The following is a 57,671-nucleotide window of genomic DNA, read 5'->3' as shown; positions in this document are numbered from 1 at the left end:
TAAATAATCCAATCATGACTGTTGGGACACTAAATAAATATTTTTCAATAACATCATCAAACATTAAACCAAGTATACCTGCTGGAATCATACCAACGATAATATGTAGTAAGTTTAAGCGTTTAGGTTTTTGACCGATGCCATCGATAGGTTCAGATCTATATTTCCCTATATGTAACATTTCAAAATAACGTTCACGGAATACCCAGGCACCTGCGAATACAGAACCGAGTTGAATTACAATTTTAAAGGTAAACGCAGATTCTGAACCTAAAAATTGAGTTGATTTTAACCACATATCATCTACAAGAATCATATGTCCAGTAGAAGATACAGGTGCAAACTCAGTTAATCCTTCGACAATTCCTAGAATGATTCCTTTTATCAATTCAAGCAATATCATAATTAACCTACTTTCATAATATGGATTATAGTTTATTCATTTTCATTTTATAATAATAGCACATTAAAATTATAAAGTGCCATAGATAAATAAGATTTTGGACTAAAGACTGAGAGAAAAAGTACTTACTTCAGTTAAATGAGATAAAAGATAAATTATTGTAAATTTTATTCAGAAAGTCAAACTTCTTTTTGCAAATTTTTATTTATAATTTATTAATTATATAATTATAAAAAGTTTGTTTTTTACTTTTGAATTTAAAGCATTCAATCATTTGATTATAATTATGGCAAAAATATGAATTAAGTAAATAAAAATGTATTAATTTTTGAGCCAATTCATTTCATTTTAATACATTCCATTTATAATATGAACCAGGTGATATTTGTGAAAAGATTAACAAGTTTAGCGATGAAATATAAAATTTATCCGATATTAATGTTTGTAATCAGTACAATATTAGCGATTACTGTAGTCATTCAGAACATTGCTATTGCAGAAATTTTAAATGCAATGTTACGTCATACACATCAAGATTTGTTAATTTTACTACTAGTGACATTAATTGTTTTATTAGCAAGAGCGACATTTAACACAATAAATCAAATGATAGGTAATCGTATGTCTTCTCGCGTTAAATATGATTTACGACGTCAATTGATTTTAAATAAATCTTCAGAACCTATTGGTGTTCAAATTAATACATTGACTGAAAATATAGATGGTATAGCACCATTCTTTAATAGTTACTTTCCTCAAGTTTTTAAGTCTATGATGATACCACTATTTATCATTATTGCAATGTGTTTCATACATTTAAACACGGCTTTAATCATGATTGTTACAGCACCATTTATACCAATGTTTTATATCATTTTTGGGTTGAAAACACGTGATGAGTCAAAAGATAAAATGACTTATTTAAATCAATTTAGTCAACAATTTTTAAATAAAATAAAGGGTTTGATTACTCTCAAACTATTTAATAAAACAGAAGCTACAGAACAATCTTTATATGAAGAAAGTACGACTTTTCGAAATTTAACAATGCGTATTTTAAGAAGTGCTTTTTTATCAGGTTTGATGTTAGAGTTTATCAGTATGCTTGGAATTGGCCTTGTTGCTTTAGAAGCGGGGTTAGGATTAATATTATTTAATAGTATAGATTTTAAAACTGCAGCCATAGCAATTATATTAGCACCGGAATTTTATAATGCTATTAAAGATTTAGGTCAATCTTTTCATACTGGAAAGCAAAGTGAAGGTTCAAGTGACGTTGTCTTCGATTTATTAGATCGACAAGAAGCATATGTGAAACCACAAGTGCAAACGAATAGTTATCAAAAGCCATTAATACAACTTGAGCATATATATTATAAATACAATGATGCACAGCAACATGCTTTGGAAGATATCAACATTAGTATTTATGAAGGGGAACATATTGCATTAATTGGAAAAAGTGGAGCTGGAAAATCTACTTTAGCTCAAGTTATAGCACAACATTTTAAACCGCAATATGGTTCTGTTATTTATAAACAACAGTTAAAAATTGGTTTTTTGAGTCAGCATCCCTATATTTTTAATGCGTCTATAAGAGATAATATGACAATGTTCCAAAAAATTGAAAAAGATAAAATTTTAGAAGCGCTTGACGATGTTAACTTAAAACATGTTGTCAATGCGTTAGAAAATGGTATTGATACTTGGATTGGTGAAGGTGGAGAGATGCTATCTGGAGGGCAGATGCGAAGAATTGAACTGTCACGGTTATTATTATTACAACCTGATGTACTGATATTCGATGAGCCTGCTACGGGATTAGATGTACAAACAGAGCATGTCATTCAATCTGTGATAAACAGAAAGTTTGAAAATACGACGATCATCACCATCGCACATAGAGAACATACAATAAAAAATGCAGATAGACGTATAAAAATTAATGAAGGTTCCGTTAAAGCTATAAAAGTAATCGAGCAAAATGCGTATAAAGGTGGTGACTTTTGTTGAAACCACATATTCAATTTAAGGTAGATAAAGATTTGGTTTTATCTATTATTGTAGGTATATTGGGCAGTTTAACTGCATTAAGCATGTTTTTCTTGAGTGGTTATATGGTGACGCAAAGTGCATTAGGGGCACCATTGTTTGCATTAATGGTTTTAATTGTTTCTGTTAAAATGTTTGGGTTTATACGTGCTGTTGCAAGATATATTGAAAGATTACTGTCTCACAGAGCCACATTTACTATGTTGAGAAATGTGAGAGTACAATTCTTCAAACATATTATACCTGTCGTGCCAGATGTGTATAGAAAATTTAAATCAAGTGATTTACTTGGACGCATGGTTGGTAGCGTAGAAGCACTACAAAATATTTATTTAAGAGTTTATTATCCGCCAGTAGTCATTGGTTTAACGGCGATGATTGCAATGGTTGTGACGTTTTATTTTTCATTTGTTCATGCAATTATCATCTTTTTAAGTATGTTGATAACATTGGTTTTAATCCCTTGGTTAAGCGCGAAAAAAGCACAATTATTAAAAAGAGATGTTAATCGTGTACAAGACCAATTTTTAAATCAATTTTACGATTATAAAGAAGGGTATCAAGAACTTGCAAGATTTGACCAAACAGCATATTATCAACATCGGGTGTTAAATCAATTGAATCAGTATGAACAAGCACAAGCAAAAGAGCAGCGATTCTTATCATTGTATGAATATAGTTTGAATCTGGTTTCAATGATTGCTTTATTTGCAACTTTATATTTAGGTGTTATACAAGTGCAAAATCAACAATTAGATGTTGTTTACTTAACAAGTATTGTTTTGATGATGTTAACATTATTCGAACAAGCAATCCCTATGAGTAATGTGGCTTATTATAAAGCCGAGACGGATGAAGCATTGAGCAATATTAATGAAGTTATTGCTCACCCAATGCAACAAGGCAATCAACCACTATCACTAGAAAGTGATGTGCATCAACCTTTCGTAGAAGTTAAAAATGTTGATTTTAAATATTGGAATCAATCGAACTACACTTTAAAAGAATTGAAATTACGGGTGCATGAAGGTGAACATGTAGCAATTATTGGACCTTCTGGCTCAGGTAAGAGTACCTTATTACAGTTAATATTGGGACTTTATCAAAGTGAAAATGGTGTGGTTTTAATAAATAATCAAGATATTACAACCCTTTTAGATTCAAATAAATACAGTTCGATTAATGCTCTGTTACAGTCACAACAGTTATTTGATGGTACAGTACGTGATAATTTATTTACTGATAAAGATGATGCAGTAATCAAAGAAGTTTTTGATACACTAGGTTTATCGCACATTGAATTAGATAGACACATCACACTTTCAGGTAATACACTGTCTGGCGGTGAGATTCAACGAATGGGTATTGCAAGATTATTATTGAAAGAAGCTCCGATTTGGGTGTTGGACGAGCCTACAACAGCGTTAGATATTTATCATACGAATCATGTGATGGATGAAATTCACAAGCAATCTCAAACACTAATCGTGGCAACACATGATTTACGATTACTACCAAAATTTGATAAAATCGTGGTTATGGTTGACGGTAAAATCATAGAACAAGGAGATTACCAATCGTTACTATCAAATAAAGGCTATTTATATCAAATGGTCACGTTAAATCAAGTGTGACTTTTTAACAAAAGACAGCAATATAAGTACTTGATTTGTAAATGGAAAATGTTAAAGATTTAAAGCGAAAACCTGAGCTGTAGCTCATGCATAAGCCCCACTAACTCAATAAATTGAGAAGTGGGGCTTTAAAATAAACTAGAGCCTAGGACAAATCAATAATGTCCTAGACTCTAGCTTTAAATCAATATATTTAATTAATCAATTTCATAGTGTTTAACCTTAACATTTAGAATTTAGCATTATTTTGCTTTTTCTTCTGTAAAGGCATTAATTACTTTTGAAAGTAATCGATTTAGTTCTTTGTTTTCTTCTGCGCTAAGTGAAGATGCAACTGCCACATCTTGACATGCTGTGTCCAATTCAGGTCGAATTGCTTCACTTTTATCTGTTAAGTGGATAAACACTTCACGTTGATCTACTTCAGAACGTTCACGTTTAATTAAATCAACTTGCTCCATTCTTTTTAGTAATGGAGATACAGTACCTGTATCAAGTGCTAATTCAGTTACGACTTTTTTCACATTAACAGGTGAGTCAGCCCATAAGATTGTTAAAACTAAAAACTGTGGATATGTCAATTTGTATTTTTTAAAGACATTGTTAGAGTAGTAGCGATTTACTTGTCTTTGAGCATTATACAAACTGAAACATAATTGATCCTTTAAATTAAGTGGTTCAGACATAAAGTTCTCCTCCAGACATTCTATCCGTTTTGTTCTTTCTGTTATCGGATTTGAATCCGTCTATTGTTGTGTAACACTTCCTCAAGCATACTTTCACACTGTGCCATGCTAAAATAAAGTATGTATAAAGTTTAGAAGAAAGTCAACATTTTATCAAGTGAAAGGTTAATTATAAGAATAATTAAAGTTTTACGCAAACATTTTTATTTATGAAATGAGTGAGTATATGAAAAATATTAACAATCAAAAAACCCGAATTACGATTATCACAGGATTTTTAGGGAGTGGTAAAACAACTTTTCTTAGTAAATATGTAAAATATTTACAAAAAAACAATGAAAACCCAAGTGTAATCGTAAACGAATACGGTAATTTAGATATAGATAGCTATGCTATTAGCGATGATATTGAGGTTGCGTCAATATTAAATGGTTGCGTATGTTGTGATTTGCAACTAGATTTAATAAAACAATTAAAACATTTTCTAAGCAAAAGTGCAATGCGCCATATAATAATTGAGGCGACAGGTTTAGCACATCCAATTGAAATTATTGCAGCATGCCAGGATCCTGAAATTATTGAACAAGTCGCTCAACCCACAGTAGTAGGCTTGGTGGATGGGCCTCGCTTCTTAAATCGTTTTCAATATACAAACCATACAATTCAATTGATGGAAGAACAATTATCTGTATGCCATGACATAGTGATGAACAAAATGGATCTCATTGATAATCATACACATGAGCTTGATGAAGCAATCCGCAAAATTAATCCAACAGCATCCAAATATTTTACTACATATGCAGATATGGATATGAATCAAATTGCTCTGGTTGAAAATGGAAACCAAATGAATATAAATAACCATGTACATCATTATGGGATAAATCGTCTACATTATCATTTTTCTGGACCTATTCATAGACAATTATTTTATCAATTTATTTTACGGTTGCCAGATAATGTTCTAAGATTAAAGGGATATGTAAAATTTAAAGATATGCCCAACGATATTTATGAATTTCAATATGCGTTCGGATTACCAGATTATCAAACGATTGATAAAGAAGTACCCTTAACGATTGTTATGATTGGTGAACAATTAGATATAAATCAACTACGAAATCAATTAGATATGCTACAATTTACCTAATTTAAATTAATGTACTGAAGAAGGGGTTTGATTCATTATGGAAAGAGTGAAAATTAACCAACATGTATCCTTTTCAAATGTAATACAAGGGTTTTGGAGAGCAAAAGATTGGGATTGGACACCACAACAATTAAATTACTATATTAATGAATTAGTCGAGCGTGGAATTACTACTATGGATCATGCAGATATATACGGGGATTATAGTTGTGAAGGGATTTTTGGAGAAGCGCTTAAATTATCACCTAATCTACGGGAGCATCTTGAAATCGTTTCTAAATGTGGCATTGTATTGCCATCAGAGCATTTGGCGGCAGCAAATGGACATCGATACGATCACAGTAAAAAACATATCAGAGAAACTGTGGAACGTTCGCTTAAACAATTGCAAGTAGAACAGTTAGATTCATTATTGATTCATAGACCATCTCCGTTGATGGATCCTCACGAAATCACTGAAGCTGTTAAATCTTTAGTTAAAGAAGGGAAAATCAAATCGTTCGGTGTGTCAAATTTTAACAAATCTCAGTATGATTTATTAAGTAAATGCTTAGTTTGTGATAAATTACATATTACTTTAAATCAATTAGAAGTTTCTCCTTATACATTAGATGCGATTGAAGATGGAACCATTAACTATATGTACAAAGATGATGTTAAAATTATGTCATGGAGTCCGTTGGCTGGAGGGAAACTGTTTGATCTTGAAGACGAAAAATCAGCAAGAATCACTGCGATTATATCTCCATTGGCACAAAAGTATAACGTTACGACAACTGCAATTATAATGTCTTGGTTAAAAAAACATCCAGCTTCAATTATGCCGGTGTTAGGCACGCAAAAGATTAATCGTATTGATGAAGCATTACAAGGTATGACAATAACGTTAACTGACCAAGAATGGTTTGATATTTATACAGCTTCCTTAGGTCATGATATTCCTTAGATTCTAATTAGAAGGAGCGTAGAACATGAGTATTCAGAATGAACAACATCATAGAGATCAGTTTAGATTTCAACGCAATTTTATTAACTTTCCTTTTTTAGGTTTTGCAATAGTAATTGCTTTATTAAACATAATATATCCTGACATAAATGTCATGATGGCATTGTTTGGTTTGTTCTTTTTATACAATGGTGGGATATTGTTTGTGGCGTTTATAAAGCATTATAAACGTGTGATGGTCTTAGCAATTATCTTAACCTTAATGTCATTAGCACTATTTGGAATGACGATGTATTTATATGCTAAATCAAATAATTTACTATAATGTAAAATATTACTTGATCTAAATAAGTAGTAGGAGGGTATACATGGAGCAATGGATCACTCATTTTATGGAACAATTTGGTTACTGGGGAATTGCTTTTCTGATATTTTTAGAAAATATCTTCCCTCCTATACCTTCTGAAATCATCTTAACGTTTGGTGGTTTTATGACCACACACTCAAACTTGAGTTTTATTGGTGTAACACTTACATCAACTGTAGGATCTATTGTTGGAGCGATTGCTCTTTATGGCATAGGTGCTTGGATAGGAGAAAGAAATTTATATAAAATTGTAGATCGTTATGGAAAAATAATACGAGTAAAAAGAAGTGATTTAGATAAAACACTGCATTGGTTCGAGCGATACGGTTATTGGACGATATTTTTCTGTAGATTTGTACCTCTTTTAAGAAGTTTAATTTCAATTCCTGCTGGTTTAACACGCATGAATATGCCTTTGTTTTTATTATTTACAACAATTGGTACATTGATTTGGAATATCGTTTTAATTTATTTAGGACAAACAGTTGGTAGCAATTGGCATGTGATTGTGCACTATATGGATATTTACTCTAAAATGATTTATATCGTACTTATTATTTTAGTTATTTTTATTATTTGGAAGTGGTTGAAACGTCAACGAAAGCATAAGCAAAATTAAGCATAAGCTTTGCGAATTCGAACAATATTTTAGTAGCTACTAAAGAATGGTTTACTTATTAACATCTTATGGTGTGAGATAGCACTTAAATTTATTCAAATTGATTGTATGTGCACACTTTGCCAAAGTTTACTAGGATTGAGATTCATGCATAAGTCCCACTAACGCAATAAATTGAGAAATTTAATTCAAGCATACTAAGACAATTCACTTATCTATCATTATAAGGGGATGATATTATGACAAAACAAAAGGTTTCTATTATAGGTGCTGGCAATACAGGATCTACATTAGCTTTTATTATAGCTAAACATGAATTAGCAGATGTAGTATTAATTGATCAACCTAAAAATGAAGGACAGGTTAAAGGTAAAGCACTGGATATATTACAAAGTAGTCCAATTTATGGCTTTGATGTAAATGTTTCAGGCTCAGTAGACTATGCTGATACAAAAGACTCGGATATTGTTGTGATTACTGCTGGGGTGCCACGCAAGCCTGGAATGAGCAGAGATGATTTGGTTAAAATAAATGAACAAGTAATGGAAGATGTTACCAAAGAAATTGTTAAATATTCTCCTGAATGTAAAATAATAGTGCTCACTAATCCGGTTGACGCAATGACCTATTCGGTCTTAAAAACATCAGGTTTATCTAAAGAACGCGTTCTTGGACAGTCGGGTATTTTAGATACTGCAAGATATCAGACATTTATAGCGGAAGCTTTAGGCGTTTCGATTAAAGATATTAAAGGATTAGTACTAGGTGGTCATGGAGATACCATGCTTCCGTTAGTTAATGCTACAAATGTTAATGGTGTACCATTGACTAAATTATTAGATGAAACTACTATTAACCAAATTATTGAACGTACTCGAAAAGGTGGTGCTGAAATAGTAGAATTATTAGGTACTGGTTCTGCTTATTATGCGCCAGCTTCAGCAGTGTATACGATGTTGGAAGCAATTTTAAAAGATCAACAACGCTTATTACCCTCTATTGCATATTTAGAGAATGAATATGGTTTTTCTGATATTTGCTTAGGTGTCCCTACAATATTAGGAGAAAATGGTATAGAACGTATCTTAGAACTCGAGCTATCTGCTGAAGAATTAAAACAATTACAAATTTCAGCAAATGCTGTTCAACAAATAAAACAATCGCTAAAAAATAAATAACTTTTTTAAAAAGAAACACCCACAACATGGCCAATAAGTCTGCTGTGGGTGTTTCGTTATATAATTAAATTTGTGATTACATCCTGAAAATACAAATATACACCGCAACGTACTCAAGAAAAGTTAAAATATACATATACTTTAACCTTAACTTTGTTTTAATAGAAACATGCCAATCAGGATATTTACATTCGTAATAAAATAATTGCAAATAAAATAAACCGATACCTAGTGGTAAACACATGAGTAGAATGCTTTTTGTGTATGAAAATCCTATGTCATGGAGTAAATGTCCAATAATTAGCTGAAATACGATGAGTACAATAAGTAAAATTAAAATATTAAAAGTCATTTTGTATGTTGTACTCCTTTCGCAAATGTATAAATTAAAACTTGAAGCAATACAAGTAATATGACAAATAGGAAAGCATCAAAATCTAAATGATTGATGACTTCTCTGTAAATTCGAAGTGGTTCATTGATAATATAAACAGAATGCAAACGCAAGAACCGTCCGATATAAATACCTAAGCCATTTAAAAACATCATTATTAATATAATAGTTCTATTGAACCAACGATGCGTTGTAAAATTTTCCATTTCTACAAACATTAAAATTAATAAATATAAGGCTAATAAGACACCGGCAACTAAAAAAGTAAAATACATCCATTCAACGATGATTAGCCCTTGATAAAAATTAAAAGTAAATTGATTTAAATGTATTAAATCAGTAACCATATATAGTGTATTGGGTACCATGCATAAAAATATAAGTACAAAAACGATAAATAATGGCCATTCATATTTATATTTCGGTTTAAATAAATTTAATAGTAAGCACAATTCAAATGGAATATATGCTAAAAATAGATTGAGTGTCATAAATTGATAAAATTGGTTAAAGAAAATAGATATAATCATTAAAATTAAAAATATTGTTCTAGCAATGTAACGTGGGGCGATACTTACACCTACTTTCCTTTTAGATTTATATATGTGATAAACACACATGATCATATAATTATTTTTAGGGGGTACAGTTTTAGCTAATGTTAAAAATACGACTTTGTTTGAAAATGTATTTTTAATATTCTCATTGACTAAGTTTAGTTAATGACAAGCAGTTCAATTTTTAAATAGCAAATAAAAATCCCCTCAAAAAGCTCAATATCAAGGGAACAGCAATATAAAATTACGAATGTGATTTTTCATAATACAATTTATAAACGAAAATTTCAATTATAAACATAATTCGAACCTATTGAAAACGTTTTAAAATAAAAACAAGTTATACATAAATAGCTATTTTCAAAACAAAGTAAATATAAAGCATTTGAGTTAATATACATTATTTTTAAATTTTCCGTTTTTGAGCGATGAGGTTGTTTACTTTTAAAGTTTATTAGTATGATTTGGACTTGTAATTTCTCACAAATTCAAACTCAGAGCGTCAAGACGTTTCAAAATGGTAATCGATAAATGTTAGTACAAAAATAATTGAAGTGTGCTAGTTGGCAATATTAAAAGAATATATATACAGAAAAAACGTTAATTTCTATCTAATTTCAATAGAAATTAACGTTTATGCTTTAGCAAGAGCAAATAATGTTCATGTGTTTTGATTAAGATAGTTTAAATGTATACAAATAATTCCTGACCTATATATAAATTTTATTTTTTGAAGTTAAACACAGTAAATGTTTTTATGGACTAATGATTCATTATTGTTAAATGGACACAAACAATTTACAAGTCTAATAAATTCAATCCTATGTCTGCATTGTGTTTACGATTTATATCTAGGTTTGTCATTGTAATGACGATTTCTGCAGTAGCAGATACAACTGCTTTTGTTAAATGACCGCTTAATGTTTCATATTGGTTAGTACCAAAAGTTGCATGTAAATGTGCAAACGGCTTTTCATCAATATGAGAAATATTACCTAACAGGCTAATTAATTCTAAAGGTTCTTTAATTTCCTTTTTTTCATAGGTTTTAGTTTCTAAATTATAGAAATTTAATTCTACGTCGTCACAAGCTCCAATACCACTAACCGTTCCAAATTTACCGTTTTGCTCACTAGCAAGATCCGTTACAGCTTCAATAATATCTTCACCTTGTTCTAGAACTAATACGATAGTATTGCCATCTACTTGATATACCATTTGAAAACCTCCATTCAAATTAATACGTTAATATCATTATACAATTAATTATTTATGAGATGTATAATAGTGTTTGAAAATGTAAGTTTTTCTATTGTTTTTCTATAGGAAAATGTTATAGAATGTTCTAATATTGTGCATTCCTCTAAATTAACGATTCAAAACAAGATGATTAAAAAATGTGTATAAGAATGGAGTGAGAAACGTGAATAAACAATTTTATATTTTATATTTTAATATCTTTTTAGTCTTTTTAGGTATCGGTTTGGTTGTACCAGTGTTACCCGTATACTTAAAAGATTTAGGTTTAAAAGGTAGTGACCTAGGAATTCTTGTTGCGGTCTTTGCACTCGCACAAATGATTATTTCACCATTTGGTGGTACGCTTGCAGATAAATTAGGTAAAAAATTAATTATTTGTATTGGGCTTGCACTTTTTGCGATTTCAGAATTCTTATTTGCCGCAAGCCACACGTTTTCTCTACTAATCGTTTCTAGAATATTAGGTGGGTTTAGTGCTGGAATGGTTATGCCTGGTGTTACAGGGATGATTGCTGATATTTCTATCGGAAGAGATAAAGCGAAGAATTTTGGTTATATGTCCGCAATCATTAATTCAGGTTTCATTTTAGGGCCTGGTTTAGGTGGATTACTAGCAGAAGTTTCACATAGATTACCGTTTTATGTGGCTGGTACAAGCGGTGTGATAGCGCTTATATTATCTATCACTTTAATTAAAAATCCAAAAAACGAAACGCAAGATGGTTTTACACATTATCAACCTGAATTATTGTCTAAAATAAATTGGAAAGTGTTTCTCACTCCAGTTATTTTAACACTTGTACTCGCATTTGGTTTGTCGGCGTTCGAAACACTATTCCCTTTATATACAGCTGATAAAGCACACTATTCACCTATAGATATCTCCTTTGCAATTACTGGTGGAGGCATTTTTGGTGCGATATTCCAAGTGTTTTTCTTTGATAAGTTTATGAAATACTTTGAAGAACTTACTTTCATTACTTATGCATTACTTTATTCAGCAATTATATTACTTGCGTTGACATTTATGCATAATTACTGGTCAATTATGATTATTAGTTTTATAGTATTTATTGGATTTGATATGATTCGACCAGCAATTACGAATTATTTTTCTAATATTGCTGGAAATCGCCAAGGATTTGCTGGTGGATTAAACTCGACCTTCACAAGCATGGGGAATTTTATAGGACCATTAGTAGCTGGTACATTATACGATATTAACTTTGAATTCCCACTTTATATGGCAATATTAGTAATGTTTATTGGTATGATAGTAATATTTATTGAGAAATCAATTCGATATCGTCTAAAAAAATCATAAAATTAATAACGCAGACAAGTTACGATGCTTAAAACGAAATGCTATATATGACATGAGAAAATAAGTCACTATTCTATAAAAGATAATTTAGATTTCTCACAAATAAACTAATATTAAAGGAGTAAGATATGAGATGGGAGTTACCAATTTAATTTCATATCTTACTCCTTTTTAATTTGAAAAATAAAGCAATTCAAACTTTAGAAATATGTTGATTTGTCATGTTAATACTCCTAATTGGTTTAAAAGGGGCTGTATTTATTCATTTATAATTTCAAATATGACACGAATATTAAATTAAGTTGCATACGTAATATTCATGTTACAGAAATTACAATTGTTTTAAATTGTAGTCTATATAAGTTTTTTGTTAAATATTTGTGATAATATGTTGTTGTGATTATTAAAGAGAGATGATTAAGGGGATAAAGTTGAAGAATTTACTATTATCAATATTGGCTTTTCTATTAACATGCTGCTTCATATTTTTATTAGTATTAGTTACTAATCAACAAGTGCTAGCCAAAGTACATGAAACGATATCGAGTTATTCCGATACTAATAATACTGTTCAATCCAAAGCAAGCGCGGAAAAAACAGACTTCGAATCAAACATGCCGAACGATAAAAAGCATGACGCGCAAAAAGAAAAGCCATATAATGCAAAAAACCATGAGCCGATAGCAAAATTAGCAACGCATGATTTGAATGATAAAGAGGCTGGAGAAATCAATTTGCCTCAATTTTCAGAAGCGCTAAATAAAGCGAAAAAAATGGTAGACAATGATAACCATTCTGAAAATAAATATAATGACTATGGTATTGATAGTACATGTGAGGGAACTTATTACTATATTTTTACTTTCGAAAATAAGCAACATCCCAAAACATATTATAGAGTCACTGTAGATCAAAATAATGAGGCAAGAATATTTGATGATGCTTATCAAGTTCAAAAACATCAAGACCAAGACAAACCGAGAATATCGCCTCATGAATCAGAAGTAATTGCTCAAAAATATGCAAAAGATGCACTAGGAAATAATGCTACCTTGAAAAAAGTTCAAGCTTCAAAGCAAGGTATGTCTTATACATTTTATGATGCGGCAGCAAATAAAGAATATAAAGTTATTGTGAATAAATTGGGTGATGTCATACGTCAACCTGCATTAAAATAGGGAAATAAAAACATTCAACTTTTAGATACTATTGAAGTTGAATGTTTTTTAGTATCATAAAAAAGTATAAAGTTAAATGTATCGATGTTATTATTATATTAAGACTAAACTGATTTATATTTTGATGAATATTAAATTATTAAAAATTGAAAAGGATGAATGTTTTGAAAAAAATAAAAAAAGCAATTATACCTGCAGCAGGATTAGGTACAAGATTTCTTCCGGCAACAAAAGCTATGCCAAAAGAAATGCTACCAATTTTAGATAAACCAACGATTCAATACATTGTTGAGGAAGCGGCTCGTGCTGGTATTGAAGACATTATAATTGTGACTGGTAAACATAAACGAGCAATTGAAGATCATTTTGATAATCAAAAAGAATTAGAAATGATTTTAGAAGAAAAAGGAAAAACTGATTTATTAGAAAAAGTGAATTACTCTACCGAACTTGCTAATATTTTTTATGTAAGACAAAAAGAACAGAAAGGCTTAGGACATGCGATTTATTCAGCGCGTCAATTTATTGGGGATGAACCTTTTGCCGTATTATTAGGTGATGATATTGTTGAATCTACACAGCCAGCCATCAAACAATTGATGAATACATATGAAGAAACTGGTAAATCCGTAATCGGTGTTCAAGAAGTGGATGAAAACGATACGCATCGTTACGGTATTATTGACCCATTAAGTAAAAGCGGACGTCAATATGAAGTGAATCAATTTGTAGAAAAACCAAAACAAGGAACTGCACCTTCAAATCTAGCAATTATGGGGCGTTATGTGTTAACACCTGATATTTTTGAATATTTAGCAAATCAAGGTAAAGGTGCTGGTGGGGAGATTCAACTGACAGACGCTATTGAAAGAATGAATAAGGAAAGCCAAGTCTATGCCTATGATTTTGAAGGTGAGCGTTATGATGTTGGTGAAAAATTAGGTTTCGTTAAAACTACAATCGAATTCGCTTTAAAAGACCAAGAAATGAAAGCGGCGTTAACGCAATTTATTAAGCAACTTAATCTGGATGAATGATTTGTGATCAAGTTCCTTTATAGATAGAAAATATTTTGATATACATGAAACATTTTAATCATATGAGGTATCGAAATGAAGCAAAAGAAAACGAATGCTATGCGAATGTTAGATCGTCAAAAGATAAACTATAGTGTCAATATTTATGAAATTTCAGATGAACATATAGATGGTACTGAAGTAGCAAATAAAGTAGGCATAGAGGATAAGTATGTTTATAAAACACTTGTTTTAGAAAATAGTGATCATCATCATTTTGTGTTTATTATTCCGGTAAGTAACACATTAGATATGAAAGCGGCGGCACATGCGGTAAATGAAAAGAAACTGCAATTAATGCCTTTAGATGATCTTAAAAAAGTAACAGGCTATATAAGAGGTGGTTGTTCACCGATTGGCATGAAAAAGCAATTTGAAACCGTTGTTGATGAGCAAGCAACAAGTATAGATTCACTTTATATTAGTGGTGGAGAGCGCGGGATACAGATTGAAATGGCAGTAGATGATTTGGTTGAAGTCACCAATGCAAAAGTGATGCACGTCACTCATCATTAACAACGCAAAAATAAATAAAATCACGAAATAGGCATGATTCCATTTCGTGATTATTTAGCAGGCAGTAAGTAATTAAATATTTTTTTGTAATTTTATAAAATTGAGTGTATTAATGATTTGAATCTTTATTCGAATTTTGCACTCTTTTTTTTATGCGTTTTTTAAATTGACGTTCTACAATCATTAAAAACGTAAGGCTCAATGTAAAAAATGTGAGAGCCATCGTTAGAACAAACATAGATTCTATTGGGAGTAACAGTAATATAAGTAGTACGATAAAGTTACTAATATATGCATATGTATAGAGTAAAATCATGGTCATTCGTATATATTTGTCGGATGTTTGACTAATAAATTGTAACAGGTTAAACGCCATTTGAAAAAACAACAAAATATATATTATCAAAGTTTGAAAAAACACAAAATCAGTTTTGAATTTTTCACTTATGTATATATTGAGCATCATTAAAATAGCAAAGATAATTGCGGTACTAATTCTGATTCGTCTTTCCCATTTTATAATAGATGATTTTTGCATAACTTCAAGGCACTCCTTGTAAGAAATATATGGAATAAAAAAGATTGTGTTATACATTGTGCATTATAACGTAATGAGATGTATTATCAAGATACTCAAAATGGTTATTAATACATAGTTATGGAGCATAATTATTTATAAAAAGGCCAATCATCAAATTTTATTAGTTTTATATGATTGTTTTTGATTGTTTTTGACAATAAATGATTGAAAAAAGAAAGCGCAACCATTATAATGAAAATGAAATGAGGTGAAGGGATGATTACAGAAAAGCGCCAGGAGCTCATATTGACTGAATTGTCAAAAAAAGATTTTTTAACCTTGCAAGAATTAATAGATCGAACTGGATGTAGTGCTTCTACAATTCGCCGAGATTTATCCAAATTACAAAAAATTGGGAAGTTGAAAAGAGTACACGGTGGGGCAATGCTTAATGAATCATCTATTTTAGAACCTAATTTGGCAGATAAACGCGGTACAAATTTAAAGGAAAAACAAGAAATTGCTCGATTAGCAGCACTAGAAATAGAAGACAATGAATGTATTTTTATAGATGCTGGTTCAACTACACTTGAGATGATTCCTTATATTGATGCACAAAATATCATTGTAGTAACAAGTGGTTTGACGCATGTCGAAGAGTTAATTAAACATGGTATACGTACATTTATTTTAGGTGGAGAAATTAAATCGACAACATATGCGACAGTAGGTGCTAGCGCACTTGAAACGTTGAAAAGCTATCGTTTTGATAAAGTATTCCTTGGTATGAACGGTATTGATTTAAAATATGGTTTAACTACACCAGACGAGCAAGAAGCAATTATTAAAAAACACGCGATATATTTAGGTTCGAAAGCGTATGTTTTAGCTGATCATGATAAATACGACAAGGTGTATTTTGCACATGTGCCTGTCGAAACACAAGTTAGCATTGTTACTTCTAAAAAAGTAAAAGAGAGTGACATATTTAAGCAATATACTGAACATTATACATTTATTGGAGGTACACGATGATTTATACGGTAACTTTTAATCCCTCTATTGATTACATCATGTTTGCTGATGATTTTAAATTAAATGGATTAAACAGAGCGACAGAAACTTTTAAATTTGCTGGAGGTAAGGGTATCAATGTTTCAAGGGTATTGAAAACATTGAATGTCCCTTCAACAGCCTTAGGATTTGCAGGTGGATTTCCAGGTCAATTTATAGATGACACTTTAAAAAAAGCAGGTATTCAAACTGATTTTATAGAGATAGATGAAGATACGCGGATTAATGTAAAACTGAAAACTGGTGATGAAACAGAAATAAATGCACCAGGTCCAAATATTTCTCAAACACAATTTGAAAATCTACTCAGACAACTTAAACAAACTTCAAAAAAAGATATAGTAGTTGTGGCAGGAAGTATACCGAAAAGCGTCCCTAAAGATGCTTATGAACAAATTGCAAAAATCATAAAACAAACAGGTGCTCGATTAGTCGTAGATGCTGAAAAAGATTTAGTGGAATCCGTATTAAAATACAACCCACTATTTATTAAACCGAACAAACATGAATTAGAAGTGATGTTTGATACATCAATCAATTCTGACGAAGATGTTATCTATTACGCACAAGAAATTATGAAACAAGGAGCATCATCTGTGATTGTGTCACTTGGTGGTGAGGGCGCAATTTATGTTGATCATAAACATAGTTTGAAAGCGTCAGTACCTCATGGTCAAGTTGTCAATACAGTTGGTTCCGGTGATAGCACTGTTGCAGGCATGATAGCTGGTCTTGAAACAGGATTGACGATTGAAAACGCGTTTAAACAAGCGGTTTCTGCGGGGACAGCGACTGCTTTTAACGATGATTTAGCCTCATACAAAGCCATTGAAGATATTAAAGAACATGTGACAATTACGACGCTAAAAGGGAGTGAATGAGATGAGAATTACAGAGTTATTAACTCAAGAGACAATAGCTATGGATCTTTCATCAACTGATAAGAATGGTGTCATAGATGAATTAGTGAATCAACTAGATAAAGCAAACAAATTAAACGATGTATCAGTTTTTAAAGAAGCTATTTATAATCGTGAAGCGCAAAGTACCACAGGTATTGGAGAAGGTATTGCGATACCACATGCTAAAGTAGCTGCGGTAGATACGCCTGCTATCGCCTTTGGTAAATCTAAAGCGGGTGTGGATTATCAAAGTTTAGATATGCAACCGGCACATCTGTTCTTTATGATTGCTGCTCCAGAAGGTGGCGCACAAACACATTTAGATGCATTAGCAAAACTATCAGGTATTTTAATGGATGATAAAGTGCGAGAAGATTTACTAAATGCAACGTCTCCACAAGAAGTGTTACAAATCATTGATAAAGCTGATGATGAAGCTACAGAAGAAGTAGAAGAAGAAACCGAAAGTTCTGTCTCTTCAGCTGACACAAATGAACCCTATATATTAGCGGTTACTGCTTGTCCAACGGGCATAGCACATACTTATATGGCTCGCGATGCTTTGAAAAAACAAGCTGAAAAAATGGGCGTTAAAATAAAAGTAGAAACAAATGGATCTGGTGGTATAAAGAATCATCTCACAAATGAAGATATCGAACGTGCAACTGGCGTTATTGTAGCGGCAGATGTGCATGTTGAAACAGCGCGTTTTAATGGTAAGAATGTTGTTGAAGTACCAGTAGCTGACGGAATTAAACGCCCAGAAGAATTAATAAATATGGCTCAAGATACTTCTCGTAAACCGTTTGTAGCGAGTGCTAATTCAAGTAAAGCACAATCAGAAAGTAATGAAAAACAAGGTGTCGGTAAGACAATTTATAAACATTTGATGAACGGTGTTTCTAATATGCTACCACTTGTTATAGCTGGTGGTATTTTAATGGCTATTGTGTTCTTGTTTGGTGCAAACTCATTTGATCCAAAAAGTTCAGATTACAATGCGTTCGCAGAACAATTGTGGAATATAGGTAACAAGAGCGCCTTTATGCTAATTATACCTATACTTGCTGGTTATATTGCACGCAGTATTGCAGACAAACCAGGTTTTGCTGCTGGTTTGGTTGGTGGTATGATTGCGGTATCCGGCGACTCTGGTTTTATCGGAGGTATTCTTGCAGGTTTCTTAGCAGGTTATTTGACACAAGGTATTAAGAAAGTAGTTAGTGGTTTACCTCAGTCATTGGAAGGTTTAAAACCAACATTAATTTTCCCTGTATTCTCTGTTTCTATAACAGGTTTACTGATGATTTACGTTTTAAATCCCCCAGCGTCTTGGTTAAATAATTTATTGCTGAATGGATTACAAAGTTTATCAGGTACTAACATTATGTTACTTGGTCTTGTTATTGGCGCGATGATGGCAATCGATATGGGTGGTCCATTTAATAAAGCCGCTTATGTCTTTGCAACTGCAGCATTGACAGAAGGAAACGCAGCACCAATTACTGCTGCTATGGTTGGAGGAATGATTCCACCAATCGCAATTGCCACAGCCATGTTACTGTTCCGTAAAAAATTCACAAAAGAACAAAAAGGGTCTATTGTTCCTAACTACGTAATGGGGCTATCCTTTATTACTGAAGGTGCAATTCCTTTTGCCGCAGCTGACCCTATTCGTGTAATTCCTTCCATGATGATTGGTTCTGGAGTTGGTGGAGCGATAGCATTAGGTTTAGGCTCATCTATCCAAGCGCCACATGGAGGTATCTTTGTCATAGTTGGTACTGACTTCGGACATGTCTTGCAATCGCTATTAGCTATTGCTATTGGAGCGATTATCAGTGCGTTTATTTATGGTATGTTAAAACCAAAATTAACTAAAGATGAGATACAAAGTTCAGAAGCGATGAATGATTAAAATTATAGAGGTTCATAATGAAAACCAGAAGAAACTCATGATTGAGTGAAACTTCTGGTTTTTTATTATTTGCTTTTGAATATAATATAAGCGTTGAATTTGGTAAAATAAAATATAAGTGATTTAAGAAAATTTTAACCTAAAATAATTGAAAAGAAGGTAATATAAATGGTTGAATATGTAATTGAAAATGGACGAATATATACTGAAACTGAAACCATTGATTGCGGTTATATCATCATTAAATCTGGTAAAATTGCTGGTTTAGGTGTTGGGAAGTATGAAGGTGATTTACAAACGATCGATGCACAAGGGCATCATATTCTACCTGGTTTTATTGATATTCATATGCATGGTGGCTATGGGGAAGATGCGATGGATGCATCGATGACGGGCTTAAAACATTTATCAGAATCATTGCTATCTGAAGGCACAACGAGTTATTTAGCAACTACAATGACACAATCAGATGAAAATATAACAAAGGCACTTAAAAATATTGCTACATATCAAACACAACAAGATACGAAAAATACAGCTGAAATTGTGGGTATCCATTTAGAAGGTCCGTTTATTTCTGAGCATAAGGTAGGGGCACAAAATCCTGGTTATGTCCAACGACCTTCAGTAGAAAAATTAAAATACTTCCAAAATATAGCGAATAATCACATCAAAGTCGTCACATTTGCACCTGAAGTCGATGGTGCTAAAGAAACGTTGGCAACTTTTAAAGATCAAATTATATTTTCAATTGGACATACTGTTGCGACATTTGATGAGAGCAATGAAGCGGTGGAAAACGGTGCCAAACATGTTACGCATTTATATAATGCAGGTACCCCGTTTGAACATAGAGAACCAGGGCTATTCGGCGCTGCGTGGATTAATGAAAAATTAAACACTGAAGTTATCGTCGATGGGATTCATTCACATCCAGCTGCTGTAAATATTGCATATAAGCAAAAAGGCAATGAACATTTCTATTTAATTACAGATGCTATGAGAGCAAAAGGAATGCCGGATGGAGAATATGATTTAGGAGGTCAAAATGTCATCGTGAGAGGCTCAGAAGCACGTTTAGCTTCAGGAGCATTAGCGGGAAGTATTTTAAAAATGAATACTGGTTTGAATAATCTTATTAAATTTACAGGTGATACCCTAGATAATCTATGGCGTGTTACGAGCTTAAATCAGGCCATTGCTTTGAACATTGACGATAAAAAAGGTAGCCTAAAAACAGGTAAAGATGCTGATATTGTCATTGTGAACGATGATATTGAAGTTCAGACAACAATTAAAAATGGTGAAATCCATCATTTTATAAAATAAGCATTATTTTAAAGTATATAAACATTTTCAGAACAAAAGATGTAAAATTTAGAAAGTTGACGTGAAGGTGATTTTGCGTTTAAATGGTACATTAGGAGAATATAAAATTTTAATTTGTATAAATTACTTTCGAAATAAGTATTGTGATAAAATAAAAGAAATGCGTATTTTTAGGGAGGTGTTACAATGGGAAGGATTTAGCATATAAAACAAACTTAAGCAATCAAATCATATTTTATAAGCAGTCACCTATTGTGACACAAAATTTGGAGGTGAATCCCTAGAAATAGGGAACTAATTGGAAACAGTGACCATAATAAATTTAGTAATATTCTTTTTTTTAATAGCATTAACTACAGTCTTCGTAGGCTCAGAATTTGCATTAGTAAAGGTACGTACTACTAGGATTGAACAACTTGCAACAGAAGGCAATGGTAGTGCGCGTGTTGTTAAAAAAATGATTAAAAACCTAGACTATTACTTATCAGCATGTCAATTGGGTATTACAGTGACATCTTTAGGATTAGGTTGGTTAGGTGAACCAACATTTAACAAGTTGCTACACCCATTATTTGAATTAATCCATTTACCTGAAGCACTGACGACAACTATTTCATTTATCGTAGCATTTATCATTGTGACATATCTACATGTTGTTTTGGGTGAGTTAGCACCAAAAACACTTGCTATCCAATATACTGAAAAATTAGCATTGGTTTACGCTAGACCCCTATATTATTTCGGATTTGTAATGAAACCATTAATTTGGTTAATGAATGGTTCAGCAAGAATGATTATTCGTATGTTTGGTGTGGATCCTGATGCAAATAATGATGCCATGTCAGAAGAAGAAATAAAAATTATTATAAATAATAGTTATAATGGTGGAGAAATTAATCAAACAGAATTAGCATATATGCAAAATATTTTTTCATTTGATGAAAGACATGCCAAGGATATCATGGTACCGCGTACACAAATGGTTACATTAAATGAACCGTTTAATGTAGATGAACTATTAGAAACGATTAAGGAACATCAATTCACACGTTACCCAATTACAGAAGATGGCGATAAAGACCATGTTAAAGGGTTTATTAATGTAAAAGAATTTTTAACAGAGTATGCTTCTGGTAAACCGATGAAAGCAAGTAACTATATCCATGATTTACCAATGATTTCTGAAACAACTAGGATTAGTGATGCGCTTATTAGAATGCAGCGTGAACATGTTCACATTAGCTTGATTATCGATGAATATGGTGGTACTGCAGGTATTTTAACGATGGAAGATATCTTAGAAGAAATCGTCGGTGAAATTCGTGATGAGTTTGATGATGATGAAGTCAATGATGTTGTAAGACTAAGTGATAATAAATACCAAATTAACGGTAGAGTGTTATTAGATGATTTAAATGATCAATTTGGTATTGAATTTGAAGATTCTGAAGATATAGATACAATTGGTGGCTGGTTACAGGCACATAATACTAATTTACAACCCAATGATTATGTAGATACACAATATGATCGTTGGATTATATCAGAAGTGGATAATCATCAAATTATCAATGTTATCTTAGAATTTGAATATCATGAAACACGTCCAACTCCAGAAGAAGATGAAGACGAAGAAAGCAACGATAATTAAGCTATGAGTATGATGCACTAGCAATGTTGAAATTTTTAGCATAGTAATCATCATTTGCTGACAAGATATCAACATATGTTTTGCACCACTCGCATATTACTTGTATGATAAAATATAAGTAGGTATTGCAAAAACTGGGACATCATTGAATGTTCCAGTTTTTTTATAATTATCTTTATAGAAAAGCTAAATGCATAACGTGTTTTTATGTAAAATTGAAAATATATTGATATTAAAAATGAGGAGGATAAGTGTATGTTAGAAGATACATATTATTTAAATAATGGTTATCCTATGCCAAAAGTTGGTTTAGGTGTGTATAAAATCACTGATGAGGAAATGGAAAATGCTGTATCTAGCGCTTTAGATATTGGTTACCGTGCTTTTGATACAGCTTACTTTTATAAAAATGAAATTGCATTAGGCAATGCTTTAAAAAAATCTGATGTACCACGTTCTGAATTATTTATTACATCAAAGATATGGAATGATTATCAAGGATATGATAAAACAATTGAATTTTTTACAAAATCTATAGAGAATTTAGGTACTGATTATCTAGATTTATTTTTAATACATTGGCCATGTGAGGAAGATGGACTTTTTATTGAAACGTATAAAGCGATGGAAAAATTATATAGAGATGGTCGAATCCGTGCCATTGGGGTATGTAACTTTAAACAACATCATTTAGAAAAATTGATGGCAGAGACAGAAATTACGCCTGCTGTGAACCAAGTGGAGGTACACCCTTATTTCAATCAGCATGAGCTACAAGATTTTTGTGATAAGCATGATATTGCAGTGACAGCTTGGATGCCACTCATGAGAAACCAAGGTTTACTTGAACATCCTATCATTGTTGATATTGCCGAACGTTATAGTAAAACACCTGCACAAATCGTGTTGCGTTGGCATTTAGCACATAACCGTTTAATTATACCAAAGTCTAAAACACCTAAACGTATTAAAGAAAATTATGATATTTTTGATTTTAGTTTAGAATTAACGGATATTGCTGAGATTGATAATCTAAATCGAGATGCGCGCCAAGGTAAAGATCCTGATAAAGTGCGTATAGGCGATTTAAAGTAATGATCTAAAATAGCAAAATTTAGCTTTGTTTATAAAAATTTGAAGCGAAAAATAGCTGAAAATGGAGAAGTAGTTGCAAAATCAAGGCTTATTTTTTAGTAGTTTCTTCAAAAAAGGTGAACGTTAAATATTTTAAATAACGTAGGATAGAGCATGGTGTTCATGACACTTGTTTCTCTATCCTACTTTTTTAATTTTACGAATATATGTTTTATTTCCTTTTCTGACAAATAGTTGATAAACTAAATGGACAATGTTACAACTTTTTACAAAAAAGATATTGAACAATATTTATATGTATATATGCTCTACATTATCATAAAAATTTAAAAACTAAATTTTAGTGTTTCTTAATGACACGAATTATTGGTATTATCTATTTCAAAATTTTTAAAAGAGTGTAAGTTTTATAATTGATTATTAAGGAAATATAAAAATTGTGTAAACCTAAATGAAAAGAATGGCGAAATAACTGTAAATATTGGTAAAGTAAAATTGAAGTAATTGAAATGAAGGTGTTTATTATGCATATAAGAGTTATAGTGCCATGTTATAACGAAGGTGAAGTAATATTAAAAACATATCACAAGTTAACTGAAATATTAGATGAAGATAGTCTTAACCGTCACTATAACTATGATTTGCTATTTGTAGATGATGGTAGTCAAGATAAAACGATTAATTATATTCAAGAAATGGCAGCACAGGATGAACATGTAAAATATATTTCATTTAGTAGGAATTTTGGTAAGGAATCAGCAATGATTGCCGGTTTCCAACACAGTGTGGAATGTGATGCTGTTGTGATGATTGATGCTGATTTACAGCACCCGCCAGAGCTTATACCACAGATGATAGATAGTTATTTGGATGGCTATGATCAAGTCGTCGCAAAACGAGATAGAACAGGTGAAAAACGTTCAAGAAAATTTTTAACGCAATGCTATTACAAAGTGATTAATCATTTTGTCGAGGATATTAAACTAGAAGACGGTGTTGGAGATTTTAGATTGCTTAGTCAACGCGCGTTACACTCATTAACATCGTTAAATGAATATAATCGTTTTTCAAAAGGGTTATATGAATGGATTGGCTATAATACTAAAGTTTTTACTTATGAAAATGTTGAAAGAGAAGAAGGTACATCGAAATGGTCATTTGGTAAATTATTGAACTATGGTATAGATGGCTTGATCTCATTTAATAATAAACCATTACGCGCTATGATTTATTTAGGACTGATTGTATTTTTTGTGAGTCTACTTTATATTATATTTAGTTTTGGAAATATTATGATTAATGGTGTGAAAACACCAGGGTACTTTTCAACAATTGCAGCTATTTTATTACTTGGAGGCATCCAACTGATTTCAATCGGTATTGTAGGCGAATATATCGGTAGGATATATTATGAAGTAAAACAGCGACCAAAATATATTGTTCAAGTATCTAATTTAAAGCAGGTAGACAAAACGAAAGGGTTGGACTCTGAATTAGAAATGTCTGAATATCCAGAAGAAGAGAAAGAACAAAATAAAAACAGTATAAATAGAGAAGAACATTTTTATGTACCATCTCATAAGGTTAAAACTGAAAAGAATAAAACACTTGTTAAACATAGATAATCACTGCCCTCAGGTTATGCTAAAAGCGTAGTCTGGGGGTTTCGTTTATTAAAAAATTGAGTTTAATTGTGCATAGTTGTCCGAGGAGGTGATTTGAGCCTGTGTCTTTCGGCATATCAATCTAAAGCATTATCACATTACAAAATTGTATAAGAGCCAAATTAGTTAAATACTCTTAAAAGCAAAAATAAAAATGTTATAGTCAAAGAAATTTTGATACAGAAGTAATGTTTAGTTTTATAAAGGTTGTTTTAGATTTTAGGTTATTGTTGAGCCCGTACACACAAAGTTAAAATAACAACTAAAGATGATACGAATGACATTTTAAAAAAGATAGATCATAAACCCTCATGATAATAACACTTTAAAAAACAAAAAACGTCAATTTCTAAAGTATCTCAATAGAAATTGACGCTTATTTTTGGTTGAGATTTTAGTATTCCTGAGTGCTTTCGCTATTTAGTCATCTTCTGACGATATAGAAACTATGACATTAAGTTTCAGGAATTTCTTTTAAAACTAAAAAATTAACAAACCATTTATTTTTTACGTAATTTTCCCAATATAAATGATGCAAGGGCAACAAGAATAATTGTTCCAATTAGTGCAGGGAAGATAGCGATACCGCCTAAATGCCAACCCCAATCACCTAATATCCATGAACCTAGTGCAGAACCTACGATACCAGCAATGATATTTCCTAAAATACCTCCAGGGATATCTTTACCGACGATACCACCAGCAATCCAGCCGATTAAACCGCCGACAATTAACATAATAATAAATCCAAACATAAGTATACCTCCTTTTTAAATATCATAATCAATTATTACATACCACAAAATATAATTTGCTAATCATTTTTTGAAAAAAATATATTCTGCCATAATAAAAAAAGTAAGAATAATAAATGTACAATTATAAAGGCATACCAATAAGGTGTTAATAAAGGCATGATTGTAAAAGATAATACAATAATAATTTGGCCAATCACTACTGGTTTGCGAATACGATTCAAGATTTTAATTTGTTCTTTTTCATGTGTTTGGAATGTACTATAGAACAATAAAGTTGCACCTATGAGAAAAATAGCTGGAGCTAAATATGGAATGGACATATAGTAAGAATCTTTACTTGTATCGTATGAAAGGATTAAAGATGTACTCATGATAATCGTTAAAATAAAACCAATAAATTTTTGATCAGTTATGACATATGTTTTTGTTTTTTTATTGAGATACAATTGCAACAATGTCCAAATAATTAAATGGGTGCAAGTATAAAATGTTATGTAATCGTATTTACCAACAAGGACTAAATTAATGATACTATTAATGGTTATTGATAAAAGTATAGAGCTAAACTTAAGTTGTTTGAAATTCTGACGATATAAATCAATACCGAGTATGATTGCTACCGTAGCTATATTTATGATTATATTTATTAGCATGTTGCTCTCCTAACCTAGATACTTCACTGCAACATTATATCAATTAAGTTAGATTTAATCATTTAATAACAGTTGATGTTTTAAAAAATTATAAGTCATTATCTGACATATTGTAAAATTGTTATTATTTTAAATAATTATATTTACAGTGACAATCATTGCTATGTTTTATGTACAAAGTAAAAACCGGTTTATTGTATAGACAAAGAGCATTATACAACGAACCGGTTCATTGACTCAATTTAAACACCTTTTTTATTACTCCAAAGTAAAGTATGTAATTGAGGTAATACATATACATTATTCATATCGCTACTATCCATGACACGATTCACAAGGGTTTCATATAATGAAAGTAACTTTTCTGTGTGAGATTCAACATATTCTCCGTCTAGGTATGGATTCCCAACTTGTAAATAAAATGGCACGTTAGGATATCTATGATGAATCATTTTGGCAAATTCAAAGTCCTCATCATTGAAAATAACTACTTTAAGATTGAGTGTTTCTGGCTTACATTTAGCAATAACATCATCTAAAATAGGTAAATTTGGTTTCATCATTGAGCTAGGTGGTTTTGGACTAATTGTTAAATCATCAATTTGTGTCATCCATGGTTGGAATTTACTGCCTTGTGTTTCTAGGGCGCTTTGTATGCCTTTGTCTTCGAATAAATCGACTAATGTTTGAATGCCTTTTATTAAAGCTGGATTGCCTCCTGAAATTGTTACGTGATTAAATGATTCACCTGCAATGTCATATAATTGCGCATAAATTTCTGTAGCATCCATCATGCGTATTTCTTCTTTTGCACTGCCATCCCATGTAAAACTAGAGTCACACCAACTGCAACGGTAATCACATCCGGCTGTACGTACAAACATGGTTTTGCGGCCGATGACACGACCTTCACCTTGTATCGTTGGACCAAAAATTTCAAGCACAGGTATTTTACTCATGGTTTGGCTCCTTTGGTCGATATATGACATAACTTGTTGGTGTTTCTCTGACGTAAACTTGCAAGCATTGTGGTGTGTTTGGCCTTTGGTTTAATGAAGACTGAACCATCTCATATATTGTTTGTGCCACAATTTCAGTTGAAGGACTTTTACCCTCAAATTGAGGTAACTCATTTAATAATTGATGGTCAAATTGACCGTGTACGAGTTGTTTCAATTCACTAAAATTCACTAAAAACCCATTATGGTCTACGGTATCTCCACCGATTGTTAAGTTGACAAAGTAAGTATGTCCATGCGTACGCATGCATTTTCCAGCGTCTTCACTTGGAATATAATGTGCGGCTGAAAAATTAAAATCCTTATTAAGTTCAAATTGGTAATTGTGGTTAACACTAGGGTAATTTTGTTGGAACATATTAATTCGCTCCTTTTTCTTCTAGATAAGCATTAAGACCGCGTGCGCGTAGTTTACAGGCAGGACATTCGCCACATCCTTCGCCAATAATCCCGTTATAACAAGTTAACGTCCGCTTTCGAACGTATTCTAATACACCGAGTTCATCGCTTAAAGCCCACGTTTGTTTTTTATCCAGCCACATTAACGGCGTGTGAATAACGAAATCTTTATCCATAGAGAGGGAAAGTGTAACGTTCATTGACTTAATAAAGCTATCTCGACAATCAGGGTAGCCAGAAAAGTCTGTTTCACATACACCCGTGATAATATGTTTAGTATTTGTCTGATATGCTAGGGCGCCAGCAAAAGATAAGAACAGCAAGTTACGTGCAGGCACAAACGTGTTTGGCATACCACTATCTCCTTCATTTATATCCATATCATGTTGTGTCAATGCGTTAGGAGTGAGTTGAGATAATAGGGACATGTCAAGTATATGGTGCTCGACTGCTTGTTCTTGAGCGATTTGTTTTGCAACCTGAATTTCTGTATCGTGTCTTTGTCCATATTCAAAAGTTACTAAGACAACTTCATCAAAATGTTTTTTTGCCCAAAATAAACAGGTTGTACTATCTTGGCCACCGCTAAATACTACGATGGCTTTATTATTGTTTAATGGCTGTTGTGTCATTATAGTTTACACTCCTTAAAATATCGTGCTAGCTTTGCCATATAAAACTGATGACGCCATAAAAAAACGCCTATCTCTATAAAAAGATAGACGTCGTTCAAGTGTCTAGTTTTTTATAGAGGGTGTCAGCTAGAAACCTCTGTTACATTTATACCGTGACTAGAATAATACATTTAAGCTGTAAAATCAAGTTGAGATTTGGGATAATAACTATATTAGAATAATATATAACTACAAATGAGGTGATTCAATGTTACTTGTAATCGATAATAAAGACTCATTTACGTATAATATCGTGGACTATCTCAAACAATGTTATACAGGGACAATCAAAGTGGTTGATGTGGATGAGATTGATATAGACAAGCTCATCAATATGAAACCATTGGCGATTATCATATCGCCAGGACCAGGAACGCCGTCAGATTATCCGATTTTAAATGAAGTCATCACACAATTTATGAATAATGTACCAATTTTAGGGGTATGCTTGGGATTCCAACAAATTATTACTTATTTTGGGGGACGTATTGTAAAGAATCATAAGCCTATCCATGGCCATACAACTTCAATTACCCACACGGGCAAAGGTATTTTCAAAGATTTACCAAAATCATTTAATGTAATGCGTTATCATTCATTAATGGCAGACATACATACATTTCCTGTTGAGCTAAATGTCACAGCAACCAATGATAAAGGAATAATTATGGCCTGTGAGCACCGAAAATATGCTATTTATGGTGTCCAATATCATCCTGAATCGTTTTTGAGTGAATATGGTATCGAACAAATTAAATTATTTATTGAAAGTGTGGAGGCGCATCATGCAAGTAAAATTTAATTACCAATATTATATAAATGAAACACAAACCGAAACGTATCAATATCTATTTAAAGAATGTTTGAGTAAAAAAATAGCATATCAAATGCAGGACGTTGGAGAAGTCATTCGATTTGCTGAATTACATCAAAGTAAAGGTAAATATGTGGCGTTATACTTACCATATGAAGCGGCAAGTTATTTTAATAATCAGTTAGTAACGATAACGCCTAAAGGTATATTTGTGTATGCTGCTGCATATGTATTTGAATCAGTACACGATGACTTAAATGAACAAGCTTTGGCATATCAGCGTAAATATAATTTTAAATTTCAATATAGACATGCGCGCATGATTGATCATATTAAACAAGTGCAAAAAGCGATTGTAGAAGGTAATACATACCAAGTTAATTATACAACCAGATTGAGTGATGACGTAAAAGGGCCGATTTCTGAACTTTATCATGTACTTCAGGGCGGAAATCATGGTCATTATTCTGCTCTGATTGATACAAAAGAAGTTCAAATAGCATCATTATCCCCAGAGCTATTTTTTCAATTTGGCCCATTTAAAAATCAATCCAATATTGTATTAAGTAAGCCGATGAAAGGAACAATAGCCAGAGGAGAAACAGAATTAGAAGATAAGGCACATTTTGAAAAACTTAGAAACTCTACCAAAGATAGAGCAGAAAATGTCATGATTGTTGATTTATTACGGAATGATATAAGTAGAGTAGCCAACACTGGCACAGTTAAAGTATATCAACCGTTTCATATTGAAAGGTATCAAACGGTGTATCAAATGACATCTATGGTTACTGGGCAGTTAGCAAACCATGTGAGTTTAGCGCAAGTATTAGAAGCTATTTTCCCTTGTGGTTCAATTACCGGCGCGCCGAAAGTAAACACAATGAAATATATTAAACAATTAGAGCAAACACCAAGAAATGGCTATTGCGGAACTATTGGTTTATTGTTACCTGATGGGAAAGCTATTTTCAATGTACCTATTCGTACGATTCAATATATTAATGGGAAAGCTGTATACGGGGTTGGTGCAGGTATTACCATTGATTCCAACCCAGAATCTGAAGTGCAAGAATTCATCGATAAGACTAAAATTTTGGAGAGATTATAATGCAGTTATTTGAAACATTACGATTAGACTCAGGCAAATTTTTAAGGTTGAGATATCATTTTGACAGGATAAAACATTCAGCAAATCAATTTCAAATGACATTCGATGATGATCAATGGCATGAAACGATTTCTGAAATTAAAAACCATTATTTTACAGGGACGTATAGAGTGAAAATTATTTTATATCCCAATGGCATTTTTAAATATGAAGTTGCTGAATTACCTCAAAAAGATAGCTTTACAGCAAAAATTGTACCATTAACCCAAATTCAAGATAAACGCATACTTACGAATAAAACGACAAATAGAGATCATTTAGCACATAATCATGAAACTGACCTCATTTTACTTTATGACGAATCAGGAAAAATATTAGAATTTGATATTGGAAATATTATGATCAAAGAAGGAGATCATTATTATACGCCAGTATTTAATGATGATTTTTTAAAAGGATGTAAGAGACAAGAATTAATAGATGAAGGTGAATTAATAGAAAAAGATTATAGTTTGGCAACATTTAAGCAAAAGTTAAGGCAAAATCAAATTCAAGTTTTTCTGATAAATAGTTTAAGAGAGGTTGCCGATGTTGCAATAAATCTATAGAATATAGAAAGTATAAGAAAAATATAAATTTTAATTCTAATAATTGTGATAAAACGTTATTGCGATAGTGTTTGATATCCATAATTGAATGTATCAAATATGCTACACATAGATATAGTTTAACTGTAAGTTATGAAGTAAGTTAAACAAAGTTATATGCGTCTTAAAAATCTAATGTCAGCAAGCGAGGCAAAATAATGATATGGATTTGGATTTTATTAATTATTACGCTAATCGGCCTTACAAAATGGTATGTAACCTATTTAATGAATCACCATAAATATTATATTACTAAGTTAGTCATCACTATTTCATGTGCTATTCAATTTATATTTATCTATGGTTTAGTTAAAGAATTAATACGCTACTTAATACAAATATTAAATGTATTTTATCGATAGACACAATAGATGAGGTGAATTTATGAAGATATATAGTCAAGGTGACCAAGCAATTGTGGTTTCTATAGAAAAGGAAGTTTCCAAAGATTTAACTGATGATTTACTCGCATTAAAAACATATCTTATTAATAAAAATTATCCTTTTATTACAGAAATTGTACCAACAGAGTCGGATATGATGATTTGTTATGATGCTAGAGATATGATTAAACATCACAATATAAAATCACCTTTTTTATATATGAAAGCACTTTTGCAATCTGTTCAATTAGAGATAAAACATGTAGAAGAAACACCCTCACCCATTCAAATACCTGTAGTATATGGTGGAGACTTTGGACCAGATTTAGCATCCTTGCTAAAATATTATAAAATGGATTTCGACAAATTTGTAAAATTACATACAAATTCGAATTTTTTCGTATCAATGATGGGCTATTCTCCAGGATTTCCGTATTTAACAGGGATGGATAAACGCTTATTTGTCAATCACACAGGTGGCAAAAAAGCATTTATTCCTGCAGGATCAGTGATTATAGAAGGTAAGAAAACTGGCATTACTACAATTGATACTTATGGTGATTGGCTAGTGATAGGCTACACACCAGTAGAATTATTTAATCCACATCAAACAGATTTTACAACTTTAAAATTAGGGGATAATGTGCAATTTCAAGCTGTGTCAGAGGATGCATTGGATTTAGGAGGATTTAAACCATGTCAATCATAATAGAAAATGAAGGATTGTTCTCAAGTTTTCAAGATTTTGGGCGTATCGGTTATGAGCACAATGGTGTAATCCCTAGTGGTGCTTTAGATCCATTATCACATGAAATTGCAAATCGATTAGTAGCCAACGATAAACATGAAGCTACTTTAGAAATGACCAATAGAATGGCAAGTATTCGTTTTACTGAACCTACTTTAATTGCATTAAGTGGTGGCAGTTTTAAAGCTAAAACTGCTAATTTAAAAGTTTTACCCAATAAACTTTATTTAATGGAAAAAGGTGATGTACTCGAGTTTACAGAAACTTCACGGACATCAAGAGTCTATTTAGCCGTTGGTGGAGGATTCGAGCTAGATGAATGGTTGGGTTCTACTTCAACTGATTTTATGTCTAAACTTGGTGGTTTTCATGGGCGCAAACTAGAAAAAGGTGACGAAATCAATATGAAACGTGATTATACAGAACGTCACCATAAACTTTTTGAAAATCTTGAACATACACATCAGACTGACTGGGGCATAGATGGCTATGCGCTTTCTTTTAATTATATGTCAGATGTATTTCATGTCATTAAAAATAAAGGAACAGAAGATTTTAATCAAAATGCTTTAAATCGTTTTACTTACGGGGAATATAAAGTGACAAGTAAAGCGAATAGGGTAGGTATGTATGTCGAAGGCCAACCTGTTAAAGCATTTTATGAAGATATGCCCGCACATCAATCTGTACAAATAGGAACAATTCAAGTTAAGAGAGATGGTACGCCAATTATTTTGTTAAATGATCATTACACGTTAGGGAGCTATCCACAAATAGGGACAATTGCCAGTTATCATTTAACTAAGTTAGGTCAAAAACATCCTGGTACTAAATTGAAATTTCAATTTATAGATGTTGAAACTGCCGAAAAGAACTTAATAAAATATACTAATTGGTTAAACCAATTGTTTCATGGTATCGAGTATAGAATGCAATTAGAAATGTTAAAATAATGTACACGATTAGAGAATGAAGTGTATGTGTGTATAGCAAAATGTTACGAGCATTAGCATTTAAAATTAATAATCAGTTAATCTATAAAACATTATTATATTAAGACGCTTTTGAGCTAAAGAATCTTAGAACAAATAAAAGTGTCTTGGACGAGTAAAAAAAGGCAATTTCTATTGAAATATTATAGAAATTGTCTTTTTCAATATTGTTTTATTTATAGTTAGCTCATTGAGTTATTACTTGAGTTTCTATAGATTTATATCTCAAGCTGCTTTTTTATGTTGGATGATTTTTATAATATGTCTGTTGCTTTCGACAAATACTTAAGTAAAATATAGTTCTAAATTAATGTATACAATACATGGTCAATGATTATTCGAAAAGCGTTCAGCTATAGCAATTATTTCGTAGATTTACTTTTGGTCTTTCGTATTTATTATCAACAGCATGAATGTCGGATATGATAAGATTTAGTAATTACTTAAGTCATTCTGTATAATTTAACCTTTATTTAAATAGGTCCAAGGCCTGATTAATTTATAAAATAGAACAAGTATAATTATAAAGGAAATTTAAATTTTAACCTTATTTTAATCGCGTATTCATAATAGGTTAATGATACCTTCATAAAACGGTTAAATCAGCTTTTTAAATTAAAAAAAGTGTGTTTTTACTTGATATTAGTCAAGAATTGCTTTATATTTATTAATTGAACTATAATCGTTTTATTACAATGATATTACAGAGTGAACGCAGTGTAAAAACGATGTAAAACATAACAAAACGCATTAACATAATTTACATTACAACAAATATAATTTTTCACAAAAGAACTAATAAAATTCATTGAAAATAAAAAATTGCTACTTTATAAAAATAAATTAGTGACATAAGAAAAAAAGATGTGTTTTAAAAGAAAATACAGGAGTTACCGTGTTTTTTAACTTAAATTTTAACTTTCGCAAATAACGATAAAGATGTTGGTAGAAATTATCACTTACGCGCTAACAACGGGTACAAAGCATTTAATCTAGCTAGGTATTAGCACAAACTTTTATTAATTTATATCGGGGGAACAGACATGAGTCTACACAAAAAGAAACTAACTCTTTTTGCGTTTTTTATTTTAACTGTTATAACAGTTACTGCTAAAACGTATTTTTCATACTATGTTGACTTTTCTTTAGGTGTTAAAGGGTTAGTTCAAAATTTAATTTTATTAATGAATCCATATAGCTTAATTGCATTAGTATTGAGTATTTTCTTATTCTTCAAAGGTAAGAAAGCATTTTGGTTTATCTTTATAGGAGGTTTTATTTTAACCTTCTTATTATACGCAAATGTTGTATATTTCAGATTCTTCTCTGATTTCTTGACTTTTAGTACATTAAATCAAGTAGGAAATGTTGAATCAATGGGTGGCGCTGTATCAGCTTCATTTAAATGGTATGACTTTGTTTACTTTATCGATACAATCATTTATTTATTTGTATTAATCTTCAAACAAAAATGGTTAGATAAGCGTGTGTTTAGCAAGAAGTTTGTTCCAGTAATCATGGCAGCGTCTGTTGCATTATTCTTCTTAAACCTAGCTTTTGCAGAATCTGATCGTCCAGAATTATTAACGCGTACATTCGATCATAAATATTTAGTGAAATACTTAGGTCCATATAACTTCACAGTTTATGATGGTGTAAAAACGATTCAAAATAATCAACAAAAAGCATTAGCAAATGAAGATGATTTGACAAAAGTTTTAAATTATACGAAACAAAAACAAACACAACCAAACCCAGAATATTTCGGTGCAGCAAAGAAAAAAAATGTGATTAAAATACACTTAGAAAGTTTCCAAACTTTCTTGATAAACAAAAAAGTAAATGGCGAAGAAGTTACACCATTCTTAAATAAACTTTCTTCTGGTAATGAAGATTTTAGATATTATCCGAACTTCTTCCACCAGACAGGACAAGGTAAAACTTCAGACTCAGAATTCACTATGGATAACAGTTTATATGGTTTACCGCAAGGTTCGGCATTCTCACTTAAAGGGGATAACACGTACCAATCATTGCCAGCTATTATGCATCAACAACAAGGATACACATCTAGCGTAATGCACGGTGATTATAAAACTTTCTGGAACCGTGACCAAGTATACAAACATTTTGGTGTAGATAAGTTTTATGATGCAACATATTTTGATATGTCAGAAGAAAACCAAGAGAACTTAGGTCTGAAAGATAAAGAATTCTTTGATGAATCAGCTGATTATTTAGCGAAGGAAAAAGAACCTTTCTATAGTCACTTAATAACGCTAACAAACCATTATCCGTTTACATTATCTCCAGAAGATGCATCAATTGATAAACCAAATACTGGTGATTCAACAGTTGACGGTTATGTTCAGACAGCGAGATATTTAGACGAATCGTTAGAACAGTTTGTAAATGAATTGAAGAAAAAAGGTATCTATGATGATTCCGTTATTATGATTTATGGTGACCATTATGGTATTTCTGAAAACCATAATAAAGCGATGGAAAAATTATTAGGTGAAGACATTACACCAGCTAAGTTTACAGATTTAAACCGAACAGGCTTCTGGTTGAAAATACCTGGTAAAGAAGGTACTGTTGATAAAACTTATGCTGGACAAGCAGATGTAATGCCAACATTACTACATTTAATGGGTATTGATACTAAAAATTATCTCATGATGGGTACAGACTTATTGTCAAAAGATCATAATGACACAGTACCGTTTAGAAATGGTGACTTTGTAACGAAAGATTACAAATATGTAAATGGTAGAATATATGATAATAAAAATAATGAGCCAGTTACAGAAAAACCAAGCGATTTTGATAAACGCAAACAACAAGCTGAAAAAGACTTGCAAATGAGTGATGACGTCCTAAACGGTGATTTATTGAGATTTTATGATAACCCTGACTTTGATAAAGTGAAACCATCAAACTATAAATATGAAACAGGTCCACAAGGACAAGAGAAAAAATAATTAATACTTTAGCCCTAATCCATTATTTAAAATGGATTAGGGCTTTTTTATATATGTAAGAGTATTGAATGGTATTTTATGATGCGCATGATGATTGTATTGAATTATTTAATATGAGTGAACTTTAAGCAGGGTAGGATAGCAGATTAGTACATATCCAGAGCAAACATGCACATTATAAAAAAGAATGCTAAAAAGGCTAGAACATAAATCCCCATTCTCAAAATGAGATTGTTTGAGACATTTAGTTCTTGGACAAATGTGACGTATTTTGGCGAGACGCTTGAGTGAATAGGAGAAGCTGAAGACTACAGGCTGAAGCTGTTCCCCTAAGAAAGTGAATCACCAATATGAAGTATTGAAAAAATAGAAGCACTCAGATGAATTGAATTAAATCATCTGAGTGCTATTTTCTTGTATTTACCCCAAAATCTTTGTTTTGAACTTGAGACGATTGTCTCGGCTTCATCATTTTTTATTTAAAAAATGGATTCAAGTTATTTCTTTTTCTTTTACCTTTTATCCAAGTGCAACGTCTAAAATCATCATGATAGTAAAACCTAGCATTAAACTTAATGTTGCTAAATCAGTATTATTACTAGCTTGAGAGTCTGGTATAAGTTCTTCTACAACTACAAATATCATCGCTCCAGCGGCAAAGGCGAGTGCGTATGGTAACATAGGTGTAATGAACAGTACTGCAGCAGCACCTATAGTAGCAAATATGGGCTCAACAATTGCAGATGCTTGACCATAATTAAAAGCTTTCCATCTTGAAGCCCCAGCTGCTCTGATAGGCATAGAAAGCGCAGCACCTTCGGGAATATTTTGAATCCCGATACCAATTGCCAAACCAAGTGCGCCTAAGAAAGTGGCTTGTCCATTACCGGCTACTACACCACCAAATGCTACACCAATAGAAAGCCCCTCTGGTATGTTATGGAGTGTAATAGCCAATACAAGTAATGTATTTTTATTGAGTTTTTTTGTTCCTACACCTTCTTGGTATTGGTTAGTGTCTTGGGTGTTTGGGTGAATGTGTGGGATAATTAAATCTAACGCGCGTATAAAAAAACCGCCCAATAAAAAACCTATTGCTGCTGGTAACCATGCAATAGATGAACCTGAACCATAATCAATAGATGGTTGTAATAGAGACCAGAAACTGGCAGCAATCATTATGCCTGCAGCAAAACCTTGCATTGAGTTCAGTATTTTATCATTAACTCTTTTAAATATAAAAACTGCAGCAGCCCCTAATGCAGTCAATAACCAAGTGATGATACCGGCGATGAGTGCTTGGATAAAAGGAGGTAAGTCTTGAAAAAAATCTGACATAAGCTACGCTCCCTTGTATCATTTGAGTTCAAAAAGGTGTATAATATATAGAACTGAAATTAAGTTTAACAGAATTAATTATAATTTTCGATATTAAAAAGGATGTTGGACGATGGAAGCCTACAAAATTGAACATTTACATAAATCATATGCCGATAAAATCATTTTTGATGATTTGCATCTGTCTATTTCTGAAGGAGAAAAAATAGGTCTTGTAGGTATTAATGGTACAGGCAAAAGTACTTTGTTAAAGGTAATCGCTGGTTTGGATGAAGACTTCGAGGCAGAGGTTTCACATCCTAATGCATATCGCATACGTTATTCGTCTCAAAAACAAGAATTTGAAGAAAATTTAACGGTTTTTGAAGCGGTATTAACGTCAGAGACAAAGACACTTCAAGTGATACGTTCATATGAAGCTGCTGTAACAAAATATAGTGAGACACAGAATGAGACAGATTTTCAACAGATGATGCAAGCACAAGAAGCAATGGATACATATCAAGCTTGGGATTATAGTGCTGAAATCAAAACTATTTTATCAAAGCTAGGCATCAATGATACGACTAAAAAAGTGAGAGAACTTTCGGGTGGCCAACAAAAACGAGTTGGTCTTGCTAAAACACTTATAGAGCAACCAGATTTATTACTCTTGGATGAACCTACGAACCATTTAGATTTTGAGTCAATTAGTTGGCTAATTAATTATGTTAAACAGTATCCACATACAGTGCTGTTCGTAACTCATGATCGTTATTTTTTAAATGAAGTATCATCTCGTATTATTGAATTAGATCGTGGGAAATTAACTACTTATCCCGGTAATTATGAAGATTACATCGCACAACGCGCTGAAAATGAATTCGTAGAGCAAAAACAACAAGCGAAACAACGTGCATTATATAAACAAGAATTAGCTTGGATGCGTGCAGGAGTTAAAGCACGTTCTACTAAACAACAAGCACGAAAAAATAGATTTAAAGATTTAGAACATGATGTAAAAAATCAGCAACAACAAGATAAAGCCTCTTTAAATCTTGCATATTCACGTTTAGGTAAACAAGTTTTTGAACTTGATAACGTGTCAAAACGCATCGGCGATAAGGTATTATTTGAACACATCACAGAAATTATACAAAATGGACAACAAATTGGTATCGTTGGACCAAATGGTGCCGGTAAAACAACATTATTGAATATTTTGAATGGTGATGACCAAGCGTTCGAAGGGGCATTGAAAGTTGGTCAAACTGTTAAAATTGCTTACTTCAGACAGACTGAAGCGCGCTTAGATCGAGACATCAGAATGATCGATTACTTGCGTGAAGAAAGTGAAGTAGCTAAAGAAAAAGATGGAACTGCTGTTTCTGTTACACAGTTGTTAGAACGCTTTTTATTCCCTAGTGCAACGCATGGAAAAAAGGTGTATAAATTATCTGGTGGAGAACAAAAAAGATTGTATCTATTAAAATTATTAGTACATCAACCTAATGTTCTATTATTAGATGAACCGACGAATGACTTGGATACAGAAACTTTAACCATTTTAGAAGATTATATCGCTACTTTTGGTGGTACAGTCATCACGGTGAGTCATGATCGATACTTTTTAAATAAAGTTGCTCAAGAATATTGGTATATTCATGATGGCAAATTAGAACGTATCATAGGAAGTTTTGATGACTATGAAGCATATAAAAAAGAGATAGATAAACGCCAAATGCAAGAAAAGCAACAATCAAAAGTGAAACCAGCATATGCAAAGAAAAAGAAAAAGGGTCTATCATATAAAGAAAAACAAGAATATGAAACAATTATTGCGCGTATTGAAACAACCGAACATAGATTAGAAGAGATCGAACAAGAAATGGTTGAAGCAAGTTCTGATTACGCTAAAGTCAAAGAATTAAATGAAGAACAACAAAATCTTAATACGTTGTATGAAGATGATATAACAAGATGGAGCGAGCTTGAAGAATTAAAAGAACAATGAGGGATTATATAACATGGAAGCAACATTATCACATTATTTTGGCTATGACACATTCCGTCCAGGTCAAAAAGAAATAATAACTAAAGTAATGGATCATCGTAATGTGCTTGGCGTTTTACCAACTGGTGGGGGAAAATCAATTTGTTATCAAGTGCCGGGATTAATGCTAGGTGGTACCACAATCGTAATCAGCCCATTAATTTCACTTATGAAAGATCAAGTTGATCAATTGAAGGCCATGGGGATTCGCGCAGCATATTTAAATAGTAGTTTGACACAAAAGCAACAAAAAGATATTCAAACACAACTGAAAAGTGGGGAAATCCAATTTTTATATGTTGCACCAGAACGTTTTGATAATGCCAATTTTATGCGCTTATTACAGCAGTTAGATATACACTTAGTTGCGTTTGATGAAGCTCATTGTATTTCAAAATGGGGACATGATTTTAGACCAAGTTATCAGGAAGTCATCCATAAAGTTTTTGCACTACCACAAGATTTTTCAATTGTAGCATTAACAGCAACGGCAACAATCGAAGTACAAAAAGATATTATGGATCGCTTAAACATCGATAAACACGATGAAATCAAAACAAGTACGAAACGACGAAATTTAATATTTCAAGTTAATCCAACGTATCAGCGTCAAAAGTTCGTATTAGAATATGTTAAAGATCATCAAAAAGAAGCAGGCATTATATATTGTTCGACACGTAAACAAGTAGAAGAACTACATGAAGCATTAGAAAACAATAAAATTAGCAGCACAATATATCATGCTGGTTTATCCAATAAAGAGCGGGAAGCAGCTCAAAATGATTTTGTATATGATCGTGTGCGTGTCGTAGTTGCAACGAATGCATTCGGTATGGGGATTGATAAATCTAATGTGCGCTTTGTGATTCACTATAACATGCCTGGTGATTTAGAATCGTATTATCAAGAAGCGGGTCGTGCAGGTCGTGATGGACTGAAAAGTGATTGCATCCTTTTATTCAGTGATAGAGACATTGGTTTACACCAATATTTTATTTCATCTTCAAAAGCAGACGATGATTACAAAGAAAAAATGGGTGAAAAATTGAATAAAATGCTACTATATACGAAAACTAAAAAGTGTCTAGAAGCAACACTCGTACATTATTTTGAACCCAATGAAAAACTAGAAGAGTGTGAGCAATGTAGTAATTGTGTTAGAGAAAATAAAACATATGACATGACGAACGAAGCGAAAATGATCGTAAGTTGTATTGCACGTATGAAACAGCAAGAAAGTTATAGTGTCATTATTCAAGTTTTAAGGGGTGAAGACTCTGATTATATTCGCTATTGTGATTATAATCAATTGTCCACACATGGCATTATGAAAAACTATACGACATCTGAACTCAGTCATCTTATGGATGAATTGCGATTCAAAGGATTTTTAAATGAGCATGATGAAATATTGATTTGCGATGTATCTGTAAAGGAATTGCTAAATAATCAAATTTCAATTTATACAACACCATTTAAACGTAAATCAAAAGAAAAAGTTAACATCAATACCGTAGAAGGCGTAGACCGTGCCTTATTTGATGAATTAGTTGCCGTGCGTAAACAATTAAGTGAAAAATTAACTATTCCACCAGTAAGTATTTTTTCAGATTTTACTTTGGAAGAATTTGCCAAGAGAAAACCAGAATCAAAGCAAGATATGATCTTAATTGATGGTGTCGGAAGTTATAAATTAAAACACTACTGTCCAATATTTTTAGAAACAATACAATCTTATAAAGCTCAAATTTAGTTGAGCAAATAATTGTTTTTAGAATATATAATCTCATATACTTAATTTTAACGGTATTAGTATTTTACATTGAAATAATTGCGATAAATACGAAGTTAATTTGACAACTATTAATATACTATACAAGTACAAATGTAATAGTGATATTGATCGGTTTCAATTAACTTCGTTTTTGTTTTATCTAACTATGTTCAAAAGGGTTAAATGATACATAAATCGGTTATGTGTTAACTATGTGAATTTTTTTAAGTGATAGTAAAGGCAATGAAAAGAGTGAGGGTGAAAAATTGATAGAATTTAAAAATGTAATCAAACGTTATGGGGATAAAAAGGCTGTAGATGATCTTAGCTTTAATATAAAAGAAGGTGAGTTTTTTGTTTTAATCGGACCTTCAGGTTGTGGTAAAACAACGACATTAAAAATGATTAATCGTTTAATTTCATTAACAGAGGGATTTATTTATTTTAAAGGTAAACCAATTAGTGACTATCCAGTATATGAAATGCGTTGGGATATTGGTTATGTCTTGCAACAAATTGCATTATTTCCACATTTAACAATAAAAGAAAATATTGCACAAGTACCACAAATGAAAAAATGGAAAGACGTGGATATTGATGAACGTATAGATGAGTTGTTAAATATGGTTGGCTTAGAGCCAGAACTTTTTAAAGATAGAAAACCAGATGAACTATCAGGTGGGCAACAACAACGTGTTGGTGTGGTGCGTGCATTAGCCGCAGACCCACCAGTTATATTGATGGACGAACCTTTCAGTGCATTAGATCCAATCAGTCGAGAAAAACTACAAGATGATTTAATAGCATTACAGCAAAAAATAAAGAAAACAATCGTTTTTGTAACACATGATATACAAGAAGCGATGAAACTTGCTGACAGAATTTGTCTATTAAACAAAGGACATGTAGAGCAAATAGATACACCTGAAAATATGGTTAATCATCCTAAAAGTGATTTTGTAAAACAATTTGTTGGGGATAAATCACTTAAAATAGAAAAAGATATTAAACTATCAGAACTTATTGGAGAATTAACGATTGATGAACAGGCAGCTACCAAGGGCTATCCTATTGTTAACAGCGACGTCTCTATTAAAAACATTTATAGTGATTTAGCTAATCATGATGCTATCATTATTAATGATGAATCGACTGCTACTCAACATGTGCTTAAACGCGAAGATATGTTTAAATATCTATCCGAGCATACAGGGGGTGGTCAAAGATGAATGAATTAATAAATACACTTTCAGATCGAAAAGGACAATTGTTAACTACGATATTTGAGCATATCCAAATATCATTTATTGCATTGCTCATTGCAGCAGTAATTGGAGTACCATTAGGTATTTTGCTCACGAAGACACGTAAGATTTCTGAAATTGTGATGAATATTGCGGCAGTACTACAGACAATACCATCATTAGCATTGCTTGGTTTGATGATACCACTGTTTGGTATTGGTAAGGTACCAGCAGTGATTGCGTTAGTAGTATATGCATTATTACCGATATTAAGAAATACATACACTGGTATCAATGAAGTGGATAGCTCATTAATTGAGGCAGCTAAGGGTATCGGTATGAAGCCAGGAAGAAGATTAACGAAAGTGGAATTACCCATAGCTATGCCAGTAATTATGGCAGGTGTTAGAACAGCTATGGTATTGATTATAGGGACTGCTACATTAGCAGCTTTAATTGGTGCTGGTGGTCTTGGTGATTTGATTCTTTTAGGTATAGATAGAAATGACACATCATTGATCATTATTGGAGCGATTCCCGCAGCTTTATTAGCAATTCTTTTTGATTTAGTTTTACGGTATATGCAAAAGCTGTCCTATAAAAAGTTACTTATTTCTCTAGGTGCAATTATTATAATTCTGCTATTAGTGATTATTGGACCAATGTTTGCTCAAAAAGGAGATAAAATTACATTAGCAGGTAAACTTGGGTCAGAACCATCTGTAATTACAAATATGTATAAAATTTTAATTGAAGAAGAAACAGATGATACAGTAGATGTTAAAGACGGCATGGGGAAAACTTCATTCCTATTTAATGCTTTGAAATCTGACGATATAGATGGCTACCTTGAGTTTACAGGTACTGTACTTGGAGAGTTAACAAAGGAAGATTTGAAATCTAAACAAGAAAATAAGGTATATCAACAAGCAAAATCAAGTTTAGAAGATAAATACGATATGACTATGTTAAAACCAATGGAATATAACAATACTTATTCATTGGCAGTTAAAAAAGATTTTGCGAAAAAACATAACCTTAAAACGATAGGTGACTTAAACAAAGTAAGTGACCAAATTAAGCCAGGTTTCACATTAGAGTTTAATGATCGTGGTGATGGTTATCCAGCTGTTAAAAAAGCATATGATTTAGATTTTGGAGAAGTTAAGACGATGGAGCCGAAATTAAGATATCAAGCAGTTGAAAGCGGAGATATTAACTTAATTGACGCATATTCAACAGATGCCGAATTAAAACAATACGATATGGTTGTTTTAGAAGATGATAAAAAGGTATTCCCACCATATCAAGGTGCACCTATGTTTAAAACATCATATTTAAAGGAACATCCTGAAATCAAAGCACCACTTAACAAATTAGCAGGTAAGATATCTGATGAAGATATGCAACAAATGAATTATGAAGTTACAGTGAAAAAACAAGATCCTTATGAGGTAGCTAAAAACTATTTAGAAAAACATAATTTAATTGATTAATTCATAAGACAATACGAGTTTAACAATGTGTTTTACTATGTTAAAGCACACATTAAGTTGAACTCGTATTTATATTTGATTAAATTCTCACTTCAAAAAAAGTTACATTGATTTTCAATGGAAATAAGGTATATAATGGTTACTAAGTTTTGAAATTTCTGTAAATTTAAGGAGGCCCGAATCAACAATGAAAAAACAAATAGAACAATTATCAGCATATCAACCAGGTTTATCACCAAGAGCACTAAAAGAACAATACGGGATTGAGGGTGAACTTTATAAATTAGCTTCTAATGAAAATTTATATGGACCGTCACCTAAAGTGAAAGACGCAATCACGCAGCATTTAGATGAATTGCAATTTTATCCTGAAACGGGTTCTCCGTTAATTAAAGAAGCAATAAGTGAGCATTTGAATGTTGATCCAGCACGTATTTTGTTCGGTGCAGGATTAGATGAAGTGATATTAATGATTTCACGTGCTGTTTTAACTAAAGGAGATAAAATTGTTACAAGTGAAATGACTTTTGGTCAATATTATCATAATGCCATAGTAGAAGCAGCAGATGTTGTTCAGGTACCACTAAAAGATGGTGGGTTTGATTTAGAAGGCATACTTTCTGAAGTTGATGATAACACTAAACTTGTATGGCTATGTAACCCTAATAATCCTACTGGCACATATTTTACACATGATGAATTGCAACGTTTCTTGTCACGTGTGCCTCAAGAAATACCAGTAATTATAGATGAAGCTTATGTTGAATTCGTGACAGCTGAAGACTTTCCAAATTCATTAGCACTACAAGAGCAATTTTCCAATGCTTTTTTACTTAGAACGTTCTCTAAAGCATATGGATTAGCAGGTATGCGTATTGGATATGTGGTCGCTGCTCAAGAAGCAATTGAAAAGTGGAATATTATACGACCACCATTTAATGTAGGACGGTTATCAGAACACGCTGCACTTGCTGCATTAGAAGATCAAGCGTATTTAGATTCTATTCGTGAAAAAAATGCTCGAGAAAGAGCAAAATTCTTTGATTCAGTTAGTAGTCATAAATTAAATCCAAGCCAAACGAACTTCATTTTTGTGAATACGTCACGACCTCACGAATTGTATGAAGCATTGTTAAAACAGGGGTGCATTACAAGAGAATTTCCGAATGGTGTCAGAATTACGATTGGCTTCCCTGAGCAAAATGATAAAATGATCGAAGTATTAAATAACTTTGATTTATAACAAACATCATTTATAACGTTCAATAAATTAAAATGTATAAAGCTTGAACTATATAACGAAAATATTTAATTTATATAGTATATTATGATAGGCTTATGTACAATTTTGGTTTCATTGAACGTTTTTTGCTATACTAATAATGATAAACAGGGTCATGTTGTCAGATGATTAATGTAATCATGCGTGATCATTGTTAGTGAATGAGAACTTAAAAGGGAGTAGAGTATGAGATGACTAGAAAATCAATTGCTATTGATATGGACGAAGTACTTGCTGATACAGTAGGTGCACTGATTGAAGATGTGAACAAACGTACAGATTTAGGTATAACCTATGATATGCTGGACGGTAAAAAATTACGTCACGCAATGCCCGAACATGATGGCTTATTGCATGAAATTTTACGCGAACCAGGTTTTTTCAAAAAATTAAAAGTGATGGCACATGCTCAAGAAGTTGTGAAAAAATTAACTGAATACTATGATGTTTATATTGCTACTGCTGCAATGGATGTTCCTACATCATTTCATGATAAATATGAATGGTTAAGAGAGTATTTTCCATTTTTAGATCCACAGCACTTTGTTTTTTGTGGGCGTAAAGATATCGTAAATGCAGACTATCTCATAGATGACAACCCTCGTCAGTTAGCTATATTTACAGGTAAGCCAATCATGTATACTGCGTCTCATAATGTAAACGATGATCGTTTTACACGTGTAGATAACTGGTATGATGTTGAAAAGTATTTCTTAGGTGACCGTGATTACGATATATAAATTTAATGACATGAACGTGTCTTTGTGTGTTTAAATATGTGATTTTAATGATGCTATACTTAAAATGTGCAGAATCTTGAAAATCCATGAGTGAGCGGGCGATAAGTTCAAGTGTACCTATCTATACTTTAAGAGAGTAAACATTTCTAAACGCTATATAAAAAGGACTAATCCATTGTGTACGCGGATTAGTCCTTTTTAATAAGATTTTATTTAGTAAACATTATATATAGTGTATTTATTCATATTCATTATCTGGCGTATTTTCAGGTAACGTTAAAATTTGTATTGCTTTAGGTATGACTTCAATATGGATAGGTGTTTTTAATGCAATTTCTCCATCGATGTCCACCTTCATTTCGGGTGTGGTCTCTATTTTGATATCTTTAGATAATAAATGCTGAATACCGTTTGTCATATGGTTCCAGTTCATGCTATCTCTTTGTTTAAATATATCACTCAATACACTCGAACTGTGTTCTTTAAAAATAAATAAATTCAGATAACCATCACTAGGTGAAAGGTCTGTTAAAGGTATGCGACTGCCTCCTATAAATGACCCATTAGCAACAACGAGCATTGCAGTATTACCATCAATAACTTTACCGTCAACGGTTAATTGATAATCAAAATGCTCCGGATTAAGCAAAGTTTTAACTGTAGATCCTACGTAACTCAATTTGCCAAAGATGTCCTTATTGCCGTTTTGAACATTTTCTGCATTTTGAACAATGAGTCCCAATCCAGCAAAGTTTAGTGCGTATTGATCATTGATTTTCATAACATCATAAGACTGCAACTCTGATTGAATAAGTTGTTGACTAGCCATTTTATGACGTGGACTCAGGTTTAATGTTTTAACAAAATCATTAAATGTGCCACCTGGAATAATACCAATAGGGATATTCAATTCATGTTGCATTATGCCATTGATTAATTCATTGACAGTACCATCGCCACCAAGGAGGAAAATGATATCTACATCGTCACTATAACTTTGGTCTTTAATCTTCTGACAAAATCTTATAATATCACCCTCGTCTTCACTTAGTTGGAGCGACAGATGTTTACAAAATGTAGTTAAGGAAGCTGCTACATCTCCAAGTCCCCGATATATATCTTTAATACCACTATATTCATGATAAAATAAGACACCGTGTTTGAATTTAGTATTTTCCAATTTTTTCACCATATTCTTTTAAATTTTGTTGCTTATTCACTTTACCCACATTTTCACAGTTATAATTATATAGGAAGAGTTGGTGGCATTTACTTTATTTTTAAATTTTTTTGCTGTGACAATTTTTTGCAAGGATGAATAGGATAATGTTTATCTGAGCTTTAGCGCATGAAAAAACCCACTTACTCAATAAAGTGAGAAGTGGGCTTGATACGTGTGCTATTTAATGCCACGCATACCTTTGACGATTTTTGGTACAAATGCTAAAACAATCAAACTAACTACAATTGCAATACTTCCTAAAAATAGGAAATAATTTTTGTGTCCCAGAGGCTCAATGAGCTTCACTAAAGTACCATTTATAGCTTGCGCACAGGCATTTGTTAATAACCATAAACTCATCATTTGTGTGTTGAAAGCTTTTGGTGCGAGTTTAACTGCTGCACTGTTACCTGTAGGTGATAAACAGAGTTCACCGATAACACAAATAATATAAGACAAAATAACCCAGTTTACACTAATGTCTGCTCCGCCAGCTGAATGTCCAATAGAGCCAATCATTATGTAAGAAGCACCTGCTAATATTGCGCCTAGAACAAATTTTGTTGCTATGCTTGGTTGACGTCGAGCCATTTTGGCCCAAATCAATGAAACCACTGGCGCTAATAATACAATAAATAACGGATTTATCGACTGGAAGAGTGTAGGGCCGAAATCTGTTTTCCACCCAAATAGATTTAATTTCATGTCACTGCTTTCAAATGCAAAGAGATTAAGAACGTTAGCACCTTGTTCTTGAATAGACCAGAATATTACGCCAAGTATAAATAGCGGTATAAATGCGATTACTCTTGAGCGTTCATCATCTGTGACTTCTTTACTTCGAATCATAATTGTGAAATATACGATTGGTAATGCAATCCCTAGTATAAGTACTGTTGTACTAACTAAATTAAATGATAATGTGCCTGTTAAGCCAGTAATTAATAATACAACTGCAATGATTACAATGATTGCAGTAAATAAAATACCATATTTTTTCTTCTCACTTTTATTCAATGGGTTGGTTGGTTTTGTACCAATTTGACCTAAATTTCTTTTATTGAAAAATATGTACCAAACGAGTCCAAGCGCCATTCCAATTGCAGCGATTAGGAAACCGCCGTGGAAGTTACCTGTATGTACAAAGCGATCTAGAATAATAGGTGAAAGTAATCCACCTAAGTTAACCGACATATAGAATATAACAAAACCAGCATCTATTCGTGTATCTCTATCGGGATATAATCTACCAACAATATTTGAAATGCTTGGCTTCATTAAACCAGAACCTACAATAATAAAGAACATAGAAATAAATAATCCTACGATATCTAAAGGTAAACTTAAGAAAACATGTCCAATAATGATTAGAATACCACCGTAAAACGTTGCTCCGCGTGTTCCTGTAATTCTATCGGAAATCCATCCGCCGAGTACAGAGGTCATGTATATCAGTGCCCCGTATACTGCCATAATTGACTGTGCAGTACTTTTATCCATGCCGAGTCCGCCATCTTTGATAGCGAAATACATGTAGAAAATGAGTAAGGCACGCATACCGTAATAGCTGAACCTCTCCCAAAATTCAACAAAGAATAATACGCCTAGCCCTTTAGGATGTCCAAAAAATCCTTTTTGTGGGATGGATTGAACCGCTTGTTCATGGGCTTTATCTTGATTTTGCATAAAAACATTCCCCGTCCTTTCATACTCCCTATAAGAATGTATAAAAATGATTTTACGCTTAATTAAATTAAATTTCAATAATATTCTCAAAAAAAGAATATTTAAAATATTGCCACTATTCAAAGAAAGTGTTATTTTAGTTGTATCTAATATAAAGGGGGATTTTAATATGCAAACAGTAAAAAAATTGTTGATTAGTTTTTCTGCAATCTTGTTATTTGGAGGTATATCAGTTGATTCTCCTGATGCGAGTGCAAAGGGAAAGGCTAAAGACACTGCAAAATATTTAGAAACTAAAGGTGGTTGGAAAGACGGAGAACCTGGTTATACTGCAGGTTGTAATATTAGTTGGGCACTTGGCATTAAAGATGTTTGTGGAGAGAAAAAGGATTCTTTATAAAACTGTGAATTAAATAAAAAATATAATAAGATTAATTAAGTATTTATAGATATATTCAATTTAAGATTAAACTAAGTTTGTAAATATGACTATTTTAATGTGTGAACATTTAGTACGCATATTACTACGATAGCAGTCTTCTGAGCTTTCTCAGTAGACTGCTTTCTTAATTAATAAGATTAATCAATTGGAAGGCTTTAAGTAATTGGGATATCGAGAATAGAGATTATAGGCTCGACTAGATATTTTAAATAATAATCTCAATACCTATAAAAAAGCTATGAAAAAACGATTGTCAGATTTTTCATAGCTAAGATTAGTCAATTTTATGAGTGAGCAAGAAAAGATTAACGATTATCTATTTTTTCTGGATAGAGATCATGATTCATTAAACGATGTTCTGCCATTTTTTCATATTTACTGTCAGGGCGACCATAGTTTGTATAAGGATCAATAGATATACCACCACGAGGCGTGAATTTGCCCCAAACTTCTATATAATGTGGATCCATTAAGTCGATGAGATCATTCATAATAATATTCATACAGTCCTCATGAAAATCGCCATGATTTCTAAAGCTAAATAAATACAATTTTAATGATTTAGATTCTACCATTTTAATATTTGGTATATACGAAATATAAATAGTAGCAAAATCAGGTTGACCCGTAATAGGGCATAAAGATGTAAACTCAGGACAATTAAATTTAACAAAATAATCACGGCCCGGGTGTTTATTATCAAATGATTCTAATACATCTGGTCGATAATCAAAATCATATTTATTATTTTGGTTTCCTAGTAAAGTAATATCTTTTAAATCTTCATGTTTACGTCCTTCAGACATCGTAATTGCTCCTTTAATATTTAGATTTTTGTTCCTTTTTCTGAACGGTTAACGGTTGGCGTCTTGCTTTTTCAAACATATAATAGCTTGCACCAATGATAATGATATAACCTAGAATTGCATAGAAATCTGGTGACTCACCAAATAAAATAAAACCAAATAGCGCGGTGAATATAATAGATGCGTACGTAAATATTGAAATATCTTTAGCTGGGGCAAAACTATAGGCTAAGGTAATACCTATTTGACCAGCAGCCGCAGCTAAGCCAGCACCGATTAAATAAACAACTTGCATGACAGACATTGGTTCGAATGTAAATATCGTAAATGGAATGAGTGCTATTATAGAGAAGAAAGAAAAATAAAAAACAATCGTATATGGTGCCTCTTTGCTACTTAATGCTCTAACACAAGTATAGGCACTTGCCGCGAAGATACCTGATAGTAATCCGCCAATCGCTGGAATCATAGAAGAAGAAAACTCAGGTTTCACAACGAATAACATACCAAAAATGGCTACGATCATAGCAATAAATTGGTAATTGCGTACTTTTTCGTTTAAGAAAATCAAACTAAGTAGTATCGTCCAAAAAGGATTTAATTTCATTAATGTATCTGCGTCACTAAGAATCATATGGTCGATGGCATATATATTTAATAATACGCCAATTAAGCCAAGCGCAGAACGAGATATTAATAAAGGCTGGCTACTCAATTTACCAAAAAGTGGTTGTTTGTACTTAAATATAAAATACAAAGGAATAAACATTGCCACTAGGTTTCTTGCCAATGATTTTTGAAAGACAGGGAGATCTCCAGCTAATCTAAAAAAAACAGACATAAAGCTAAAACCAACTGCAGAAATTAGAATAGCAATAATACCTTTTATTTTTGGATTCACATATATCGCCTCAATTTTAAAATTTTAACGTATCTATATTAGCATAGTTAATTAGAAAATGTATATATGCTTGAATTTAAAAGGGAAATATATTAAAGTATAAATACGAACAAACGTTCTGTTTATATAGTGTTTCATTAAGAAATTTTAAAAGTAATTAAGTATACCAATTAGTTCTAAAATATAATATATGAAGCGCAATATATAAGGCCTATGGCTAGATAATCCAGATATATCAAGCTTTAAAGAGAAATTAAAAAAAGCAAGCATTGAGCCTCTAAAAGTCGAAAAAATATTTTTTAAAAATTTAAAATTGAGTTTAAGGTTGAATTGGTGCCATTTTCATACTGTTTTCATTGTTTTGACATAAATTAAAGACTTTTAATAAGGCGATGAGTTATGTATAATGAAACACATAATATAGTATTAATGGCCAGGACGAAACACTATATATTGTGTTTTGATACGTGGTCAATTTATTTATAATAAATCAAATTTTAAGTAAAATCACACAGTTTCAGGCTTTAAATAATGACAAATAAGGCATTAATACTTAAATGTTGAGTTTTTACATACCTACTTATAGAATTACAAGTTACTATATATAGTGGTTATTTCAATCATTTAATACATTCAAAAGCAACACCTCGAAAGCCTTACAATTTTTGATTTTCCAACTTACGTATTTCTATTAGAAAGAAGGTGAGCCAATGAAAGTGGTATATTTTTCGTTTTCCGGCAATGTGCGCAGATTTATAAAAAAAACCGAACTGACAAATGTTATGGAAATCACGCAAAATAATTGTTCAGAGAGAATTGAGGAGCCATTCGTTTTGGTCACTGGGACAATAGGATTTGGTGAGGTACCCCAACCAGTTCAAGCGTTTTTAGAAGTAAATGATGATTTATTAAAAGCTGTTGCAGCTAGCGGAAACCGTAATTGGGGACAAAATTTCGCAAAAGCTGGACGATCAATTTCGGAACGTTACCAAGTTCCATTATTATTGAAGTTTGAAGTACAGGGCACTGCAGATGATATAGATGAATTTAAAGATAAGGTGGGAAATTTCAATGAAGATTATGGACGAGAAGAAATACAATCATATTGAATTAAACAATGAGGTTACAAAAAGAAAAGATAATGGTTTCTTTAATTTGGAAAAGGATCAAGAAGCGCTAGCAGTTTATTTAGAAGAGATTCAAGATAAGACAATCTATTTTGATACTGAAATTGAACGCTTACATTATCTCGTGGATAACGATTTTTATTTTGACGTTTTTGAAAAATATTCAGAAGCGGATTTACAAGAAATTACAGATTATGCTAAAAGTATTGACTTTCGTTTTGCCAGTTATATGTCAGCAAGTAAATTCTTTAAAGACTATGCGTTGAAGACAAACGATAAAACACAGTTCTTAGAAGATTATAAGCAACATGTTGTGATTGTTGCACTATATCTAGCAAATGGTCATAAACCGACAGCTAGACAACTTATCTCAGCTATGATTGAACAACGTTACCAACCAGCAACGCCAACGTTTTTAAATGCTGGGCGTGCGCGTCGTGGTGAGCTTGTATCATGTTTCTTACTTGAAGTAGACGACAGTTTAAATTCAATCAATTTTATAGATTCTACAGCGAAACAGTTAAGTAAAATTGGTGGCGGTGTTGCTATCAACTTATCTAAATTGCGTGCTAGAGGAGAAGCGATTAAAGGTATTAAAGGCGTGGCAAAAGGTGTATTACCTGTTGCTAAATCTCTTGAAGGTGGATTTAGCTATGCTGACCAATTAGGACAACGTCCTGGGGCTGGTGCAGTGTACTTAAATATTTTCCATTATGATGTAGAAGAATTTTTAGATACTAAAAAAGTTAACGCGGATGAAGATTTGCGATTATCAACTATTTCTACTGGTTTAATTGTACCTTCAAAATTCTTTGAACTGGCAAAAGAAGGTAAAGACTTTTATATGTTTGCACCACATACAGTTTATAATGAATATGGTGTAACGTTAGATGACATTAATTTAGATGAATACTACGAAAGTTTAGTAGCCAATCCAAATGTTGATAAAAAGAAAAAAGACGCTCGTGAAATGCTAAATATGATTGCACAAACACAACTGCAATCTGGTTATCCTTATCTAATGTTTAAAGATAATGCGAATAAAGTACATCCTAACTCTAATATTGGTCAAATTAAAATGAGTAACTTATGTACAGAAATCTTCCAATTACAAGAAACGTCTATTATTAACGATTATGGTATCGAAGACGAAATAAAACGTGATATATCTTGTAACTTAGGATCTTTAAATATTGTTAATGTTATGGAATCTGGAAAATTTAAAGATTCAGTGCACACAGGCATGGATGCATTGACAGTGGTCAGTGATGAAGCAAATATACAAAATGCGCCAGGTGTTAGAAAAGCTAATAGTGAATTACATTCAGTTGGATTAGGCGTTATGAATCTACATGGTTATCTAGCTAAAAATAAAATTGGTTATGAATCTGAAGAAGCAAAAGATTTTGCTAACATATTCTTCATGATGATGAACTATTATTCAATTGAAAGATCTATGGAAATTGCAAAAGATAGACAAGAAACATTTAAAGACTTTGATAAATCAGATTATGCGAATGGGAAATATTTTGAGTTTTACACTTCGCAAACGTTTGCACCAAAATATGAAAAAGTACGTAAATTATTTGAAGGTTTAGAAATTCCTACACCGGAAGATTGGAAAGCATTACAAAAAGAAGTTGAAACTCACGGCTTATTCCACGCATATCGTTTAGCGATTGCACCAACACAAAGCATTTCTTATGTTCAAAATGCGACAAGTTCAGTTATGCCGATAGTTGACCAAATTGAGCGTCGTACTTACGGTAATGCAGAAACGTTTTATCCAATGCCATTCTTATCACCAGAAACAATGTGGTATTACAAATCTGCATTCAATACTGATCAAATGAAATTAATCGATTTAATTGCTACGATCCAAACACATGTGGATCAAGGTATTTCTACAATTCTTTATGTAAACTCAGAGATATCAACACGTGAATTATCTAGATTATATGTTTATGCACATCATAAAGGGTTGAAATCTTTATATTACACTAGAAATAAATTATTAAGTGTTGAAGAATGTACGAGTTGTGCAATATAAAACGAGGCTATCTAATTTAATAAACAAGGAAATATGAATCTTGAAATATCGCATATGTTTTAAAAACAAAAAGGTAATGCATTAAGTGAACATGATTTAAATTAAAGTGTATCAACATTATAGAAATAGAGTCACTTATGCAGAGGGATAGAAAATCTAAAGATATATTTAGATTTCTGTCCCACTTTCTGTGTTTTATAATTCAAATAAATATTTACTAGATAGGGGAATTATCTAAATGAAAGCAGTCAATTGGAATACTCAAGAAGATATGACAAATATGTTTTGGCGACAAAATATTTCGCAAATGTGGGTAGAAACTGAATTTAAAGTTTCAAAAGATATTGCAAGTTGGAAAACATTATCCGATGAAGAAAAAAACGCATTTAAAAAAGCATTAGCAGGTTTAACTGGTCTGGATACACACCAAGCAGATGATGGCATGCCATTAATCATGTTACATACTACAGATTTACGTAAAAAAGCGGTTTATTCCTTTATGGCGATGATGGAACAAATTCATGCTAAAAGTTATTCTCACATCTTTACAACTTTATTACCATCTAGCGAAACAAACTACTTATTAGATAAATGGGTCCTAGAAGAGCCACATTTGAAATTTAAATCGGATAAAATTGTAAATAATTATCATAAATTATGGGGGAAAGAAGCATCGATTTATGATCAATATATCGCACGTGTATCAAGTGTTTTTCTAGAAACATTTTTATTCTATTCTGGTTTCTATTACCCATTATATTTAGCTGGGCAAGGTAAAATGACAACCTCAGGAGAAATCATTCGTAAAATTTTATTAGATGAATCTATTCATGGTGTGTTTACTGGGATGGATGCGCAAAGTTTACGAAATGAATTGTCTGAAAGTGAAAAACAACAAGCAGACCAAGAAATGTATAAACTATTAGATGAATTATATAAAAACGAAGTTTCTTATACACAATCTTTATATGATGATATCGGTTTAACTGAAGATGTGCTTAACTATGTAAGATATAATGGTAACAAAGCATTATCAAACCTTGGATTTGATCCGTACTTTGAAGAGAGAGAATTTAATCCAATTATCGAAAATGCGCTAGATACATCTACAAAAAATCATGATTTCTTCTCTGTTAAAGGCGATGGTTATACATTAGCGCTAAACGTTGAAGCATTACAAGATGAAGATTTTATTTTTGAAGACTAAATTGCGACCATTTCAACTATCATAATAATATAAAATTTAGTGATTGCAGATGTCTGAAATATAAGCAATTTTTAATCACCAATAAACGTCAGTTTCTATTGAAATTATATAGAAATTGACGTTTTTTTAATTTGTATAAGTTTCGTTCGATGTACTACAATTTACAAATTTTATGCCAATACAACTAATTCGAACACTAATTTTGTCTTACGTAATAGTTAAATGAGTGATTCTAGTGAGACGACAAAAATTTCTATAAATACTTGAGTATAAAATGAAAGTACTTGATTAAATGTCTTAGTTTCTAATTTAGATATTTTTAACATAAATGGAGAATTGTTTTGATAATCTCTATTATTGCTATTGAATTTACTTGCAAAGATGATAAAATTTAATTTATAGGTATTGATAATGATTATCACATTCAATACGATATAGCGTTTATGAAAGGATTAATTACTCACTATGAAATTTTTACTAAATGGCGTTGTCTTAGCTATTATTTTATTCTTTTTAACTATCCTTTCTTTATTTATAGGCGTTAGTAAAGTATCGATTACTGATATTTTTCATTTAACGCATGAACAAATAAATATCATCGTGTCTAGTAGGATCCCCAGAACTATAAGTATCTTAATCTCTGGCAGTACTTTAGCGCTTTCTGGACTTATTATGCAGCAGATGATGCAAAATAAATTTGTGAGTCCAACGACAGCAGGGACAATGGAATGGGCCAAGTTAGGTATTTTAATATCAATGATATTTTTTCCACAAGAGAATATTATTATTAAATTAATATTTGCAGTAATATTAAGCATCGGTGGCACATTCTTATTTGTTAAATTAGTACAGTACATACGATTCACAGATGTTATTTTTATTCCACTTTTAGGTATTATGCTTGGTGGTATTGTGTCTAGCTTAGCGACATTTCTTGCTTTAAGAACGAATACTGTACAAAGTGTAGGCAACTGGCTTAACGGAAATTTTGCTATCATTACGAGTGGTAGATATGAAATATTATACTTAAGCATTCCTTTATTAATACTTACATATATATTTGCTAATCATTTCACGATTGCAGGGATGGGGAAAGATTTTAGTAATAACTTAGGCGTTAACTATGAAAAAATAATAAATATTGGTTTATTTATCACTGCAACTATAACAGCGCTTGTAGTTGTTACAGTGGGGACATTACCATTTTTAGGCCTCATTGTTCCGAATATTGTGTCAATTTTTAGAGGTGATCATTTAAAACAAGCATTGCCTCATACAGCAATGTTAGGGGCAGTATTTGTTATGTTTTCTGACATAATTGGTAGGATTATTGTCTATCCATATGAAATAAATATTGGTTTAACAATTGGTGTCTTTGGCACGATTATTTTCTTAATCTTATTGATGAAAGGAAGACATAATTATGCAGATTAGTGCTAAATCAAAGTTAATGATATTAATCGCTATCACTTTATGTGTTGCTTTAATTTATCTTTTCATCGGTATTGATTTCGAAATTTTTAGATACCAGTTTATCAGCCGTTTTAGAAAATTAGTGCTTATGCTATTGGTAGGTGGAGCAATTGCAGCTTCAGTAGTCATTTTTCAGGCAATTACAACGAATCGTTTGTTAACACCGTCGATTA

52 protein-coding genes (2 of these 52 running past the window's edge) are annotated in these 57,671 nt (G+C 31.9%); 37 read left to right on the top strand and 15 right to left on the bottom strand.

The window, feature by feature from the left end; genetic code table 11:
• Window positions 1-403, bottom strand: the start of a protein-coding gene (locus tag HMPREF2586_RS07475) for an undecaprenyl-diphosphate phosphatase (protein ID WP_046207361.1). 473 nt of this gene lie to the left of the window's left edge; only the first 403 of its 876 coding nucleotides appear in the window; its start codon is at window positions 401-403; the stop codon falls past the left edge of the window.
• A gap of 387 nt (window positions 404-790) precedes the next feature.
• Between HMPREF2586_RS07475 and HMPREF2586_RS07470 the strand changes: the two genes are divergently transcribed.
• On the top strand, window positions 791-2,416 hold the full coding sequence (locus tag HMPREF2586_RS07470; protein WP_070657614.1) for an ABC transporter ATP-binding protein/permease: 1,626 nt from the start codon (window positions 791-793) through the stop codon (window positions 2,414-2,416).
• Window positions 2,413-4,089 (top strand): thiol reductant ABC exporter subunit CydC, encoded by a 1,677-nt coding sequence (gene cydC / locus HMPREF2586_RS07465; protein WP_070657616.1) that lies wholly within the window; start codon window positions 2,413-2,415, stop codon window positions 4,087-4,089. The genes HMPREF2586_RS07470 and cydC overlap by 4 nt, the downstream gene beginning before the upstream one ends.
• A gap of 242 nt (window positions 4,090-4,331) precedes the next feature.
• Here cydC and HMPREF2586_RS07460 read toward each other — a convergent pair whose 3' ends face one another.
• Window positions 4,332-4,775 carry a global transcriptional regulator MgrA gene (locus HMPREF2586_RS07460; protein WP_046207364.1) on the bottom strand — a complete coding sequence of 148 codons (444 nt, stop codon included), beginning with the start codon at window positions 4,773-4,775 and terminating at the stop codon, window positions 4,332-4,334.
• A gap of 226 nt (window positions 4,776-5,001) precedes the next feature.
• Between HMPREF2586_RS07460 and HMPREF2586_RS07455 the strand changes: the two genes are divergently transcribed.
• The 5 genes from HMPREF2586_RS07455 (at window position 5,002) to mdh (ending at window position 9,038) form a co-directional block, all read left to right on the top strand.
• Window positions 5,002-5,928: a CobW family GTP-binding protein gene (locus HMPREF2586_RS07455; protein WP_070657618.1), complete on the top strand. Its 927-nt coding sequence runs from the start codon at window positions 5,002-5,004 to the stop codon at window positions 5,926-5,928.
• A gap of 37 nt (window positions 5,929-5,965) precedes the next feature.
• Window positions 5,966-6,874, top strand: coding sequence for an aldo/keto reductase (locus HMPREF2586_RS07450; RefSeq protein WP_070657620.1), 909 nt, complete (start codon window positions 5,966-5,968; stop codon window positions 6,872-6,874).
• 25 nt (window positions 6,875-6,899) lie between these two features.
• Window positions 6,900-7,199, top strand: coding sequence for a hypothetical protein (locus HMPREF2586_RS07445; RefSeq protein WP_064209544.1), 300 nt, complete (start codon window positions 6,900-6,902; stop codon window positions 7,197-7,199).
• A 43-nt stretch (window positions 7,200-7,242) separates the two neighbouring features.
• Entirely contained in the window at window positions 7,243-7,860 is a 618-nt protein-coding gene (locus tag HMPREF2586_RS07440) for a DedA family protein (protein WP_070039025.1), read from the top strand.
• A gap of 239 nt (window positions 7,861-8,099) precedes the next feature.
• Complete coding sequence (gene mdh, locus HMPREF2586_RS07435) at window positions 8,100-9,038, top strand: malate dehydrogenase (protein WP_070657622.1); 939 nt, start codon at window positions 8,100-8,102, stop codon at window positions 9,036-9,038.
• A gap of 76 nt (window positions 9,039-9,114) precedes the next feature.
• Here mdh and HMPREF2586_RS12995 read toward each other — a convergent pair whose 3' ends face one another.
• From HMPREF2586_RS12995 to HMPREF2586_RS07420, 3 genes are all read right to left on the bottom strand, one after another.
• On the bottom strand, window positions 9,115-9,390 hold the full coding sequence (locus HMPREF2586_RS12995) for a hypothetical protein (protein ID WP_070812705.1): 276 nt from the start codon (window positions 9,388-9,390) through the stop codon (window positions 9,115-9,117).
• Window positions 9,387-10,052, bottom strand: a complete 666-nt coding sequence (locus HMPREF2586_RS07425; protein ID WP_081357273.1) for a DUF1361 domain-containing protein — start codon at window positions 10,050-10,052, stop codon at window positions 9,387-9,389. Before HMPREF2586_RS07425 ends, HMPREF2586_RS12995 begins: the two co-directional genes overlap by 4 nt.
• A 735-nt stretch (window positions 10,053-10,787) precedes the next feature.
• Complete coding sequence (locus HMPREF2586_RS07420; protein ID WP_070812704.1) at window positions 10,788-11,207, bottom strand: PPC domain-containing DNA-binding protein; 420 nt, start codon at window positions 11,205-11,207, stop codon at window positions 10,788-10,790.
• A 205-nt stretch (window positions 11,208-11,412) separates the two neighbouring features.
• Here HMPREF2586_RS07420 and norA point away from each other — a divergent pair, with 205 nt between their 5' ends.
• From norA to HMPREF2586_RS07360, 11 genes are all read left to right on the top strand, one after another.
• Window positions 11,413-12,573: a multidrug efflux MFS transporter NorA gene (gene norA, locus HMPREF2586_RS07415; RefSeq protein WP_070657626.1), complete on the top strand. Its 1,161-nt coding sequence runs from the start codon at window positions 11,413-11,415 to the stop codon at window positions 12,571-12,573.
• Between the two features lie 431 nt (window positions 12,574-13,004).
• On the top strand, window positions 13,005-13,751 hold the full coding sequence (locus HMPREF2586_RS07410) for a hypothetical protein (RefSeq protein WP_070657628.1): 747 nt from the start codon (window positions 13,005-13,007) through the stop codon (window positions 13,749-13,751).
• 164 nt (window positions 13,752-13,915) lie between these two features.
• Complete coding sequence (galU, locus tag HMPREF2586_RS07405) at window positions 13,916-14,788, top strand: UTP--glucose-1-phosphate uridylyltransferase GalU (protein WP_046207374.1); 873 nt, start codon at window positions 13,916-13,918, stop codon at window positions 14,786-14,788.
• Between the two features lie 75 nt (window positions 14,789-14,863).
• Window positions 14,864-15,343, top strand: a complete 480-nt coding sequence (gene ybaK / locus HMPREF2586_RS07400) for a Cys-tRNA(Pro) deacylase (protein ID WP_064209536.1) — start codon at window positions 14,864-14,866, stop codon at window positions 15,341-15,343.
• 796 nt (window positions 15,344-16,139) lie between these two features.
• Window positions 16,140-16,898, top strand: a complete 759-nt coding sequence (locus HMPREF2586_RS07390; protein ID WP_046207377.1) for a DeoR/GlpR family DNA-binding transcription regulator — start codon at window positions 16,140-16,142, stop codon at window positions 16,896-16,898.
• Window positions 16,895-17,818: a 1-phosphofructokinase gene (pfkB, locus tag HMPREF2586_RS07385; protein WP_070657632.1), complete on the top strand. Its 924-nt coding sequence runs from the start codon at window positions 16,895-16,897 to the stop codon at window positions 17,816-17,818. Before HMPREF2586_RS07390 ends, pfkB begins: the two co-directional genes overlap by 4 nt.
• Before the next feature lies 1 nt (window position 17,819).
• Window positions 17,820-19,757 carry a PTS fructose transporter subunit IIABC gene (locus HMPREF2586_RS07380; protein ID WP_070657634.1) on the top strand — a complete coding sequence of 646 codons (1,938 nt, stop codon included), beginning with the start codon at window positions 17,820-17,822 and terminating at the stop codon, window positions 19,755-19,757.
• Window positions 19,758-19,925: 168 nt separating this feature from the next.
• Window positions 19,926-21,086, top strand: a complete 1,161-nt coding sequence (nagA, locus tag HMPREF2586_RS07375; protein WP_070657636.1) for an N-acetylglucosamine-6-phosphate deacetylase — start codon at window positions 19,926-19,928, stop codon at window positions 21,084-21,086.
• Between the two features lie 298 nt (window positions 21,087-21,384).
• Complete coding sequence (locus tag HMPREF2586_RS07370) at window positions 21,385-22,737, top strand: hemolysin family protein (RefSeq protein WP_046207381.1); 1,353 nt, start codon at window positions 21,385-21,387, stop codon at window positions 22,735-22,737.
• Window positions 22,738-22,992: 255 nt separating this feature from the next.
• On the top strand, window positions 22,993-23,832 hold the full coding sequence (locus tag HMPREF2586_RS07365) for an aldo/keto reductase (protein WP_046207382.1): 840 nt from the start codon (window positions 22,993-22,995) through the stop codon (window positions 23,830-23,832).
• Window positions 23,833-24,356: 524 nt separating this feature from the next.
• Complete coding sequence (locus HMPREF2586_RS07360; RefSeq protein WP_046207383.1) at window positions 24,357-25,457, top strand: glycosyltransferase family 2 protein; 1,101 nt, start codon at window positions 24,357-24,359, stop codon at window positions 25,455-25,457.
• A 539-nt stretch (window positions 25,458-25,996) separates the two neighbouring features.
• Here the strand turns inward: HMPREF2586_RS07360 and HMPREF2586_RS07355 are convergent.
• The 5 genes from HMPREF2586_RS07355 to queC form a co-directional block, all read right to left on the bottom strand.
• Window positions 25,997-26,251: a GlsB/YeaQ/YmgE family stress response membrane protein gene (locus tag HMPREF2586_RS07355; protein ID WP_046207384.1), complete on the bottom strand. Its 255-nt coding sequence runs from the start codon at window positions 26,249-26,251 to the stop codon at window positions 25,997-25,999.
• A gap of 59 nt (window positions 26,252-26,310) precedes the next feature.
• Window positions 26,311-26,907, bottom strand: a complete 597-nt coding sequence (locus HMPREF2586_RS07350; RefSeq protein WP_070812703.1) for a hypothetical protein — start codon at window positions 26,905-26,907, stop codon at window positions 26,311-26,313.
• Window positions 26,908-27,149: 242 nt separating this feature from the next.
• Window positions 27,150-27,866, bottom strand: coding sequence for a 7-carboxy-7-deazaguanine synthase QueE (gene queE / locus HMPREF2586_RS07345; RefSeq protein ID WP_046207386.1), 717 nt, complete (start codon window positions 27,864-27,866; stop codon window positions 27,150-27,152).
• Entirely contained in the window at window positions 27,859-28,284 is a 426-nt protein-coding gene (queD, locus tag HMPREF2586_RS07340; RefSeq protein WP_070039052.1) for a 6-carboxytetrahydropterin synthase QueD, read from the bottom strand. Before queD ends, queE begins: the two co-directional genes overlap by 8 nt.
• Window position 28,285: 1 nt before the next feature.
• Window positions 28,286-28,957 (bottom strand): 7-cyano-7-deazaguanine synthase QueC, encoded by a 672-nt coding sequence (gene queC / locus HMPREF2586_RS07335; protein WP_046207388.1) that lies wholly within the window; start codon window positions 28,955-28,957, stop codon window positions 28,286-28,288.
• A gap of 250 nt (window positions 28,958-29,207) precedes the next feature.
• Here queC and HMPREF2586_RS07330 point away from each other — a divergent pair, with 250 nt between their 5' ends.
• The 7 genes from HMPREF2586_RS07330 (at window position 29,208) to ltaS (ending at window position 36,678) form a co-directional block, all read left to right on the top strand.
• A complete protein-coding gene (locus HMPREF2586_RS07330; protein WP_070657638.1) occupies window positions 29,208-29,801 on the top strand; it encodes an anthranilate synthase component II in 594 nt (197 codons plus the stop codon).
• Window positions 29,785-30,924 carry a chorismate-binding protein gene (locus tag HMPREF2586_RS07325; protein ID WP_070657642.1) on the top strand — a complete coding sequence of 380 codons (1,140 nt, stop codon included), beginning with the start codon at window positions 29,785-29,787 and terminating at the stop codon, window positions 30,922-30,924. The genes HMPREF2586_RS07330 and HMPREF2586_RS07325 overlap by 17 nt, the downstream gene beginning before the upstream one ends.
• Window positions 30,924-31,532 (top strand): aminotransferase class IV, encoded by a 609-nt coding sequence (locus tag HMPREF2586_RS07320; protein WP_046207391.1) that lies wholly within the window; start codon window positions 30,924-30,926, stop codon window positions 31,530-31,532. The genes HMPREF2586_RS07325 and HMPREF2586_RS07320 overlap by 1 nt, the downstream gene beginning before the upstream one ends.
• 197 nt (window positions 31,533-31,729) lie before the next feature.
• On the top strand, window positions 31,730-31,933 hold the full coding sequence (locus HMPREF2586_RS12640) for a hypothetical protein (protein WP_071562148.1): 204 nt from the start codon (window positions 31,730-31,732) through the stop codon (window positions 31,931-31,933).
• Window positions 31,934-31,955: 22 nt separating this feature from the next.
• Window positions 31,956-32,663 carry a 5-oxoprolinase subunit B family protein gene (locus tag HMPREF2586_RS07315; RefSeq protein ID WP_046207392.1) on the top strand — a complete coding sequence of 236 codons (708 nt, stop codon included), beginning with the start codon at window positions 31,956-31,958 and terminating at the stop codon, window positions 32,661-32,663.
• Window positions 32,651-33,655 (top strand): 5-oxoprolinase subunit C family protein, encoded by a 1,005-nt coding sequence (locus tag HMPREF2586_RS07310; RefSeq protein ID WP_046207393.1) that lies wholly within the window; start codon window positions 32,651-32,653, stop codon window positions 33,653-33,655. The genes HMPREF2586_RS07315 and HMPREF2586_RS07310 overlap by 13 nt, the downstream gene beginning before the upstream one ends.
• A 1,082-nt stretch (window positions 33,656-34,737) precedes the next feature.
• Window positions 34,738-36,678, top strand: a complete 1,941-nt coding sequence (ltaS, locus tag HMPREF2586_RS07305) for a polyglycerol-phosphate lipoteichoic acid synthase LtaS (protein WP_046207394.1) — start codon at window positions 34,738-34,740, stop codon at window positions 36,676-36,678.
• A gap of 519 nt (window positions 36,679-37,197) precedes the next feature.
• Here the strand turns inward: ltaS and HMPREF2586_RS07300 are convergent.
• Complete coding sequence (locus HMPREF2586_RS07300) at window positions 37,198-38,016, bottom strand: ZIP family metal transporter (protein ID WP_046207395.1); 819 nt, start codon at window positions 38,014-38,016, stop codon at window positions 37,198-37,200.
• 112 nt (window positions 38,017-38,128) lie between these two features.
• On the opposite strand from HMPREF2586_RS07300, the gene abc-f reads away from it, so the two are divergent.
• From abc-f to HMPREF2586_RS07270, 6 genes are all read left to right on the top strand, one after another.
• Window positions 38,129-40,009, top strand: a complete 1,881-nt coding sequence (gene abc-f / locus HMPREF2586_RS07295; RefSeq protein WP_070657645.1) for a ribosomal protection-like ABC-F family protein — start codon at window positions 38,129-38,131, stop codon at window positions 40,007-40,009.
• Between the two features lie 13 nt (window positions 40,010-40,022).
• Window positions 40,023-41,801 (top strand): DNA helicase RecQ, encoded by a 1,779-nt coding sequence (gene recQ / locus HMPREF2586_RS07290; RefSeq protein WP_046207397.1) that lies wholly within the window; start codon window positions 40,023-40,025, stop codon window positions 41,799-41,801.
• 287 nt (window positions 41,802-42,088) lie between these two features.
• Complete coding sequence (locus tag HMPREF2586_RS07285) at window positions 42,089-43,051, top strand: ABC transporter ATP-binding protein (protein ID WP_064209522.1); 963 nt, start codon at window positions 42,089-42,091, stop codon at window positions 43,049-43,051.
• On the top strand, window positions 43,048-44,562 hold the full coding sequence (locus HMPREF2586_RS07280) for an ABC transporter permease/substrate-binding protein (protein ID WP_070657647.1): 1,515 nt from the start codon (window positions 43,048-43,050) through the stop codon (window positions 44,560-44,562). Before HMPREF2586_RS07285 ends, HMPREF2586_RS07280 begins: the two co-directional genes overlap by 4 nt.
• A gap of 187 nt (window positions 44,563-44,749) precedes the next feature.
• Complete coding sequence (hisC, locus tag HMPREF2586_RS07275) at window positions 44,750-45,805, top strand: histidinol-phosphate transaminase (RefSeq protein ID WP_046207400.1); 1,056 nt, start codon at window positions 44,750-44,752, stop codon at window positions 45,803-45,805.
• Window positions 45,806-46,035: 230 nt separating this feature from the next.
• Window positions 46,036-46,584 carry a 5' nucleotidase, NT5C type gene (locus tag HMPREF2586_RS07270; RefSeq protein ID WP_070657649.1) on the top strand — a complete coding sequence of 183 codons (549 nt, stop codon included), beginning with the start codon at window positions 46,036-46,038 and terminating at the stop codon, window positions 46,582-46,584.
• Window positions 46,585-46,822: 238 nt separating this feature from the next.
• Here the strand turns inward: HMPREF2586_RS07270 and HMPREF2586_RS07265 are convergent, their stop codons facing one another.
• Together HMPREF2586_RS07265 and HMPREF2586_RS07260 are read right to left on the bottom strand one after the other, a co-directional pair.
• Window positions 46,823-47,776, bottom strand: a complete 954-nt coding sequence (locus HMPREF2586_RS07265) for a diacylglycerol/lipid kinase family protein (RefSeq protein WP_046207402.1) — start codon at window positions 47,774-47,776, stop codon at window positions 46,823-46,825.
• Between the two features lie 207 nt (window positions 47,777-47,983).
• The gene (locus tag HMPREF2586_RS07260; protein ID WP_070812702.1) at window positions 47,984-49,492 is read right to left on the bottom strand and encodes a peptide MFS transporter; all 1,509 of its coding nucleotides are present in this window, start codon (window positions 49,490-49,492) and stop codon (window positions 47,984-47,986) included.
• Between the two features lie 169 nt (window positions 49,493-49,661).
• On the opposite strand from HMPREF2586_RS07260, the gene HMPREF2586_RS07255 reads away from it, so the two are divergent.
• Window positions 49,662-49,892, top strand: coding sequence for a hypothetical protein (locus HMPREF2586_RS07255; RefSeq protein WP_046207404.1), 231 nt, complete (start codon window positions 49,662-49,664; stop codon window positions 49,890-49,892).
• Between the two features lie 347 nt (window positions 49,893-50,239).
• On the opposite strand, the gene queF is transcribed toward HMPREF2586_RS07255, so the two are convergent.
• Together queF and HMPREF2586_RS07245 are read right to left on the bottom strand one after the other, a co-directional pair.
• Window positions 50,240-50,740 (bottom strand): preQ(1) synthase, encoded by a 501-nt coding sequence (gene queF / locus HMPREF2586_RS07250; protein WP_046207405.1) that lies wholly within the window; start codon window positions 50,738-50,740, stop codon window positions 50,240-50,242.
• Between the two features lie 13 nt (window positions 50,741-50,753).
• Window positions 50,754-51,641 (bottom strand): DMT family transporter, encoded by an 888-nt coding sequence (locus HMPREF2586_RS07245; protein WP_046207406.1) that lies wholly within the window; start codon window positions 51,639-51,641, stop codon window positions 50,754-50,756.
• 710 nt (window positions 51,642-52,351) lie between these two features.
• Here HMPREF2586_RS07245 and nrdI point away from each other — a divergent pair.
• The 5 genes from nrdI to HMPREF2586_RS07220 all read left to right on the top strand — a co-directional run.
• Window positions 52,352-52,750 (top strand): class Ib ribonucleoside-diphosphate reductase assembly flavoprotein NrdI, encoded by a 399-nt coding sequence (gene nrdI / locus HMPREF2586_RS07240; protein WP_046207407.1) that lies wholly within the window; start codon window positions 52,352-52,354, stop codon window positions 52,748-52,750.
• Complete coding sequence (gene nrdE, locus HMPREF2586_RS07235; RefSeq protein WP_046207408.1) at window positions 52,713-54,818, top strand: class 1b ribonucleoside-diphosphate reductase subunit alpha; 2,106 nt, start codon at window positions 52,713-52,715, stop codon at window positions 54,816-54,818. Before nrdI ends, nrdE begins: the two co-directional genes overlap by 38 nt.
• A 238-nt stretch (window positions 54,819-55,056) precedes the next feature.
• Entirely contained in the window at window positions 55,057-56,025 is a 969-nt protein-coding gene (gene nrdF, locus HMPREF2586_RS07230; RefSeq protein ID WP_019469517.1) for a class 1b ribonucleoside-diphosphate reductase subunit beta, read from the top strand.
• 465 nt (window positions 56,026-56,490) lie between these two features.
• Window positions 56,491-57,459, top strand: coding sequence for an ABC transporter permease (locus HMPREF2586_RS07225; RefSeq protein WP_046207409.1), 969 nt, complete (start codon window positions 56,491-56,493; stop codon window positions 57,457-57,459).
• Window positions 57,449-57,671, top strand: the start of a protein-coding gene (locus HMPREF2586_RS07220) for an iron chelate uptake ABC transporter family permease subunit (RefSeq protein WP_046207410.1). 737 nt of this gene lie beyond the right edge of the window; only the first 223 of its 960 coding nucleotides appear in the window; its start codon is at window positions 57,449-57,451; its stop codon lies off the right edge, out of view. The genes HMPREF2586_RS07225 and HMPREF2586_RS07220 overlap by 11 nt, the downstream gene beginning before the upstream one ends.

Origin of the sequence: Staphylococcus sp. HMSC034G07 (assembly GCF_001835975.1) — a bacterium.
GTDB classification, from domain to species: Bacteria; Bacillota; Bacilli; order Staphylococcales; family Staphylococcaceae; genus Staphylococcus; species Staphylococcus ureilyticus.
This window is presented reverse-complemented; position numbering and strand designations above follow the sequence as displayed.

Excerpts from the sequence above, each read along its gene's own strand:
- HMPREF2586_RS07460 (WP_046207364.1), bottom strand. The coding sequence starts at position 4,775 with ATGTCTGAACCACTTAATTTAAAGGATCAATTATGTTTCAGTTTGTAT.
- HMPREF2586_RS07455 (WP_070657618.1), top strand. The coding sequence starts at position 5,002 with ATGAAAAATATTAACAATCAAAAAACCCGAATTACGATTATCACAGGA.
- HMPREF2586_RS07450 (WP_070657620.1), top strand. The coding sequence starts at position 5,966 with ATGGAAAGAGTGAAAATTAACCAACATGTATCCTTTTCAAATGTAATA.
- HMPREF2586_RS07445 (WP_064209544.1), top strand. The coding sequence starts at position 6,900 with ATGAGTATTCAGAATGAACAACATCATAGAGATCAGTTTAGATTTCAA.
- HMPREF2586_RS07440 (WP_070039025.1), top strand. The coding sequence starts at position 7,243 with ATGGAGCAATGGATCACTCATTTTATGGAACAATTTGGTTACTGGGGA.
- mdh (WP_070657622.1), top strand. The coding sequence starts at position 8,100 with ATGACAAAACAAAAGGTTTCTATTATAGGTGCTGGCAATACAGGATCT.
- HMPREF2586_RS12995 (WP_070812705.1), bottom strand. The coding sequence starts at position 9,390 with ATGACTTTTAATATTTTAATTTTACTTATTGTACTCATCGTATTTCAG.
- HMPREF2586_RS07425 (WP_081357273.1), bottom strand. The coding sequence starts at position 10,052 with ATGTGTGTTTATCACATATATAAATCTAAAAGGAAAGTAGGTGTAAGT.
- HMPREF2586_RS07420 (WP_070812704.1), bottom strand. The coding sequence starts at position 11,207 with ATGGTATATCAAGTAGATGGCAATACTATCGTATTAGTTCTAGAACAA.
- ybaK (WP_064209536.1), top strand. The coding sequence starts at position 14,864 with ATGAAGCAAAAGAAAACGAATGCTATGCGAATGTTAGATCGTCAAAAG.
- HMPREF2586_RS07390 (WP_046207377.1), top strand. The coding sequence starts at position 16,140 with ATGATTACAGAAAAGCGCCAGGAGCTCATATTGACTGAATTGTCAAAA.
- pfkB (WP_070657632.1), top strand. The coding sequence starts at position 16,895 with ATGATTTATACGGTAACTTTTAATCCCTCTATTGATTACATCATGTTT.
- HMPREF2586_RS07380 (WP_070657634.1), top strand. The coding sequence starts at position 17,820 with ATGAGAATTACAGAGTTATTAACTCAAGAGACAATAGCTATGGATCTT.
- nagA (WP_070657636.1), top strand. The coding sequence starts at position 19,926 with ATGGTTGAATATGTAATTGAAAATGGACGAATATATACTGAAACTGAA.
- HMPREF2586_RS07365 (WP_046207382.1), top strand. The coding sequence starts at position 22,993 with ATGTTAGAAGATACATATTATTTAAATAATGGTTATCCTATGCCAAAA.
- HMPREF2586_RS07360 (WP_046207383.1), top strand. The coding sequence starts at position 24,357 with ATGCATATAAGAGTTATAGTGCCATGTTATAACGAAGGTGAAGTAATA.
- HMPREF2586_RS07355 (WP_046207384.1), bottom strand. The coding sequence starts at position 26,251 with ATGTTTGGATTTATTATTATGTTAATTGTCGGCGGTTTAATCGGCTGG.
- HMPREF2586_RS07350 (WP_070812703.1), bottom strand. The coding sequence starts at position 26,907 with ATGCTAATAAATATAATCATAAATATAGCTACGGTAGCAATCATACTC.
- queE (WP_046207386.1), bottom strand. The coding sequence starts at position 27,866 with ATGAGTAAAATACCTGTGCTTGAAATTTTTGGTCCAACGATACAAGGT.
- queD (WP_070039052.1), bottom strand. The coding sequence starts at position 28,284 with ATGTTCCAACAAAATTACCCTAGTGTTAACCACAATTACCAATTTGAA.
- queC (WP_046207388.1), bottom strand. The coding sequence starts at position 28,957 with ATGACACAACAGCCATTAAACAATAATAAAGCCATCGTAGTATTTAGC.
- HMPREF2586_RS07330 (WP_070657638.1), top strand. The coding sequence starts at position 29,208 with ATGTTACTTGTAATCGATAATAAAGACTCATTTACGTATAATATCGTG.
- HMPREF2586_RS07325 (WP_070657642.1), top strand. The coding sequence starts at position 29,785 with ATGCAAGTAAAATTTAATTACCAATATTATATAAATGAAACACAAACC.
- HMPREF2586_RS07320 (WP_046207391.1), top strand. The coding sequence starts at position 30,924 with ATGCAGTTATTTGAAACATTACGATTAGACTCAGGCAAATTTTTAAGG.
- HMPREF2586_RS12640 (WP_071562148.1), top strand. The coding sequence starts at position 31,730 with ATGATATGGATTTGGATTTTATTAATTATTACGCTAATCGGCCTTACA.
- HMPREF2586_RS07315 (WP_046207392.1), top strand. The coding sequence starts at position 31,956 with ATGAAGATATATAGTCAAGGTGACCAAGCAATTGTGGTTTCTATAGAA.
- HMPREF2586_RS07310 (WP_046207393.1), top strand. The coding sequence starts at position 32,651 with ATGTCAATCATAATAGAAAATGAAGGATTGTTCTCAAGTTTTCAAGAT.
- ltaS (WP_046207394.1), top strand. The coding sequence starts at position 34,738 with ATGAGTCTACACAAAAAGAAACTAACTCTTTTTGCGTTTTTTATTTTA.
- HMPREF2586_RS07300 (WP_046207395.1), bottom strand. The coding sequence starts at position 38,016 with ATGTCAGATTTTTTTCAAGACTTACCTCCTTTTATCCAAGCACTCATC.
- abc-f (WP_070657645.1), top strand. The coding sequence starts at position 38,129 with ATGGAAGCCTACAAAATTGAACATTTACATAAATCATATGCCGATAAA.
- recQ (WP_046207397.1), top strand. The coding sequence starts at position 40,023 with ATGGAAGCAACATTATCACATTATTTTGGCTATGACACATTCCGTCCA.
- HMPREF2586_RS07280 (WP_070657647.1), top strand. The coding sequence starts at position 43,048 with ATGAATGAATTAATAAATACACTTTCAGATCGAAAAGGACAATTGTTA.
- hisC (WP_046207400.1), top strand. The coding sequence starts at position 44,750 with ATGAAAAAACAAATAGAACAATTATCAGCATATCAACCAGGTTTATCA.
- HMPREF2586_RS07270 (WP_070657649.1), top strand. The coding sequence starts at position 46,036 with ATGACTAGAAAATCAATTGCTATTGATATGGACGAAGTACTTGCTGAT.
- HMPREF2586_RS07265 (WP_046207402.1), bottom strand. The coding sequence starts at position 47,776 with ATGGTGAAAAAATTGGAAAATACTAAATTCAAACACGGTGTCTTATTT.
- HMPREF2586_RS07260 (WP_070812702.1), bottom strand. The coding sequence starts at position 49,492 with ATGCAAAATCAAGATAAAGCCCATGAACAAGCGGTTCAATCCATCCCA.
- HMPREF2586_RS07255 (WP_046207404.1), top strand. The coding sequence starts at position 49,662 with ATGCAAACAGTAAAAAAATTGTTGATTAGTTTTTCTGCAATCTTGTTA.
- queF (WP_046207405.1), bottom strand. The coding sequence starts at position 50,740 with ATGTCTGAAGGACGTAAACATGAAGATTTAAAAGATATTACTTTACTA.
- nrdI (WP_046207407.1), top strand. The coding sequence starts at position 52,352 with ATGAAAGTGGTATATTTTTCGTTTTCCGGCAATGTGCGCAGATTTATA.
- nrdE (WP_046207408.1), top strand. The coding sequence starts at position 52,713 with ATGAAGATTATGGACGAGAAGAAATACAATCATATTGAATTAAACAAT.
- nrdF (WP_019469517.1), top strand. The coding sequence starts at position 55,057 with ATGAAAGCAGTCAATTGGAATACTCAAGAAGATATGACAAATATGTTT.
- HMPREF2586_RS07225 (WP_046207409.1), top strand. The coding sequence starts at position 56,491 with ATGAAATTTTTACTAAATGGCGTTGTCTTAGCTATTATTTTATTCTTT.